33 protein-coding genes are annotated in these 49,602 nt (G+C 35.3%); 16 read left to right on the forward strand and 17 right to left on the reverse strand.

All coding sequences use genetic code 11. From position 1 onward, the window contains the following. Together ACP6PL_RS10260 and ACP6PL_RS10265 are read right to left on the reverse strand one after the other, a co-directional pair. Nucleotides 1–1,316 (reverse strand): tetratricopeptide repeat protein (locus ACP6PL_RS10260; protein ID WP_426545157.1); only part of this gene is annotated, 1,316 nt, incomplete at its 3' end. A gap of 141 nt (nucleotides 1,317–1,457) precedes the next feature. Then, nucleotides 1,458–1,934: a hypothetical protein gene (locus ACP6PL_RS10265; RefSeq protein ID WP_426545158.1), complete on the reverse strand. Its 477-nt coding sequence runs from the start codon at nucleotides 1,932–1,934 to the stop codon at nucleotides 1,458–1,460. Nucleotides 1,935–2,104: 170 nt separating this feature from the next. Between ACP6PL_RS10265 and ACP6PL_RS10270 the strand changes: the two genes are divergently transcribed. Beyond that, nucleotides 2,105–6,031 carry a hypothetical protein gene (locus tag ACP6PL_RS10270; RefSeq protein WP_426545159.1) on the forward strand — a complete coding sequence of 1,309 codons (3,927 nt, stop codon included), beginning with the start codon at nucleotides 2,105–2,107 and terminating at the stop codon, nucleotides 6,029–6,031. 382 nt (nucleotides 6,032–6,413) lie between these two features. Here ACP6PL_RS10270 and ACP6PL_RS10275 read toward each other — a convergent pair whose 3' ends face one another. Further along, nucleotides 6,414–7,232, reverse strand: coding sequence for a hypothetical protein (locus ACP6PL_RS10275; protein WP_426545160.1), 819 nt, complete (start codon nucleotides 7,230–7,232; stop codon nucleotides 6,414–6,416). A 341-nt stretch (nucleotides 7,233–7,573) separates the two neighbouring features. Between ACP6PL_RS10275 and ACP6PL_RS10280 the strand changes: the two genes are divergently transcribed. From ACP6PL_RS10280 to ACP6PL_RS10290, 3 genes are all read left to right on the forward strand, one after another. Further along, on the forward strand, nucleotides 7,574–8,980 hold the full coding sequence (locus ACP6PL_RS10280) for a 1-acyl-sn-glycerol-3-phosphate acyltransferase (protein WP_426545161.1): 1,407 nt from the start codon (nucleotides 7,574–7,576) through the stop codon (nucleotides 8,978–8,980). A gap of 649 nt (nucleotides 8,981–9,629) precedes the next feature. Further along, entirely contained in the window at nucleotides 9,630–10,451 is an 822-nt protein-coding gene (locus tag ACP6PL_RS10285; RefSeq protein ID WP_426545162.1) for a sensor histidine kinase, read from the forward strand. A gap of 220 nt (nucleotides 10,452–10,671) precedes the next feature. After that, nucleotides 10,672–12,060 (forward strand): IctB family putative bicarbonate transporter, encoded by a 1,389-nt coding sequence (locus ACP6PL_RS10290; RefSeq protein ID WP_426545163.1) that lies wholly within the window; start codon nucleotides 10,672–10,674, stop codon nucleotides 12,058–12,060. An 850-nt stretch (nucleotides 12,061–12,910) separates the two neighbouring features. On the opposite strand, the gene ACP6PL_RS10295 is transcribed toward ACP6PL_RS10290, so the two are convergent. The 4 genes from ACP6PL_RS10295 to ACP6PL_RS10310 all read right to left on the reverse strand — a co-directional run bounded on the left by ACP6PL_RS10295 (nucleotide 12,911) and on the right by ACP6PL_RS10310 (nucleotide 18,238). Then, nucleotides 12,911–14,608: a mechanosensitive ion channel family protein gene (locus tag ACP6PL_RS10295; RefSeq protein WP_426545164.1), complete on the reverse strand. Its 1,698-nt coding sequence runs from the start codon at nucleotides 14,606–14,608 to the stop codon at nucleotides 12,911–12,913. Nucleotides 14,609–15,058: 450 nt separating this feature from the next. After that, nucleotides 15,059–15,790: a hypothetical protein gene (locus ACP6PL_RS10300; RefSeq protein ID WP_426545165.1), complete on the reverse strand. Its 732-nt coding sequence runs from the start codon at nucleotides 15,788–15,790 to the stop codon at nucleotides 15,059–15,061. A gap of 441 nt (nucleotides 15,791–16,231) precedes the next feature. After that, a complete protein-coding gene (locus tag ACP6PL_RS10305) occupies nucleotides 16,232–17,014 on the reverse strand; it encodes an ABC transporter permease (RefSeq protein WP_426545166.1) in 783 nt (260 codons plus the stop codon). A gap of 642 nt (nucleotides 17,015–17,656) precedes the next feature. Further along, nucleotides 17,657–18,238 (reverse strand): hypothetical protein, encoded by a 582-nt coding sequence (locus ACP6PL_RS10310; protein WP_426545167.1) that lies wholly within the window; start codon nucleotides 18,236–18,238, stop codon nucleotides 17,657–17,659. A gap of 1,274 nt (nucleotides 18,239–19,512) precedes the next feature. Here ACP6PL_RS10310 and ACP6PL_RS10315 point away from each other — a divergent pair. Both ACP6PL_RS10315 and ACP6PL_RS10320 read left to right on the forward strand, forming a co-directional pair. Beyond that, the gene (locus ACP6PL_RS10315; protein WP_426545168.1) at nucleotides 19,513–21,258 is read left to right on the forward strand and encodes a serine hydrolase; all 1,746 of its coding nucleotides are present in this window, start codon (nucleotides 19,513–19,515) and stop codon (nucleotides 21,256–21,258) included. 146 nt (nucleotides 21,259–21,404) lie between these two features. After that, a complete protein-coding gene (locus tag ACP6PL_RS10320) occupies nucleotides 21,405–21,833 on the forward strand; it encodes a DUF1622 domain-containing protein (RefSeq protein ID WP_426545169.1) in 429 nt (142 codons plus the stop codon). 279 nt (nucleotides 21,834–22,112) lie between these two features. Here ACP6PL_RS10320 and ACP6PL_RS10325 read toward each other — a convergent pair whose 3' ends face one another. From ACP6PL_RS10325 to ACP6PL_RS10335, 3 genes are all read right to left on the reverse strand, one after another. After that, nucleotides 22,113–22,511 (reverse strand): nuclear transport factor 2 family protein, encoded by a 399-nt coding sequence (locus ACP6PL_RS10325; protein ID WP_426545170.1) that lies wholly within the window; start codon nucleotides 22,509–22,511, stop codon nucleotides 22,113–22,115. 486 nt (nucleotides 22,512–22,997) lie between these two features. Continuing rightward, on the reverse strand, nucleotides 22,998–23,579 hold the full coding sequence (locus ACP6PL_RS10330) for an NINE protein (protein WP_426545171.1): 582 nt from the start codon (nucleotides 23,577–23,579) through the stop codon (nucleotides 22,998–23,000). Nucleotides 23,580–23,695: 116 nt separating this feature from the next. Continuing rightward, the gene (locus tag ACP6PL_RS10335; protein WP_426545172.1) at nucleotides 23,696–24,775 is read right to left on the reverse strand and encodes an alpha-hydroxy acid oxidase; all 1,080 of its coding nucleotides are present in this window, start codon (nucleotides 24,773–24,775) and stop codon (nucleotides 23,696–23,698) included. Between the two features lie 128 nt (nucleotides 24,776–24,903). Here ACP6PL_RS10335 and ACP6PL_RS10340 point away from each other — a divergent pair, with 128 nt between their 5' ends. After that, nucleotides 24,904–25,320, forward strand: coding sequence for a CoA-binding protein (locus ACP6PL_RS10340; RefSeq protein ID WP_426545173.1), 417 nt, complete (start codon nucleotides 24,904–24,906; stop codon nucleotides 25,318–25,320). Here the strand turns inward: ACP6PL_RS10340 and ACP6PL_RS10345 are convergent. Beyond that, nucleotides 25,289–26,020 carry a hypothetical protein gene (locus ACP6PL_RS10345; RefSeq protein ID WP_426545174.1) on the reverse strand — a complete coding sequence of 244 codons (732 nt, stop codon included), beginning with the start codon at nucleotides 26,018–26,020 and terminating at the stop codon, nucleotides 25,289–25,291. The two genes, ACP6PL_RS10340 and ACP6PL_RS10345, sit on opposite strands and share 32 nt — an antisense overlap. Nucleotides 26,021–27,023: 1,003 nt before the next feature. Between ACP6PL_RS10345 and ACP6PL_RS10350 the strand changes: the two genes are divergently transcribed. Continuing rightward, on the forward strand, nucleotides 27,024–27,449 hold the full coding sequence (locus tag ACP6PL_RS10350; protein ID WP_426545175.1) for a hypothetical protein: 426 nt from the start codon (nucleotides 27,024–27,026) through the stop codon (nucleotides 27,447–27,449). A 102-nt stretch (nucleotides 27,450–27,551) separates the two neighbouring features. On the opposite strand, the gene ACP6PL_RS10355 is transcribed toward ACP6PL_RS10350, so the two are convergent. Then, the gene (locus tag ACP6PL_RS10355) at nucleotides 27,552–28,430 is read right to left on the reverse strand and encodes a tetratricopeptide repeat protein (protein WP_426545176.1); all 879 of its coding nucleotides are present in this window, start codon (nucleotides 28,428–28,430) and stop codon (nucleotides 27,552–27,554) included. 753 nt (nucleotides 28,431–29,183) lie between these two features. Here ACP6PL_RS10355 and ACP6PL_RS10360 point away from each other — a divergent pair. Further along, nucleotides 29,184–30,353, forward strand: coding sequence for a hypothetical protein (locus ACP6PL_RS10360; RefSeq protein WP_426545177.1), 1,170 nt, complete (start codon nucleotides 29,184–29,186; stop codon nucleotides 30,351–30,353). Nucleotides 30,354–30,639: 286 nt separating this feature from the next. Here ACP6PL_RS10360 and ACP6PL_RS10365 read toward each other — a convergent pair whose 3' ends face one another. Together ACP6PL_RS10365 and ACP6PL_RS10370 are read right to left on the reverse strand one after the other, a co-directional pair. Beyond that, nucleotides 30,640–31,794, reverse strand: coding sequence for a homocysteine biosynthesis protein (locus tag ACP6PL_RS10365; RefSeq protein ID WP_426545178.1), 1,155 nt, complete (start codon nucleotides 31,792–31,794; stop codon nucleotides 30,640–30,642). 109 nt (nucleotides 31,795–31,903) lie between these two features. Then, nucleotides 31,904–33,103 (reverse strand): AI-2E family transporter, encoded by a 1,200-nt coding sequence (locus ACP6PL_RS10370; protein WP_426545179.1) that lies wholly within the window; start codon nucleotides 33,101–33,103, stop codon nucleotides 31,904–31,906. 850 nt (nucleotides 33,104–33,953) lie between these two features. Between ACP6PL_RS10370 and ACP6PL_RS10375 the strand changes: the two genes are divergently transcribed. From ACP6PL_RS10375 to ACP6PL_RS10405, 7 genes are all read left to right on the forward strand, one after another. Then, a complete protein-coding gene (locus ACP6PL_RS10375; protein WP_426545180.1) occupies nucleotides 33,954–35,276 on the forward strand; it encodes a class I SAM-dependent methyltransferase in 1,323 nt (440 codons plus the stop codon). A 783-nt stretch (nucleotides 35,277–36,059) separates the two neighbouring features. Next, nucleotides 36,060–36,575 carry a type IV pilin-like G/H family protein gene (locus ACP6PL_RS10380; RefSeq protein ID WP_426545181.1) on the forward strand — a complete coding sequence of 172 codons (516 nt, stop codon included), beginning with the start codon at nucleotides 36,060–36,062 and terminating at the stop codon, nucleotides 36,573–36,575. A gap of 106 nt (nucleotides 36,576–36,681) precedes the next feature. Next, nucleotides 36,682–38,910, forward strand: a complete 2,229-nt coding sequence (locus ACP6PL_RS10385) for an O-linked N-acetylglucosamine transferase, SPINDLY family protein (protein ID WP_426545182.1) — start codon at nucleotides 36,682–36,684, stop codon at nucleotides 38,908–38,910. A 639-nt stretch (nucleotides 38,911–39,549) separates the two neighbouring features. Then, the gene (locus tag ACP6PL_RS10390; protein ID WP_426545183.1) at nucleotides 39,550–39,819 is read left to right on the forward strand and encodes an element excision factor XisI family protein; all 270 of its coding nucleotides are present in this window, start codon (nucleotides 39,550–39,552) and stop codon (nucleotides 39,817–39,819) included. A gap of 68 nt (nucleotides 39,820–39,887) precedes the next feature. Further along, the gene (locus ACP6PL_RS10395; protein ID WP_426545184.1) at nucleotides 39,888–42,122 is read left to right on the forward strand and encodes an O-linked N-acetylglucosamine transferase, SPINDLY family protein; all 2,235 of its coding nucleotides are present in this window, start codon (nucleotides 39,888–39,890) and stop codon (nucleotides 42,120–42,122) included. Nucleotides 42,123–43,851: 1,729 nt separating this feature from the next. Beyond that, nucleotides 43,852–44,493: a PEP-CTERM sorting domain-containing protein gene (locus ACP6PL_RS10400; RefSeq protein WP_426545185.1), complete on the forward strand. Its 642-nt coding sequence runs from the start codon at nucleotides 43,852–43,854 to the stop codon at nucleotides 44,491–44,493. A gap of 19 nt (nucleotides 44,494–44,512) precedes the next feature. Next, nucleotides 44,513–44,752, forward strand: a complete 240-nt coding sequence (locus ACP6PL_RS10405) for a hypothetical protein (RefSeq protein ID WP_426545186.1) — start codon at nucleotides 44,513–44,515, stop codon at nucleotides 44,750–44,752. A 129-nt stretch (nucleotides 44,753–44,881) separates the two neighbouring features. On the opposite strand, the gene ACP6PL_RS10410 is transcribed toward ACP6PL_RS10405, so the two are convergent. The 3 genes from ACP6PL_RS10410 to ACP6PL_RS10420 form a co-directional block, all read right to left on the reverse strand. Continuing rightward, on the reverse strand, nucleotides 44,882–46,000 hold the full coding sequence (locus ACP6PL_RS10410; protein WP_426545187.1) for a polysaccharide pyruvyl transferase family protein: 1,119 nt from the start codon (nucleotides 45,998–46,000) through the stop codon (nucleotides 44,882–44,884). Nucleotides 46,001–46,076: 76 nt separating this feature from the next. Further along, on the reverse strand, nucleotides 46,077–47,126 hold the full coding sequence (gene hpsE, locus ACP6PL_RS10415) for a hormogonium polysaccharide biosynthesis glycosyltransferase HpsE (RefSeq protein WP_426545188.1): 1,050 nt from the start codon (nucleotides 47,124–47,126) through the stop codon (nucleotides 46,077–46,079). A gap of 781 nt (nucleotides 47,127–47,907) precedes the next feature. Then, nucleotides 47,908–48,582 (reverse strand): PEP-CTERM sorting domain-containing protein, encoded by a 675-nt coding sequence (locus ACP6PL_RS10420; RefSeq protein WP_426545189.1) that lies wholly within the window; start codon nucleotides 48,580–48,582, stop codon nucleotides 47,908–47,910. Nucleotides 48,583–49,602 lie beyond the last annotated feature (1,020 nt).

A 49,602-nucleotide genomic window follows, 5' to 3' on the forward strand; every position in this document is an offset into this window, starting at 1 on the left:
ATTTCTATAGCTTGTTGGTACAAAGGTTCCGCTGCTTCGTATCTCCCTTGAGATTCATATAATCCTGCTAGGTTGTTGTAGACAGTTGCAACGCCAGGATGATCTTTATCCAGCCGTTCTTCTGCTATTTCTCTACCCTTCTCTAACCAAGGTTGTGCCTGTAGATCAAATCCTTGACCTTCATAAAACCGACCTAACCCAAGAAAAGGAAACATCAAATCATCATCACTCAAATACTCAGTCAAATGCAAATGTTCCGCCACTTCCATAATATGGGGAATATCAATCTCAACTTCCTTAGCTTGCTTCTGTGTAATATTCTCAGGAATTTTCCTCGCCGCCTCCACGATCGCCACAACAAAACCACGTTTCAACTCATCTACCTCTGGATATTCTCTCAATTTTATCTGCAAAAATTCCCGCACCAGAGGATGAAAACTATAAATCCCAGACTCAACACCCTTCAACAAATGCAGATTTAGCAAATCCCCAAGAGCAATTTCCCAAACCTCCAACTCCTCATCATCCTCTATCCCATCCAACGACAAATGAATAGGTGCCAAAGCATACAACCCCAACCTCAAACCTATTTCTTGAGTCTTTTCATCTAACCTATCCCAACTCAAAGCGATCGCCTCTGCCACACCATGAGGATAATTAATCAACTCATTAGCTGACATCGCCCGATGTTCCAGACTTTTTCCCTGTAAACGCTGGAGCATTTTTTTCAAAGCTAAATTATCCCTATTCAAAGACTCCCAATACTCATCCAAATACCGCCCCACCAATTCGATCGCCAGAGGCAAATAACCCAACCATTTCAAAATTTCCCTTGCTTTTGCTTCTTGGGGTTCTGTTAAAACTCTATCTCTAGCAATAATTGACTTTAACAACTCCATCGCTGCCAAAGGTTTCAAAACATCCAGACGCAACTCTCGAAATGCCGAGCCAAAACTTTTACGAGTCGTCAGTAGTACCCGAAACCGATAGTCTGGAGGTAAAAAAGGCTTTACCTGATTTTCGTAGTCAGTCACATCATTATAAATAAGTAACGCCTCTCCCTCAGACCATTTTTGCCAACAGTAGCGCAACCTTCCCTCTAAATTTTCGTCTTCTGGAAGAATAAGTCCGAGATTATTCTGAGCAAACCTGAGAATCTGAATACCCACATTCTCTGCAGGTACCTCCAACCAACAGATACCACCAGGGTAAGCAGACTTATGAGCAAGAGCGTATCGACGGGAAAGTTCCGTTTTACCCACACCCCCCATTCCTGAAACAGAAGCAACAGCAACCCGTTGATTATTTTTCAGCAATTCGTGGAGTTCGGCAAGTTCCTTTTCCCTACCGACAAAAACTTTATTGTCTAAATATTCCTCCCCAGGAATATAGTATTTTTGGTTAGGATGTTGAGATTGGGTACTTTTCTTTGTCGGTTCCCCTACCGACGACTTCAGTCAAAAATTAACTGGAGCATTAAATGTAGGATTCTGAATAACTACATTATTATCTTTAATATCCCTATTTACAGAACTCTCGGTAATAGTGCTTTCCTGAAACAGAGCATGAATATTCTCAGCAGTTACCCCTCCTTGAGACTTCATTTCTTCCAACTTCGCCTCAAGATTTTTCACATATTCTGGATGTTCCTCTTTAGCAACGGCAACCACATCAATAATATCTTGGTTAAGTTCGGAGTTTTGATTGGCCACTGCCTCCAGTTCCCGTATTGCTCGCTCAAAATCTTCAGGAAAAGGATTTTCTTGTGCAGGTTTCAAAGCACGGAAAGTATCGGCAGGCATTCCTTTTACCCGTTGCCATAACTTACCCGCTTGCTCAAAAGTCTTTTCGCTCAAACCTTCCCCTGCTTTTTCGACATATTTAACTAAAAAAGGATAGGCGATCGCTGCTACAGTTAATTCTATAGGTTCCATTATTTTTACTCGTTGTTAGATAATTAAAAATTAAGTCTATTATGTTAGATGGAAAGTCTAATTGCTGACTATTCCTTATTATACCTCTCCGAAAATTAATCTCAAACGTCTGAATTTACTAACCAAAAACTTAGTTCCCGGAAATGTTTATTATGTAGAAGATGTAAGAAATGTTAATTAATATTGATAAAAATCATCCACGAATATTAGAAGGTTTAGATATTTGGTTACGCCTTGGCTTAATCTCCGATGATGAAGTTAGGCAACTCTGCCAAAAATATCTAAGTACCCCTCTACCACAAGTTATCAAAAAAGAGAAATTAGTAACTAACACTCAAAAACCTCAAACAGAAATAGATTTACAGCCAACTACCCCTAAAACTTCTACTGTAAAATCTCCTAATTTAATAACTCAAATATTACAGTCATTAATGGCAGAATTAAGCTTGCGATGGCTGCTTTTTTTAGGTTTATTTTTAGTAGTCGTTTCTTCTGGCTTACTTGCTGCCAGTCAGTGGGAAAAATTTCCTCCTACCGGACAATATTTAGTCCTTTTAGCATATACATTATGCTTTTTTGGAGCGACAGTTTGGACGAGAAAAACAGGAAACTTACGTTTAACTTCCGAGACGTTGCGAATTGTGACATTACTGTTAGTACCTGTGAATTTTTGGGCAATAGACGGCTTGGGTTTATGGGGTAATATTGGGGAATGGTTAATAGTAGGATTGGCTTCTTTTTTGCTTACCAGTATCATCGTTTATTTTGACAAAAAAATCAGTAATTATCTTTCTAAACAGTGGATTTCGATTGCTGCACTAAATTTGTTAGGTCTGAGTTATTTACAGTATGGATGGAGATTTTCTGGATTTCCTATTTTGGCAATTTATTTAGGCGTTATTGGTACAGCAATAGCCACTATTTATCATAACCAAACTCAAAGAATTACGGAAACAAAAGAAGTTGAAAATCAAACTAATACTGGAGACCCACTCACAGGAATTGCCATTGTAGTTTATGCAGTCTTAATTTTACTAGCTAGAGGAATTTTTGTTGCTAATGTAGAGCTTGCCAAATTAGGATTAGCCTTGGGAATAAGTGGTTGGATATTATTGAAAAATAACATCTCCAATCAAATTAAACAAAAATTATTTATACAAAATCGGATTGGGATTAGTTTGTTATTTCTTGGTTGGTTAGTTTCAGTATATGCTCAACCTTGGCAAGCATTGATAGTTAGTATTATCGGCTTATTGTTATTAGCTGAAAATCTGCAAAAATCTTGGCGGAGAATTGAACTATCTGCAATTTTTCTAATTGGTTTACAAATAACTTGGTTAGGGTGGCGGTTAATTCCAAGTGCAACTAGACAAACTTTAGTCGCTACAACAACTCAAATTTTTAATGCCCAAAACTCACCAGAATCATTACTTAGTTTAGCTTGGTTTCCCTACTTAATATTTATGGTCTGGCTGACAGATTGGATTTATCGCCATCAACAAGTTAATTTAGGTAAGTTTAGTGAAAAAATCTGCTTAGGGTTTGGAGTATTTTTAAATATATTATCCTGGCAAAATCCTCTAGTTATATTTCTGAATTTATTAGCTTCAACTATTACTCTTGCCATTTTCACATCTCGTCGTCAACCCACCAGAGTTGCTCTTGTTTATTTGAGTCATATCACTGGTTTATTATCAATATTTTCTGGAATTAATTATTTCTTACCAGATTTAAGTTTAGCAGTATGGGCAATAATTTTCTTAGTAATGATGGTGAGTGAATGGGGAATATTTATATTGCAGACCAAGATAACATCAGAAACAAGAATAGTTACACCTACTTCTTCTATCTCATTGTTAAGTTGTTTCTGTTTAAGTGCTTGGCATCTGGGTTTAATTTTAGCAACTATAAGTTATATTTTGCTGTTGGGTAACTTAGGAAATTTTCAACCTAATATTTGCACGGTTATTAATTGCCAGTTATCACCAGAATGGCGAATTATTTGGTTTATTACTCCTTTAGCTTTAACAACTATTTCCAGCAGAATAATATCTTTCATAAAAATCGCAGGTGAATTAAGTATCGCTGCTGTAATTCTTCTACAAACTTTAACTTTATGGCAGCCAGAAACTCGATTGTTTGGTTTGGGTTTAGGCATAGTTTTAATGTTTATTAATACCAAATATTTACTAACTCAAACAACAGCAAATATTACGGTAGGTTTTGTCTTAACTTTTATAAGTGTTGGTTTATGGGAAGGTGTTTTAGGTTTGCCTCCTGTTTCTGGTTTAGACTGGTTATTAATTCTTGGTTTCTATTTAGTAAGTTTATGGTTATTGTACTCTCGAATAGTTCAATTATCAGGGAAGTTATTTAATATTTACGCCAAAGCATTAGATCGTTGGGCGATAATTTTGTGCAGCCTAGAATTAATCGTATTAACAATCCACTCTTTCGGAATTTATTCAGAAATTGTCAATCCCTCAATCATAGTAATTATGTCTGCTTCTCTGACATTATTTGCCATTGGTTATCGAGGATGTATTAAACAAACAACAGAAAACTCATCTATTACATTTAGTCTGAATAATTTTGTTCAATCTAACGTTACAGTTTATAGTTTCGCTTGGGGTTTGGAATTATTGACAGTAGAAACTTTAGGCTTAGTCAATAAATCTGTAATTAGTTTAGCGATCGCTAATTTAGCATTAGGATTACTCACTCAATTTTTAGGAGACTGGTTACAACGAAAAGTAGGCATAAATAATCTGTCTAAATGTTGGCAAATAATCCCATTACTCTATGGTATTTTAGGTGCTTTATTCCGTGTCAATATTTTCGATAGCTGGACAGGTTTAACTTCTTTAGCTTTATCATTTATATTAATTGGTGTAGGTAGAAGAAAAGCCACATTCAAACCAATATTATACTTAGGTATTCTCGGAATATCTGTTTCTGCTGCCGAACTACTTTTCTATCAAGTTTCTTCTCTACCATTAGGAGAAAAATTAGTTGCTTATGCCACCATTGGTACAACTATCACTTATAGTTATCGCTTATTATCGCCCTGGTTATCAGATTACTTAAAACTCACAACAACAGAAATTAAAAATATTGCCAATATACATTGGGCAGTAAGTAGCCTTCTGTTATTTTTATTAGTAAGATATAATCTGAAATCTAATCCAATACTAGCATTAACTACAGCTATACTTTTAACTCGTTATGCAATTATGCAAGGCAAAAATAACTCTAATTTGCAGCAGGCAGAAACCTGGATTTATCTAGGTGTTTTAGAAGGATATGCTGTTACTATCTATATAATTAATTTACTCTCTGTCACAGAATTTTTGCTATCTTGGTTAGGTGCAATAGCGGCAATAATTTCTTACTTTATCTACATATTACCCTGGGAAAATTGGGGATGGCCTCTGAAACCTTGGCGACGAGTTTCTCTGATAATTCCGATAATAACTATAGTTCTTACTAATTTAAGATTAGATTTTACTTCACCTTGGTATTGGTATGCTTCAATTTTAATAACTGCCGGATTTTATATTGCTATTTCCAAGGTAAATCAGCAAATTCGATTAACTTATATTAGTGTAGGTTTAATTAATTATGCTCTTGTGATTTGGCTGAATAATTTAGGAGCATTCATTCAGACATTAGTTTACGTTACTCCCATCGGATTATCATTACTTTATGTAGCTAAAGTTGACCCCTATCTTAAATTATCTCAAAACAGAAATATTCGCCATAACTTACGACTGTTTGGCAGTGGGATAATTTGTTTTGTCGCTTTATTAGAAAATCAATGGACTGGTTTACTTCCAGGAATAATTAGTATTATGGCAATTTTTGCCGGATTAGGATTACAAACTAGAGCATTTTTGTATGTAGGAACAGTAACATTAATAGTCAACGTTTTTAATCAATTAATTGTCCTGAATTCTATTTATTCATTTTTCAAGTGGATAATAGGTTTAGTAGTAGGAGTTGCTTTTATTTGGATAGCTGCCAGTTTTGAAACTCGACGAGAACAAATTAATAATTTATTGCAAAATTGGATAGAAGAATTAGAAGAGTGGGAGTGAAAAAAATCAAAAAATATATTTGCTTATAAGTAATTAGGTATTTACGAATTACTGTACTATGAATACTTTTACTAGAAAAAAGGGTAGAAGCGTTAGAAATTAGGGAATAATCAAACAACTTGTCAATCTACCAGCTCATCTAGACTAAAATTGTGGGTAAAATCTTCCCCCTCTCCTTGCAGGAGAGGGGTTGGGGAGAGGTCTTCATTGACTCAAATTTACCCACATTTTAAAGCTAGACAAGGTATTATTAAGTTATTACTTTCATGCATCTTTTGGCGCAGCATGACTCAGGAAAAGGTAATAGCTGAATGCTTACAATTTTGGTTATAATTCAACCGATATTTCTTACCATTTATAGATTACATTGGAAGTAAGGCAATCAACTCCCTCTTGAATAAACATAAGCAGTCTTTGTTAGTCCATCAGAGTCAACCCACGCTGCTAAATTTTCCTTTAATCTACTAAAGACATCGTAAACTTTTTGGGATGCCTCTCCATCATATTCCTCCTTTTTATTTTCATATTTGAAACTAAATTCAACTACCACTGGATTATCCTTTTCACCTCGCAGATCGTACCAAGCAATTAATGCACAATCAGCTTCCACTTTAGGAGTATTCCTAATTTGAAAATCTGCACCTGCAATAACTATTTCTCTAGCAGTGAAATCACCGACAACCTCAATCGGTTCATTCTTTTGATAAGACTTTAATCGCTTCTTAAAATCTGGATACAATTTACCAGGATCATTCAACTTATTTAGATTTTTATTATTTGATATTGGTTGTTTTGTAGAGAAGCTGTAAAGCTTGAAAAACGGAAGTTTAATGTCTTCCTCAAATTTTGTTTTTCCATCCTTAACATTCGCTGCTGTCATATCTCTATCCTGAGAGATATAGCGATCTGGATGACGATATTTGAGTGTGACTTCCCGTTTTCCTGTATTAATATCGACTCGCTCTCGGAAAACATAGTTACTTTTCCGAATACGGCGATCTGCGGTGTCATAGAATCTGATTTGTCTTTCTTTCTTTACCTCATTAAGACTGCCATCAGTGTCTATAACAATATCTTGAATTAAACCTTTGAAATCGTTCCAAAATTCTCCAGCTTTTTGAAGAAGATCGTCTTGCGAACCAATAAAGCGCTCTTGCTGAAGCATAACCTTGTATTCGCGAGAGACTACATTCTGTTTCATTGTTTTCTCCATACCTATTGATGAAAGTATCCAACCATAAAACTTGTAAAATAAACGCCTAACTTATAATTTTGCCACAGGTGCAGTATAATACTTAATATTATATATTGTTAAAAATAAGTAGCGCAAATCATAGATAAATGTTAACCCCTTCTTATTCTACTTTTCTTAATCAAGTTCGGCGTATCATTCGACTCAAATACATTAGCCATTGTACTGAAAAAAGCTATCTTTATTAGACCTAAAACCTAAAACTTTCTTCAAAACTCGACTCTTGGACATTCCACAATTTATATTGAAAGAAAATCTGAAAATGACCAAATCGAAAATCCAAAATTGTAATGCCTCACTCAACTATCCACGTTCAACCACCTCTAGAATTTATCCCACCAAACTTCAAACCTCTGGTACGCACAGGGACTAAACTAATGTTACCTTGGTGGCTGAAGTTCCAGATATCCATCGCTGATATACAAGTAGACAACCTAGACACTCTAGCCCAACTATATCAAAGCTTCCAGCAAGGCAAAACCCGCTTCCTTATGGCATTCCGTCATCCTAGTGCCGACGACCCCTACTGCATGGGATATATGATTTGGTATCTATTGCCCAAACTAGCCAAACAACAAGGAATCACTCTTCCATCTCTTCTCCACTATCACTTTCTTTTTGACCGAGGTATTCCTTTATGGGCAGGTGATTTTATAGGTAAATGGTATTCGTATCTGGGAGGAAGTTCAATTCACCGTGGAAAACTAGACCGTCAGGGACTAAAATCAGCTCGTGAACTATTTGCCAATGGTAGTTTGCCAATGATGGCCGCTCCAGAAGGAGCTACTAATGGTCATAATGAAAAAGTTAGTTTATTAGAACCTGGTATTGCCCAAATGGGATTTTGGTGTGTGGAGGATATGTCTAAGGCAAGTCGTTCAGAAGAGGTATTTATTGTGCCAGTGGGTATTCAATACAAATACTTGGATGAACCTTGGGAAAATGTAGAGAAACTTTTAACTAAACTAGAAAAAGATAGTGGTTTATCTCCAGGGACAGAAAATCTTTCTGAGCAAGAAAAATTAGCACCTTCTAAACTTTATCAAAGACTTTTGAGATTAGGGGGTTATTTAATAGGAAAAATGGAAGATTTTTATCGACAATTCTATCAACGAGAGTTGCCTGAATTAACTGAAGAAAGTTCTTCCCAAGAATCTCTAACAGATGACCAAGTTAATGAAAATATTAATACTCGCCTCAATACTCTTCTCAATGCTGCTCTAGAAGTTGCAGAAGAATATTTTCATATTCATCCCAAGGGTAATTTTATAGATCGTTGTCGTCGCCTTGAACAAGCAGGATGGGATTGTATTTATAGAGAAGATATTGAAGATTTAGCGACTCTTTCTCCTGTAGACAAAGGTTTGGCAAATAGACTGGCGCAAGAAGCTAGTCTGCGAATGTGGCACATGAGATTGGTAGAAAGTTTTGTAGCAGTTAGTGGTAAATATGTTAAGGAAAAGCCTACAGTAGAGAGATTTGCTGATACAACTTTGTTAATATGGGATATGATTAATCGAATTAAGGGTGGTAATGCCTTAAAACGTCCCAGATTAGGAAAACAAAGGGTGCAAATGACAGTGGGACAACCGATTTCTGTTTCTCAACGGTGGGAAGCTTACCAAACTAAACGTCGTACAGCAATATCAGACCTAACTCAAGATTTGCAAAATTCTCTTGAGGGAATGATTCAATAAATATTGACATACTCCCAATGTTGTGCTTAGGCGACACCTCGGGATTCTTTAACTTGATATTTGAGTTGCAGTTTATACAGAGATGATGTCCTCCCCATATTTTTTATTATCGCACAAGAATTAGGTATACCATTTCTCAAGTTAGTCATACCAATTCACTTTAGGGATGTCACAAATAGTTTCCAACTTTAAATGTCAAATAATTGCCTGAAACTATTGTCCGATCAAGGTTTTTAGTGGATTAAATCTAACTTCTGACTTCTGATTTCAGTGAAACGGTATGAGGTACAGTTTTTTGTCTTCTTTTCTGTTCCCTCTTTCCAGTTAAGTGTTCCCTAAAACCTATAATTTTCTACTACATCACCAGTATGAGAATTGCTGTATAGTTATACCAATTCACTTTAGGGATGTCACAAATAGTTTCCAACTTTAAATGTGAAATAATTTCCTGAAACTACTGTATCGTAAAAGTTATGAGTCTATAAAATCTTACTTTTGACTGTCTTGAGTGTGTCTTACATTCTGTTGGCGAAGCGTTTCCGGAGGAAACGGGGACCTCAGAATTACACACTCGATGCATGACTTTTGACTTTTAAATTCCGTGAAACGGTATTACTGATAAAATTTGACAAGGACTAAATTGTTTTCCATGACTAACGAATCTATGACTACATCTGCTGATTTGCTTAAAAACAAACTACTGACTCTTGTTACCCAAGAAATGTTAACTCCTTTAACTTCTGTTATGGGAATGGCAAGTGTTCTAAACCAAGAAATCTACGGATCTCTGACAGACAAACAAAGAGAATATGTAGAAGTCATCAATGAGAGAAGTCGATATTTGCGATCGCTTGTTGAAGAAATTATTGCCTTAGCAAAACTAGACGAATCTGGCCAAAATTTAGAAAAAACTCCTGTTGACGTGAAAAATCTCTGTCAGCAAATAGTTAGAAACTTAGAACCAGAAATAGTTTATCGTCAGGTTAAATTACAGTTATTAGCTGGAGGTAGCGAGCAGAAAATTGGTTTGTTTGATAAAGAAATTTTAGAACAGACACTACACAACTTAATTTACAGCATAATTCAATCCGCTGGTTCAGGAAGTGAAGTAAAACTTCATTTGTCTGAAAAACAAGAAGAACTTAATGTGGCAGTGTGGGTTTCTCATCCCCTTCTTGGAGATAATCTTCCTCATACTCAACTCTACTCCCAAAAGTTATCTACAATTGAAGAAAAGAGTAACTCTAGCTTAACCCTAAATAGATTACAGCTAACATTTGCCGAACTCAAAGAAATAATTTTTGAGACAATGCCAAAACAAGGAGAAAATGTTAATGCCAACCCCACCCGCGATCTATTAGCACTGGTGTTCAGTTGTCAGTTAGCAGAACAACAGGGCGGCTCTTTATGGATTCAAGGTTCTGCTGAATCAGGCTATCGATATATTTTAGCTCTCCCACTCTCTAAGTAGGAAAGAACTTAACAAGGTAACAGGGAAGAGTTTTTCTTCCTATTACATTATGGCTGTTTAAAACTCTGTATTATTTTCAATTATCTAATACCAATTCACTTTAAAGATATTAAATAATCCCTGGAAATTACTCTTGTTTCACAGTTTTCAGTCTCTCAAATCTAACTTTTGAATTTTGAATTTTGAATTTTGACTTCCGTGAATCTGTTGGTATCATAAAATGAACTCAGTTTGGCAAAAACTAACACTAACTAATCTCTCACTCTCTCAGTCTCAATGGCTAAATGCTAGCTACCTCTATGGTTTACTTAATGGTTCTCTCTATAACTGGCGACGGGGTAGTTGGTTAATGCAATGGGGGGAACCCCTTGGTTTTGTATTGCTGGCAATTGTATTTAGTCTAGCTCCTTTTGTAAATACTGCTCTCATTGGTTTCTTATTACTTGCTGGCGCTGGTTTTTGGGTATTGCTGACTGTCTCAGATAACACCCAGGAACATTTAACTCCCATTCATCTACTAATATTGCTTTACTGGGGTATTGCTACATTAGCAATGGTTGTCTCCCCAGCAAAGACTGCTGCTTTTAGCGGGTGGGTGAAATTGACTCTTTATCTATTGTTGTTTGCTTTAGGATCTTTAGTATTACGATCGCCTAAACTCCGCTCTTGGTTAATCAGTGTTTATTTATTGGTTTCCCTAATTGTTAGTTTCTATGGTATCCGTCAATGGATAGATCAAGTTGAACCTCTGGCTACTTGGAATGATCCTAACTCTGCTCAAGCTAATGTGACTCGTGTCTATAGTTACTTGGGAAATCCTAACTTATTAGGTGGATATTTGTTGTCTGCTATTGCTTTGAGTTTTGTGGCAATTTTTGCTTGGCGTAGTTGGGCACAAAAATCTCTAGCAGTCACAATATTGATAGTCAACTGTGCTTGTTTGCGTTACACAGGTAGTAGAGGTAGTTGGATTGGGTTTTTGGCTTTGATGTTTGCCATGTTGATTTTAATGTGGTATTGGTGGAGTATCTATATGCCAAAATTTTGGCAAACTTGGTCGCTGCCAATAGCTGTGGGGAGTTTGGCAGGATTATTAATTTTGGCAGTCGTGTTATTAGAGCCGTTGCGCGATCGCGTTCTTAGTATTTTTGCAGGTCGTCAAGATAGCAGTAATAATTTTCGGATCAATGTCTGGATGTCTGTGTTTGATATGATTCGCGATCGCCCAATTTTAGGTATTGGACCAGGTAATGATGTTTTTAATAAAATCTATCCTCTCTATCAGCGTCCCCGTTACAGTGCTTTGAGTTCTTATTCTGTACCTTTAGAAATAATTGTAGAAACTGGTTTTATTGGTTTTACTGCTTTTTTGTGGTTGCTTTTAGTGACCTTTAATCAAGGTGTGTTGCAGTTGAAAAATTTGCGAGATACTGGCAATAATCAAGGATATTGGTTAATTGGGGCGATGGCAGCAATGGTAGGATTGATGGGTCATGGTTTAGTGGATACGGTTTGGTATCGTCCCCAAATTAATACTCTTTGGTGGTTGATGGTAGCTATTATTGCTAGTTATAGCGCTATGCCAAAGTCAGAAGTAATCCCAGACTAAGTTTGTAAAATGGCCTTGCATATTTGTCCATTGGAACCCACATTCCGCACGTCAAGTTGTAATATCATGTCCGGTAGCATTGGTCTTGTATAGGGAAGGCAAGGAAGAAGGAAGAAGGAAGAAGGAAGAAGGAAGAAGCTTGAAGAAAAGGAAAAATCTTACATAAGGTAGATATTTCCACGGCTTTTACACAAACGATATAAACGGACATGATATAACATTAAAAGTAGTAGAAAAAACGGTAGCTTGCTAGGTATTTAGGGCCTGCTGAATAAAGTCTTTTTGCTGGGCTAGGAGACAGGAGACAGGAGAAATGGGAATTTAGAAGAGGTAGGAGTAAGAATTGTCTCTCAATTTTTCTGCCATAATCATCCTAAGATACTAGCTTTTTGAGCTTTTTCTACCGAAAAGCTGGTACTTTTTTTAACTCTAAAACGCTAAAACTTTTATCTGTCAATACTTTTAGAATTAATCAGCAAGCCCTATTTATACTATATAACTCCTATTCATTGACCTTTCTCAGGAGTCAGATTATCAGGAAAATATTAAGCATAAATACTCAATTATATAGAATCCGGTTGAAAAGTCGTCCGCAGCGACGATAGGAAGCAATCTCGCAAACCCATGAGATTGCTTCCTTCCACTCCGTTCCAGTCGCAATGACTTGGCTATAGTAATTATCCGGATTCTATATTACTTACTCCTATTGACCACTATAATTGTCTCCTGTCTCCTGTCTCCTATTTTTACACTACATTTTATCGTGCGGAATGTAGGATTAAAGATGGGATTTACCTTTTCTGCAAAGATTAATCCCTTGGTTTAGCAACGCCTTTTCTAGAAAGATATATTAGTCTTCTTCTTCATCCTCTTCATCTTCTTCCTCTTCTTCATTCTCTTCATCTTCATCCTCTTCTTCATCCTCTTCCTCTTCCTCTTCTTTATCCTCCAACTCTTCATCTTCTAACTTCTTCTTACCTTTCCGAGGACCGCGATGAGGAATCTCAATTCCTTCTTTTTCAAAGGCTTCGATTATCATTCTACGCAAGCATAATTCTATATCTTCGTTTGTTCCTGGCTTAACTTGCGTCGTCGTTTGAATGATTAATTGATATCTATCGAACTTCTCAACCCCATCAACTTCAGTTGGTTCTAGCACATCCTCATTCTCCTGCTTTAATTTTTGCCCCACTGCTTCTATAACTTGGTAAACGCGCTCGAGATTGGCATTATAGGAAACATTAACTGTCACTGCTGCTTCACTATATCTCGAATAGTTAATAATATTACCAATTTCACCATTCCGGATAATATAGTCTTTATCCTCAAAGCTAATGCGAGTAGTTTTAAGCTCTATTGCAGTGACATAACCTTTGACATCATCAATCTCAACAAAATCACCTACTAAGTAGTAACCTTCAAACAAATTAAATAAACCAGCTACCACATCTTCAACAATACTCTGCGCCCCCATGCTCACACCCAAACCAAGAATACCAGCACCTGCGAGTATAGGAGTAGAGTCAATACCTAGGACATTGAGAATAGCAATCATTGCACCAACGTAGACTAGATATTTGAGGGTACTATCAAATAATGGCAAGAGAGTCTCCCTTCTCTTTCTGTCAATTTCATCTAACTCCTTGTCTTCACTGAGTAGGAATTTTCTGGCAAAAAGTTTGCCTACCTCTTCAATTACACGACTGGTATAAAATATACCGACAATTTGTATGATTTTCGGGCCAATAACTGCTAGATAGGCAATGAACTCAAGTTGTTGAAATACTAGACTTGCCATCGAAAGGTATATTACATACTCCAGACATCGCTTTGATAATGGGAGTAGATGACTGAGGCGATTATATAAATTCAGCAGTTTACTAGGACTAGAGTATTTTTGGCTGAGAGCATCTAATGTGTCAATAATCACGATATTGGCTTTAACCAGAAGTATGCCAACTGTGATAATGACATATATTCTCAGAGCAATATACATATATTGCGTAATTACTTCTGGTAGTTGGATAAATTGAGTGCATAAGGTTAGACTCAACACCCACAGAATGTTAATTAGGTTAAGACTAAGAAAGTCAAAGAAGGATTCTATACTTTCATCATTCGCTGTAATATATTCAAATATTTTGGTGCGATCGCAAAGATTGTCTATTAAACGTTGGATGGAAGGTTGGGTTGCAGCTAATAAAAATAATAAGAACAAACTTCTGCCTGCTCCCATACCTAAATTTACCCAAAATTCTTCAGGAATATTATTAATAAATGACTGTGTGTATTGTAATAAGTTTTCTCCCTGATATATGAGCCAACTATTCAGTCCTAATATGAGTATACCCAGTAATCCACCACCTATAGCTAATGCAGTCCGGGTATTCCTTTGGATATTCTCCATTGTGATTTTAATTTTCTTGCTGTAAACAGCCTTAGTTAGTTGTTGTAAAATTTGTGTAATTAACCAATTAACGGCAAGAAAAATAAAGAGTAGCAGACCAATTTCTCCTACAATAACTAAAAAGTTTTGTACTGCCAACATTTTCTAAATCTCCTATTATCATCATAATTTTTATTCACGCAGTTCAAAATCTAATTTTCTGTACTTCTATGAACTATCAAGTCTTGTTCAACTCTTGGCCAAAAGTTATTTTTCCCTAGCAAGGCAGGCATCTATTTATTCAATTTAGTTTAATTAAGAAGGTGTAAAAAAATCCAACTATTTAACGAAAAGTAATATCAAACTTGCAAAAATATCTCCTCTTTGTAAAGAGTTAGGGAAAAATACCCAGGTATAAATAATTGATCAATTGTATTAATCACTAATCTATATCAACTCACTTCAATCATCTCACAAATAATAATTTTACACCTAGTTGTGAAATAATCACATGAAATTTTTGTGTATTCAAGTTTTGCTCCTCAGAGAATCTTACTTTTACTTTTAATCTCCGTGAAACAGCATACTTTAATACTGATTATTAATCCTCAATTAATTTGACTCTTTTTGTCTTTCTAATCTAGTGGTAACTGCTTGATAGTTAATTCGGTAAAGGTCTAATTTTTCCACAGCTTCGGAAGCAACAAAAGCATCTTGAGGTATTTGTTGAAGTAAATTTATAGCTTCCTGCCATTTAGCTTGAGCTTCTTGCCAAACCTCTAAGGGATGAGGTGGGTTTTGCACAATTACACTTGCTTCTGTTGCTAACTTTTTAGCAGTAACTAACTTAGAAGTTGCAGTTTTTTCAAATATTAGTTGTTTGCGGAGAGTCTGATAATCTTGGCGGTAAGTTTGTAAAAGTTTATCAGCCTCTTTCTTAACAGTAGTACCTTTGGGAATTTCTTCTAATAATTTAATTGATTCTAGTAACTCTGTTTCTGCCTCTTCCCAGGTAGCTAAAGGTAGTGGGGGATATTTAATTGTTCTCTTAGATTCCAAAGATAGTGTTTTAGCTTCTTTGAAATCTTTTTCTGCTTGTTGTTGTTCCAAAAGAGCTTTTTCTTCTGGAGAAACAATAACTATTTTTTGACTTGCTTGTAGGGCATATACTACTATTCCTACTTCTACTACAAGGATAGATATTAGCAAAATGATTAAGCGTTTCTGGGAAAATATATTTTTTTCAGAAACTTGTTCTTCTTGTTGTTCTGTTTTGATTTGGTGTAGTAATTCTTCCGAATCTAAACTTTGCTCAAGTTCATTTAAAAGTTTATCTGTTTCCATAGCTAATAAGTTATTAGTTATTAGTTAGCCTCTTTCAGAGGAACTTCGTTAACACTTAGCCTCCTGGGTAGTAACTGCGTTTTTCATGTCGCGAAGCATTTCATGTCGGCGACAGCAGAAAACAGTACTTTCTACTGAATTAGGAGGCAAAAAAAATCATACATTTCCTTTTTTATCTCCTAGAAAGCAGAGAATTAAGACTTTATTTTATGCTTATAAAAATACTGGAAAAGGCGTCCTATTCAACCAACTTTGAAATAAAGTTTCTTCCTTCCTTCTCCTTTCTTCTACTAAGGGAATAGCAAAAAATAAATCATCCATTTTTTGAACTAGATCTGTTTGTTTCGCTGCCTCTATTACCTACTTCTGTAGGGGTGATTCGCGAATTTCTCTTACTCCCTAAGTTCAGGATAATTATATATTTTTTTTATTTGGTATTTCCTAACTAGAAGCACTTGTATAATAACGCAAAGCTAGTCGCCAAAATTGAATAGAAGCAAAAAACAATCCACCTGCTAGAGCAAAAGAACCCAATATCCAAGTACCTCCAACCCTACCTAATATGGCTTGAGCTGGTACAGTAGTCAAAAATGCCACTGGTACAAGAAAAGTAAAAAAGAAACGATAAGCCGTAGGGTAAGCTACCATTGGATATCTTCCTGCTTCTAATAAACCTCTGAGGACTTCTGTTACGTTGTAAATTTTGACAAACCAAATACTGGTTGAACCCAACATAAACCAGAGACTATAAAGAATCATTATCCCACAGAGCAGTGGCACTATACTGAGCAAATAATCTCCAACTCCTAAACCCAGTTTACTACCAGCATATCCTAACAGCAACCCACCAAAAATCATATCTGGTATTCCCCAGGGAGAAACTGTACGAGTAGAAAGCCAAAATTGACTACTAATCGGTTTTAGGAGGACAAAATCTAGAGTACCTTCTTGTACCTGTTGTACAATTCGATTCAAATTAGGAATCAAAAAAGTTGCTGAAAGACCCTGTAGAATAGTAAAAATTGCTAGGATAATTAAAGCTTCTTCCCAATTCCAACCTTCAAATTTGTAGCCTGTTCTATAAAATAGAAATAAACCAAATAAGCTACCCAATAAACTTCCTATACTACTAATAGCTGCGATAATAAAATTGAAACGGTATTCTAATTCAGCAGCGATCGCTGCACCCCAAAATAATTTGAGTATTTGTAAGTATCGTTCCATTTTGACTTAACTTTACTCTTAAATTTATTTACATCCTGAATCATATAGCAATCCTATTTTATTCGTGGCAACAATCTTACTGCTTTTTAGGTAATAGGGAACATGGAACAGATAGGAGTTTCAACTTTTTTATTTACTTTTTAATTACCCACAACCTATTTAGGATGGCTACATAAAATATGGTATACATATAAATTAGACTGACTTCTCGAATTAGCTAGATTCATGCTATTAAGGAAATAATTATACACTTATCAGACAATTCTATTGTAATTCGACTTAACCAACCAAAAGTAAATATAGAGGTTTGGATACCAAAAATCTACATATTTACTTTTTAATCAAGATAATTGAAACTATTTAAGTGAGTAGGCAAAATTAAACCTAAAACAATTGCAGTGAGTCAGTTTTTCTGACCCCTGGCTGACTCCTTTATTATTTTGATCGAGGGAACAGTGGGAGCATCTTGCTCCCTTCCTTCTTCCTTCTTCCTTCTTCCTTAAAACTAAAATTGCTAAATGAAAAAAGGAGAAAGAACTTTGATTAGAAGCTAGGTAATTAAATAAAATAGTTATTCACAATAAATACCATCAATATATTTGTGGGCTTCTTTTCTTCCTTCTTCCTCCTTCCTTCTCATTACTAATTTGAGGTTAAAAGCACAAAATCAGTTACTTTACCTCCGCTATAAGTTCGCCAATGTTCTGATACTTGAAAAAAACCTTCATTATACTGACTTTGGTTCATAATTCTGAAAGTTTCCGAACGATAATTTTTCTCTTGGGAAAGTTGATTTTTTCTGAGACTAGCAACCAAGTTTTCCATAAATTGATACCCATCACAAAAAGCATTTGGTGGATAACCCATTTCTCCTTCACTATAAGCTTTTCCGGCAAGATAAATTATATTGTGATAAAAAGAATGTGAGTCCATTTTATCTATATACCTGCGTAATTTTAAAGGTGATGGTGCGATTAAATATACATCTTCACAATCAGGTTCGGCATACATTAATTCATCCCAATTTCTATAAGATTGTAAGGTTTCCCCTGACTCTAATTCATAACCTAAAGCAAACTGCATTTCATCTAATAATTCTGCTTCCCAAGAATTTTGAGATATTCGATTAAGCCAATGGTGAATAGTATTATAAAATTCCATATCTGAGAGGGAAAGCAATGCTTCTTTTACGGCATCTGTGTGTATTTTTGTTTGAATTTTCATGTTCTTACCTCCTTTTTTTGTTTGTTTGATAGACTTTGATTTAGTTTAGTTAATTAGCTTTTCTGAAGGATATATCCTTCAGGATTAACTATAAATATTTGGCAGTTTTCTACTTATATACGAAATAGAAAACGATAATTTTACTTCTTTCTATAAGACTAAGTTATGCTTTAGATATCCCGTCTATAATACTCAGGAACGTCCTTTAAGAACGGCCTGTTATTTCCTTTAGTCTTTTGTTCTTATACAATAACTATTGATTTCCTTGATCCCTATCTATAAATTAATATGTTTTAGGTATAAATCTCTAGTTAATCGGGGAATTGTATAAGTAATTATACTGTTGCTACAATTTTCAACACTCCTCCGGTTGGTAGTCCATCAACTATTTTGTGTTTAGGGTCAGGCTTCAGAGAAGATTATTTATATGCCAAAACTATTAATATAGTATATAAACAAATTTTTGTAAATCCAAATTTTGGCAATTTATATTTATTTTTAATTTTTAATTGGCAGATTATAGAATGACTGCCATATCAAGAGCGATCGCTTACTATGTAAATAAACAAAGATTTTGGGATAAGACAGGACAGATATAGAATGCACCTAGAACTAAGTCAGAAGTCAGAAGTTAACCCACCCCTAATCCCTCCCAGGAGGGCAGGGCTGTTTCATTCTCGTGAAAAACAGAAAGGGAGATGGGGAGATGGGGAGATAGGGAGAATTTTCGAGCCAATAGTCGGGATCTAAGCCAAATTTATCCATCCATACTCGAAGGTAAATTAACGAATTGTTAGTCATTCGAGTTGATTGGAGTTATTGAACTAGACTAAAAAAGTCAAATTTTCATCACTAAAGAAGCTGAAAAACTAGCAAATTTCGGTTGATGAAAGTGAGCCCCCCATCCCCCTATCCCCCTATCTCCCGCTCATCTTTGACTTACGATACTTTGAAACAGCCCTGCTCCTGGGAGGGGAAATTGGAAGTTGTTTTTCTAACGGGGATTTTGAGCAAGCCTCCAAAAACATTTCCCCTGATAAGGCGAGGTTTTAGACCTGATTATTTTGATAAATTGAGAAAGGAATGAGATTTGAGATGAGAGGCATCAGGGATAGTCTATGAGGTGTTGCTGATTAAAAGTATGAACTAATGGCGATAATGTTTTAAATTCTGTTTACTATACCATAAATTCATACTGCTATTTAGTAAGATCGTCGATTAAAAGTTTTCTATTCTAACTAGAAAGCAAAAAGTAACTTAAAAGGAAGAGGATAATGCAACTTACGACACAACAGATAGATATCCTGAAAAACCTTCAAGACTTTGATACTTATATAGATAAACTGCTTCAAGACTGGAATGCTCCAGGAGTCGGGATAGGAATTGTGGCTGAGGATATGCTCCTCTTTGCCAAAGGTTATGGTTATCGGAACTACGAGGAAAAACTACCTTTTACCCCTAAAACCCTCTTCCCAATAGGCTCTAATACCAAGCTTTTTACCTCTGTAGCTGCGGGAATGCTGGTAGAAGAAGGAAAATTAACATGGGACAAACCTATCCGCGATGCCGTTCCAGCAATCCGTTTTTATAACAATGAATTAAACAATAGTGTTACCTTGCGGGATATGCTGGGACACCGTACAGGGATAACTCGTCACGACAGTATTTGGTATAAACAGGACTTTCTTACTCGCAAAGATATCTTTGATAGAATTCAGTACATGAAACCAGAGGTATCACTACGAGAAACCTTTTTCTATAACAACAATATGTATGCTGCTGTGGGATACATTATTGAGCTGCTGTCTGGAAAGACTTGGGAAGAGTTTGTCCGCGAGAAGATTTTCAAACCTCTCGAGATGCACAGCACCGTCTATCTCATCTCAGAGATGTTAAAGCAGTCTGACTACGGCGTACCATTTACGGAAAAACGAGACAGCAATGAGATTTACCAAATTCCTTACTATGAGGAAACAGAAGCTGTAGCTCCTGCTGGGGCGATCGTCTCGAACATTGAAGAAATGTCCCACTGGCTTGCCGCATTGATGAACGATGGTATTTATCTCGGTCAGCAGGTTATTCCGTCGAACGTACTCAAGGCAACTCTAGAACCTGCGATGGCTCAACCCAACGTTTTAGGGGAAACACGAGGATGGTGGGAATTACTTAACCCAATTTATGGAATGGGTCGTGAGACGGCGTCTTATCGAGGACATCTGTTAACTTATCACGGGGGAGCTATTGATGGGTTTTATTCGCAGATGTCTTTTCTTCCTCAAAAGAAACTAGGTGTGATAGTCTCGACAATTGGCAACCATTGTAGTTTCTTAATCGACATAATCACTTACAACCTTTACGAACGCCTCTTGGATATCACTCAAACACCTTGGAGCGATCGCTGGCTTGATGTCAGACTTAAAACTAAACAAGCAGGAAAGGAAGCACGAGCCAAGGCTGGAGAAAATAAAGTGTCAAATACCACACCCTCACACTCCCTCAATGACTACATAGGGGAATATGCTAACCCTGTCTACGGCATTCTTAAGATTGAAATAAACGATAGCGACCTTCAATTCAACTTGGGTGAAATTAAACTTCCTCTGAGTCATTTTCATTACGACCGTTTCGATACATCTGATGATGAGCTTTACGGTAAGTGGTCGTTGAACTTCCTCACCAATTCCCAAGGTGAGGTGAACAAAGTAGCAATGTCTATAGATATGGCAGAAGTAATATTTACCCGCCAGGCAAAAACTTTAGACTCCCAACTTTTAAAACAGCTTGCAGGAACATACGAAACACCAGCAGGTTTTAAGTTACAAGTCGTTCTCAAAGAAGATGATTTCCTGTACTTAGTACTCCCTGGTCAGCCTGAAGAAAAGCTGATTCCATATAAAAATCTTACATTTCAAATCCAAAGGTTCTCTGACTTGATATTAGAGTTTGTTTTAGAGAATGGTGAAGTGAAAGCTCTAAAACAGATAGATCCTTCAGGGGAATATGTATTGAAACGATGCTGAGGTAGTGCGATTATTGAGATTGAGGTGAGATACCAACAAAAGCGGAAATAAAGGCGCTCATCTCTTTAATTTTTCCTTATATTTCTAGAAGCGCTAAAGCGCAACTACAAACAAAGACTTTTTTATAACTAATTAAAGGAATAATTATGGCTTCTATTTATTTAAAATCTATCATCACACAACAGGATTTTATCTATTTTCCTCTAGCCACAAATTTAATAGAATTAACTGAGTTTTTTTTAGACGAGTTTGTGTTAATTCTGAAGATGTTTATTGAAGCAATTGCAGTTTTTATTATTGCTTTTGCGGTGCTAAAAGCAGTAGCACAAATGTTGCGAATGCGGAAAAATAGAAAACTTTTTACATTCGAGGGCAGAATCAGACTGGAATTAGGTATTTCCTTAGTTCTGGCTTTAGAATTTCTGTTGGCTGCTGATGTAGTAGGCACTGCTATATCCCCTAGTTGGAGTGATATTGGAAAGTTAACTGCAATTGCTGGAATTCGTACTTTTCTCAACTTTTTCCTGGAAAAGGAAATCAAAGAACTGCAACAAAAAAATCACTCTGATGAATAATATTTAATATAATCTAAAACCGACATTTCGCACTTCAAGATGTAGGTTTGAAGTAAACATTAAGCTATTAGCATTCAGCTTTCAGCTTTTAAATGTAATAACTTGACTTCGGTTAGCGGTCATGTGACCAATTTATTCATAAGTGTTAATTTTCCTTGAAGACTAATTCCTCTTGAATGTGTGATAATCGGTTAATAACTCATAGCTGATAGCTGATAGCTGATAACTGAAATAACCCTAAATTTTTTAGTATTTAAAATATAATATTTTTATGATTAATTAATTCGACTTACCATCACTACCTAAATATTCTCGGTAAGCACAAATTTTGTCACCTCGAACATCAAAAGAAATTGCAACTCGATTTTTATAAGGTTTTCCCCACATAGGGCCTTCATCTCTAAATTCAAAGACAACTGTTGTCTCATTGCTAGTAATGCGGTCCAAAGAAGTAATTGAAAGTCCTTCACTATAGGCTTCAGAAACATACTGAAAAAATTCTCTGGCACGGTCTTTTCCTTCATTTAAACCGTTAAATTTGCCTACAGGAAACCAAAAGGTAAAGTCCTCAGTAAGCATATCTAAAAATGCTTCCCATTCTCCAGTTGCTAAACCATGAGTCAATTTCTCAAAAGCTGCTTGAGCAATTGCCAGTGTATTTGTTTGTGCTTGAGTCATAGTTAGTACTCTTATAGTCTTTAAAAGGGTTCATTTGTTAACCAATAATACCAAATTTCGCCCATTATTGCTACCTCTTCTTGAGAATAGGTCGAGGCGCTTTAGCAACGAATCGTTAAAAACATTACTGAACTATTATTATTACTTAATAACTGAAGTCTTGAAGATGTATAGTATTATTTTGGTAAATTGGTATAAGCCTATATTTTATGATCGAATTATTCTTGATATTTTTGTAACCATTTAGCTAGTTTGCGGTGAGCTTTTAGCTGTTTCATAAATAATGAATATACACTTATCATGCTCCAGTTCAGTTTTTTTCCAATACTTTTAATTATGCTTAACAAAGCAGTCAACAGTCACCACTCAGTAGGACTATTTTTTTATGCACTTGAAGGGGATTTAAACCTCACTAATTTCTCCTCTAAAGGCAATGAATTAATAGCTAATAGCTATTAATTCCGCAGGAAATACTTCCATATTTTTTTAAAAAACTTTATAAATAACTGCCCCCGTTTCGGGATGATTGTCTATTTCAACTAATCCCTCTTTATATAAACTTTTTAACAGTTCTTTCATTTCTGGTACTGTTTTATTTGTGGCAATGATACAATCTGCTATAGAAATTCCTTCAGGATGTTTTTTCCCCAATTCAAGAATAATTTGTGTATCCGACTTAGAAGAATTTTTTTCTAAAATTCTCTCTATTTGTTCTTGGGGTAAGTAATTAAATATATCCCCAGAATCTAACCGTTTCTTCATCATTTTTAGATTTTTCTCTTCTACCATTCCAGGAATAAAAAATAAATCTAAAAATTGACCCATTCCTAATAAACCTAAAGTAGCTAACCAGATAGTGCCTGTGAAATATTTACCTGAATAAAATCTATGTAATCCGCAAATACCTAAGAAACTAGAACACCACAAAAGGTAAGCCATACCTGTATTTCTAGTTTCATTTATTTCATTTGCTTTGGGATTATTAACTATTTTAGATTTGTTCATTTTTTTAGTCCCTATATAAATATAAAACTCGATATAAATTTGCAATTTTATAGCACTACGCACTTAGGTTAAGACACTACCTAAATTCTATTTGGGGAGCATTTGGACACCGAAAACTTAATCAGAGATTACTTTTGACTTTTGACTTTTAACTTGCGCTTAGTGCTAGACTAGCTAAATTAACGCACCAAACTACTATCTATATTTTCTATCTTAGCACAGCCACTCAATGCCATTGCCACATCTAATTCATCACGCAATAGCTCCAACAAATGACGCGCTCCAGTTTCTCCGTCCACCGCTAGCGCCCACAAGATAGGACGCCCAATTAAAACTGCTTTTGCCCCTAATGCTAAAGCTTTGAGGATGTCTGTACCTCTGCGGATACCTCCATCCATTAATATATCAACTTGATTTCCTACTGCTGCAACTACTTCTGGGAGAGCATCCATCGTGGCGATCGCTCCATCTAACTGTCTACCTCCGTGATTAGAAACAATAATTCCTTTTGCCCCATGTTCAGCTGCTCGAATGGCATCATCTCCCCGTAAAATTCCTTTGACTACTACAGGTAATGACGTTAATGACTGCAACCATTCGATATCTGCCCAGGTAAGCGCCGGATCGAGTTGATTGGCAAAATAAGCAAATAACCCAGATTCGTCTTCTGTGTCAGGAATCTCTAAATTTGCCATTGATGTTAAATTAGCTAATTCTAGACTAGATGGTAGAGTGAATTGATTTTTTCGGTCTCGTTCTCTGACACCTAAAATTGGCGCATCAACTGTCAAACATAATGCTTGATAACCTGCTGCTTCTGCTCTTTCTACTAAAGCCCGAGTCAGGGAGCGATCGCGATGTACATAGAGTTGAAACCACAATTTTTTTGGTACATTTGTAGCTAATGCCACATCTTCTAAACTTTTAGTTGACATGGTACTTAATACCATTGTCGTACCTAATTCTGCTGCCACCCTTGCTGTTGCTAATTCTCCTTCTGGATGTGCCAAACATTGAAAAGCCATAGGGGCAATTAAAATAGGCATTTTTATAAGTTGCCCCAAAATTTTTGTAGTTAAATTTCGCTGGCTAACATCTACTAACATTCGAGGTCGAAGTTTATATTTTTCATAAGCAGTACGGTTATCTCGCAAAGTAATTTCATCCCATGCACCACTAGCATAATAATCTAGTGCCATTTGAGATAAATGTTGTGGTGCTAAAGACTCATACTCAAAGATATTAATTGGTTTGTTCATTGACTGAAAAAATCAGATTTTTTATAATATAAATATATCAAAATATAACCTCGTTCAGAAGACAATATCAAGTTATATTTATATTTTAACATAGTTCTATTGAAAGTCCCGTATTTCTTGGAAAAATCATGGTAAATTTGAATACAAACGACCGTTTAAAGTTAGATATATTAAAAAATTCTCAAACAATTGCTGTAGTAGGTCATTCTGACAAACCAGACCGTACTAGCTATCAAATTGCTCAGTTTTTACGAGAGGTAGGTTACAAGGTTTATCCGGTTAATCCAGTAGTTACAGAAATTGATGGTCAACCTAGTTATTCTACTTTACAAGATATTCCTGAGCCTGTGGATATTGTTAATGTTTTTCGCCGTTCTGAATATTTACCAGAAATTGTAGAAGCAGCGATCGCTATCCACGCTAAAACTATTTGGACTCAGCTAGGTGTGAGAGATTGGCAATCAGCAAATAAAGCATTAGATGCAGGTTTAAATATAGCAATAGATGTTTGTATTAAGGTTGAGTATTTACGACTTCTTGGCTAACCATTTGTTTATTTTCATCTATTCTTTTACCCCAAAATAACAAAAATCCATAGACAACTAAATTTTCTCCTATTAGTTCAAAAAATTCTTCAAAGGCAATGCGGAATTTTTCAATGAAAGTTATCAAAAAATCCTGTGTAAAAAATAAACTAAGCAGAGGTTGGGCAATATCTTTAAAAACTTCCGCTCCAAATCCTCCAATTGCAAAAATTAACATTCCTAGTAGTGCTAAAAAAGTTTCTTTACGGTAAGAACGCCAAAGAAATCGCAACTCTGAGTAGAAGATAATTAAAGGCATAATAAAAAGAACTATATATAGTTTCAGCCAACCTCGTTCACCTAACGCAGGAATCCAGTTTTTTAGTTGTAGATGAATTTTCCAGACTTCATCAATAGCGCCGTAAATTAGGAGGATAGCAAAGGTTAATTTAAACCAGCGAGAAGGATATATTTTAGAATTCCATTCTTGGAAGAGTAATATCAAAGGTATCAATCCAATTACAAACAGATGTAATGCTTGTAATAAAGAAGAAATAGTCATTTGACCGTTCATGTCAAATGGGGGGTATGGTTGACCGCTGACCAGGATACTGCCGAGGTAAATTATAACTATCAAAAGTTCAAAACTAATTAAGCCAACTAGCAGTAAATTTAGTTTTTTTTGAGAGATAAATTGTTGAGATTTATTTGAGTTTTTCATTTGATATCGAAAGAATAAGCCAGGAATAATTAAGCAGTAAAAATGCCAAATTTATTAGCTATACATCCTAAAAAAATAGTAATTGTTATCCCAATTACTATGTATTAATGCTATATATAGACAACAATTAAATTATTTCTAATTAACACATTCAATATTTTTTTTGATTATTAATAGCTAGTTAACGTCAATTATTATTGTGTTTACTTTTTGCCTATTAAATAAGATATAGAAAATATCTTGAAAAATGGTATTAGGTGCTGGGGAAAAATACTAAATTTTTAAGTAGTCATGAAACAAAGCATTAATCGATGATAAATCATAGAATTAATGCAAATTCAAAAAAGATAGTTACAGTAAAAAAGGAAGTAGAAAATAGGGAATCAGGAATAGGGAATAAAAAAACTCCCTCTTTATTTAATTTTCCTATATGGCAAAATCTAGCTCTTCCCTAACTACAAAAAAAGTTAATGTAGCGTTATTTTTTGAAACTGGAATAATTCAGCAGGGTATATCCCTTTAATTTTCAGGAGGTAAACTGCAAAAATTACTAACTTCCGATCAAAAACCAAGTTTTCTTTTAATCATCAGACAAAATTTAGATCGAGATTCTATTTCCATTAGCTATCATTAAGTATGGGTATTGATCCTTAAGGGGTAAACACCTCTGGGTAATTAACCATACATCAACGAATAAAATAGCCACATACTTCCGTTTATCTATTGAAAGCCTACAAGAATGAATATGGCAATTACGAAAAAACACTCATAAAAAAGTACATTTGTCAATGATATAAATCATTACTCCTCCGTTATTTGATCAATACACAGCCTTAAAGAACCGATATACAATAAAAATGGTATATCAGTAATATTACTGTTAAGACTAAAAACCCTGACACCACCATCCAGAAAGGTTTCTGAGTTGGTCAATTACAAAAGTTAGGCCAGAATAAGTCTCCAAACTAAAAAATCTTTATAAAGTATTGTGGAATTCACTGACATGAAAAATCATTTAATAAAAATAGCTTCTCTTGCTGTTACTACTATTCTTAGTTACAGCATGAGTAATCCACATTCTGCACAAGCAATCAATAATGTACCAGAAATTTTTTTAACAGCTCAAACAACTAAAATTCCTGTCAAAATAGAGCCTAATGTTGTAATTGATGATGTTATCCAAGAAAATTCAAAAGCTACTAATGAACCAATAGCAGTTACACAAACTCTAAATAAACTCTCAGAAAAAAGTAAAATAGAATACAAGTTTCTTAATGCCAATGGCCAAAAAAAATTTGTGAAGGCTAAGGTAGGAAATTGGCAATATAATCTTGAGAAAAAAACTTCTCAACCACTAATAGATCCAGGCATAGTATTAGGATTAGGATTAATTGGTGTTAGTCGTTTATGTGCCAAAAAAAGACCCTGATAATTTATCAGAGCCACATATATTCAGTCATCTCTCCCGCAGTGATTTATTTAGTATTAAGATTTGACTCAGTTCAAACTACTTCCAATCTAGATTATTTTCTCACTCTTGTGTCTTAGTCTCTGTAGAATTTGCCTCCGGAGATACCTGTGCTTCAGAATCAGAATTAGCAGATGCTTCCCGATTTATTTGATCTTTAAATCCAGCAGGAGCTAGCTCTATTGCTTGATTAAAAAGTTCTTGAGAAACTTCAGTATTACCTTGCTCTTTTAACATAATTGCCTTAGCCAAAACAGGCCGAAAATCTTCGGTATTACCCTTAATAGCTTCATCATAAACAGCGATCGCCTCATCGTAGCGTTTTTGCTCCGCATAAACCTGCCCCAAAATCAACTGCACTGAGACTACATCAATACTGTCAGCTTGGACTTGATTTGCAACAGGAGCAGCTTTGAGTGTATCTTGCAATAAACCAATAGCTGCTTCAGGGCGCTCTTGTTGCAACAACAAATTAACCAAACCTTGTAAAGCCTTTAAATCACCAGGTTTGTTCGTCAGAAGGGCACGATAAATCTGAGCAGCACCTTCGCGATCGCCTGTATATGCTTTAGCCTGAGCCAGCAAAACATTATAATCTGTACTACTAGGATTTAGTTCAGACAATTTTTCTAGTGGAGGTATTACCTCCTCGATATTACCTTTGCCTGATTGAATTAACTCTAACTTTACTTGTAAAAGTCCTTGGAGTGCAGTTAAATTGTCTGGCTCTCTTTGTAAAACTAACTCATAACCCCGCGCCTGTGCTAGTAAATCTGCTTCTTTGTCTGCTACAGATGTCTGATTTGGCGATGGAGTTGGTTGATTATTTTGTTGATTGGCCTCTAATAACCCTCCTAACAATGGAGAGAGAGAAAATCCCAAGAAAGCAATTATTACCAGTACCACCACCGCCATCAAAAAACCACGATTTTTATCTACCATTGAATTAAATTCTCCCAACCTTAACAATAGCTTTCAGTCTCACTTAACCATTACTATAGTCAGAGTTCTTAAGCATTTCAACTTCAATACTTTTGAACTAACTGGTGATGAACCGATGGAGTACAACGTGGGTTTCCATCTTCACCAGAAATAGCATCTCACAAAACCGAAGTCTTACCAGACGACCTATTGCTTTTTCGGTTAAAATTTTCAGCAACAATAATTTTTTTTGCCTACATCTTTTCAAGAAAAATTACCTAAACTTTACGGATAAATCAACAATCCAATTGGATTAAGTACAATAGCAAGGTTAATCATCCTACCTAATACTAAATTTTTTTAGCTAGGCTGATATATAAAGTCAATTAGACTTGCCCACTTAAAGCCATATTTTTGGTTTTCAGTCCCACTTGAGGGATAGTCCCCAGAAACCTTAAGTCTAAATAATCTTGTTACAGTGTCTCAGTCTCAGCCTAAGTTAATTAGTCCAATTCTCATAAAATCTTGATTGGTATTAGCAGCTCAGGCCAAAATAACTGTGTTATTGTGAAATATCTGGGCATCTATAGCAGAAGTCAGAAGTTAAATTCTTGCTGTGACTAAATTTTGAGAGGCGTGAGAATATCTTAACCGCCCTGACGACTGCCATAACATTAACCGTTTCTTAATCTAAGATTAGAATTTCTATATAGATTATTACTTGTATTTTCTTATATTCCCATAAGGGATGTATCTCCCCTCATAGGAGTTTTTATGAATTCTTCTGTTAACCACTCCCATAAGACAAATAAATCTACAATATCTCACGAGGCCCATCCTAGTGAGCAAGCTATTAATAAATCAGATATTAACCAAAGTCTTTCCAGACCAACTAATGGCCTAAGTTCTGAGAGTGCTGTGAAATCTATAAATGAATCTTCAGACACAGATATGGCCGAAGAACACTATCAAGGGACTAATAATACTAATACTCTAGCTGTGACAGATACTAAACCAGTGAATTCTGCCAAATCTAACCACCACGATCAAACTGAAACTGATACTCCGACTCAGAATATTACGACTGTGCGACAACATCCAATTGCTTCCCCTAGCGAACCAAAACAGTACCGAGCTATAGGTTTAGTTCGGGGTCGTTACCAACCTTCTACAGAGCAATTTACACGGGGTAACTTACGAACACCAGATGGTTCAGAAATAGATGCTGTATTGTTAGGCCGGGTAATGAGTCTATTAAAAAATCATTTAGACCTAGAATCAGAACATCTCTGGGTAGTTTATCCTCGTACCAGACAAGAAAATAATGACCTACATATTCAAATTATGGGGGTATGGGAACCAGAAACCCTAAGAACAAAAGCAAAATCCTCTACTGAATTAACGAATGAAGAAGAGCAGCAAACTTCTTCTACTAAGGATGATAAAGGTCAAGAAAAAGTACAAGAAACAGAGGATATAGATAACTCTGAAAAAACTACTTTTATTCCTACTGCTGAAATTAAAGATGATGGTTATTTTTCTATCCGAGGAGAAGTAATTTATCAATCTCAAGACGAAGAATATGTAATAGTTAAGGTGCAACAATCAGCTCGCAAAGGTGAAGAAGAACCCAAGTTTTTTAAGCTGAAACTAAAAGGCCATTTAGGCGATCGCCCATTGAATCGTTTCTGGGATTTACATATTCAGCGCCAGGATACATCTCTGGTGATTCAATATGGTAATGATATTGGTAGTCTATTGTTAAATAATCGTCGTCAACCTCTATCAAAAGGCAAAAGAACATTTAATAATAATAATAATAGAAGAAGTAGTTATCCTCGAACACCTCGTTCCAAAAGTAATGATTTTGCAAAAAATTCAACTCCTATTCGCAAAGAAGCTCTTCCTAAACCAACTAAAAGAAAGAAAAATCAAGATGAGTAAGGGAATTAATTTTTTTCAGGTTTAGAGTTTTTCTCAACAAAGTTTTGGGAAAATTCCCAAAACTACTTTGATCTGAAAAAAGCTTACTCAGGTTTAGGCAGAGCTAATTGGTTACATAACTGAAGTCAGAAGTCAGAAAGTTAAATTATTGCATAGTAATGGCGACTGCTATACATCTATAAATTGTCAACTGTAATCTCTAATAAACCCGATCCTATAATATTATAAAATCAAATAAACTCATCCGTAAATTTAGGAAAATTCCTACTTTTTTTTTGCAGATAAGTTAACGTTCTAGAAATGGTAAAAAAGTTCTATCCATAGGAAGTGGAGCAACTGATTCAGTTAGAGTAAATTCTCCGGCTTCAATCCAATCTTTTAACTCTAAGGCAATTTGATCGGATAGGAAAATACTCGTAAGAGGGGCACTTCTGACAACTTTCCCCTCTATTTTTATCCGACCAGATTTGAGTTGAGCATAGCTCACTAGACCAAAAGTTGGACGTACCCGCCGAGGAATTGAAAAATCTACAACTGGCGCAACAATATCTTGGTCTTGAATAGCACAGTTAGCTACTACTTTTTCATTCAAAACAGGTAGAGGAATACCCACACCTAACATAATTGATGGACCATAATTTTTGAAATAACAACCACGTACCCATTGAGATTGCATTTGTTTAGCATCCCCAATTAAGGCTAAAGTCGCAGCAGGTCCAATAGGAGTACGATTAGAAAGACGTTTTTGTAGGGGAAAGTGCTGAGTACCTTCCCAGGTGATATATCCAATACCACCACCCAAAAATATGCGGGTACCAATACCAATTATTTCTAAGTCTGGGTCATTGAATAATGGAGAAATAGCACCAGGATTAGAATAAACCGCATTACCTAAATTTGGTAGGAGAGGCCCAAGATAAGTAAACAGGGGGCGATCGCCACCATTCACACCAACTATAAAATTTTGATATAGATTTCGTGGGTTAAATAAATAAAACTGGTTAATTGTCTCACGGGTAATGGTCGTTTCAAAAGTACCCCGAGGATAACAATCTGTTACTTGACCAATTGCTCTAAGATGGACAGGTTTACCTGCAATTAGGTCTTCGATTATATGACCTCCACCTCTTTCTTTAGATTCTTCAGCATCTTCAGCTATTTGAGTAGCACCAAGATACAAATCTACAGCCCCAAAGCCTGAATAAGCTGGGACTCCATCTAGCCAACAGGAGCGAATTTTGATGGGGGGGTCAGTATGTCCCAAGTTAATGATAGCTCCAGAGGACTCCATTGGTTCAAAAGTGCCAGTTGTAATTACATCAACTTCTTTTGCTGTCTCGGTAATGCTTGTTTCAGCAATTCTGGCTTTGAGTTCTGTTATTGTACAGACAACGGCTTTTTTGTTGGAGATTTTGTCGTTAATTTCAGCAATTGTTCTCATCTATTGAGGGAGTAGGGAGTAGGGAGTAGGGAGTAGGGAATAAGAAAAAACATTGACCACATCACTTGTACCACATTCTGATATCTAACTACTAATAGCTGAATGCTTACTATATTTGTTCAGATGATTCAGAGGTTTCTTCTGAATCGGCAACCCTAGATTCATGTAAATCTTCGCTCAGATTTTCTGCTAATTTTTCTATTTTTGAATCAATTTTGTCTTCTACACAGTTACCTTTTTTAGACATAGCATCAATCATATTTTTTTGAGGAGGAAAATTTTCAACTTGCCAGTTATCAAGAATATCTTTAATTAATAACTCTTTTATCCAAACTTGACAAATAATTGTTAGAGGTAAAGCTAGTAAAAGTCCGGAAAATCCAAAAAAGCTAGCAAAAAATACTTGACCAATTAATGTAATAGCAGGTAACAAAGAAACTTTTCTTGCTATCAAGTAAGGATTCAAAATATTACTTTCAATTTGTTGAATGAGAATATAAATAAGTAAAACTAAAGCAGATTTTAAAGGTGAGTATAAAAGAGCGATCGCTATTGGAGGAATCACACTTATAGTAGGTCCAATATGTGGCATTAAAGTTAGTAAGCCTGCCAAAACAGCTTGAGCTGAAGCCAGGGGAATTTTTAATATAGATAAGCCGATAAAACTGAGTAAAGCAATTACACTCATATTAAATAAAGAACCAATTACCCATCCTCCTAAAGCTATTTCACAACTATCTAAAATTAGGTTGACTCGTTGCCGATAAAAAGAAGGAAATAACTTGATAAACCCTTGACGATAAGAGATTGGATCTGCCAACATCATTATGCTTAAAACCAGAGTTAGTAATAAGCTCAGAAATATGCCAAAAGTATTACCAACAAATGCTCCAGCATTATTAATTAATTGATTAAATATTGGTTGTAGTTGGGGAATAACTTCATTAATATCAATATTTGGTAATTGTTCTCTGAGTCGATTGGGTAATTGATCTTTAAGTATATTCAGCCAATCATTTAATTTATTAATTCCTAGGGGAACAATAGTTATTAATTGTTGAAACTGCTCTGCTAAAGGCGGAACAATCACCCAGAAAAAGGTAACAATTAGTAGGATAAATAAGCTGACCGAGATTAATACAGCAAAAGGTCGCTTAATTCGGAAACGTTGGAGCCACTGGGATAGTTTATTAAGACTAGTAGCAATTACCACTGCAGTAAATACTAACAATAGTAATTGACGAATTTGCCACAATATGTATATAGAAGCGAGGATGGTAAATAGACCAATCCAATTACCTAGGTTCACCGGAATTAGAGTTAAAGTGTAAGTTAAAAATATATGGGTTATATTTTACCTTACTTCTGTTCTAGGTTGCTCATCTTTTGTTAAAAGATAATATAGTTTACCAGTCATACTATTTTGAATTTATAAATTATCCTTCATGGTAATGCTAGTTTGCATCGATGTGCTTTGAGTTTAGTTCAAAATTCAACCCTTCCAGTAGCTTATGATATTCATTATATTGCTCTTGCGGAACAATTATCAGCAGATTTTTATACTGCTGATAGTCGTTTATTTAATAGTGTAAAAAACTGTTTCCCTTGGGTATATTTGGTTAGTTAATTCTGAAAAAATGGCATTTGTTTAAAGTTTAATGGAGAATATATTTAATGTTTTGATTGGAGGGATCGCCTACTCCATATTCTCAACTTCCTGCCTAAGTCGCCACCCCAATAATATCCCTATAACAATGGGAGGTATAAGTACAGCAATCAGAGCATTAATGGCCGTGGAGGGAATAGACAGATAAGGACCTCCATATTTGATTAGTGCGGAAAGTCCTGCAGAAAGAATTAGGACTTTAATAATGAAAATTATTTTATTGTTCATAACTTGTGATGTTACAGCATTTTTAATAAAGATGAGGTACATTTACGATCCCCCTAAATCCCCCTTTTTAAGGGGGACTTTGAAGAGTCCCCCCTTCTCAAGGGGGGTTAGGGGGGATCTAAAACTCTAGCTCACAGAGAACGAGAACTGCTATAAGATCAATCTTCTGTAAAAAATATAACTACTTCAAGCAGGAAAAAGCAATTGTATTATTCTTTAATTATTAATTATGCATTATCAATTATCAATTATCAATTACTAAATTATGAATCATCCCGAATCAGAATTACAAGCAAAAATTCGTCAACAATTTGATGTTATAACTTATCCCAGAGCGCCTGTAGAAAAATCTCCCAAAGATGACTATGAATTACTTTTTATTCATAATCTTGTCACACCATATTATCTGAGAAATCAAAAAGTAATAGAAACTAAAGGTAAAGTTATTTTAGATGCGGGATGTGGTAGTGGTTATAAGGCATTAGTATTAGCAGAAGCAAATCCAGGGGCGAAAATAGTAGGAATTGATATTTCGGAAAAGTCTGTAGAATTAGCTCGGCAACGTCTGCAATATCATGGTTTTCATAATGCTGAATTTCATGTATTGTCCATAGAACAATTACCGACTTTGGGTTTAGAATTTGACTATATTAATAATGATGAAGTGCTGTATTTATTCCCTGATATAGTTACAGGTTTGCAAGCAATGAAGTCTGTTTTAAAACCAGATGGAATTATGAGAACAAATCTCCATAGTTCCCTCCAACGTCATTATTATTTTCGGGCACAGGAAATGTTCCAACTGATGGGATTAATGAATGAAAATCCTGGAGAAATGGAGATGGAAATTGCACGAGAAACTTTGAATGCTTTGAAAGATTCAATCATTCTTAAACGACAAATTTGGAATGCTGAAAAGGCAAAATCTGAAGAATGGATACAGATGAATTATTTGTTTGTAGGAGATAAAGGTTATACCATCCCAGAAGTTTTTGCTGCTTTGAAAAGTGCTGACTTAGAATTTATTAGTATGGTGAACTGGCGACATTGGGAAATTTTAGATTTGTTTAAAAATGAGGACGAATTGCCAGCTTTTCTGGGAATGAGTTTGCCAGAAATTTCTGTAGAGGAACGACTACATTTATTCGAGCTTTTACAACCCATGCACCGTTTGTTGGACTTTTGGTGTGGTCATCCCCAGGAGTGTCAATCTTTTGTCCCTATTTCCGAATGGACTGATTTTCACTGGCAAAAGGCCAAGGTACAACTTCATCCTCAGTTACGAAATTCTCAGGCTAGAGAAGATTTAATTAACTCTATCAATAACCATAAACCTTTTGAAATTAGTAGTTATATTAAAATTGCTACTTTATTTCCAATTCAGATAGAAAGTAGTATCGCTGCTTGTCTGCTACCTCTTTGGGATGGGGTTTGTACTGTTGAATCTTTGGTAGAACGGTTAGTTAAGATTAAGCCATTAGACCCTATTACTCTGGAAACTGTGAGTCAGGATAGGGGTTGGGAGGAGGTTAAAGAATTATTGGATACTTTAGATCCATTTCTTTATGTGCTTTTAGAACATCAGTAGGTTGGGTAAAACGATAATAAAACCCAACACCATTAAAGTTTGTTGGGTTGAGGGACGAAATCCAACCTACTACTATTGTCAGAATTACAGGAGTCGTAACAATACCCAAGAGTATTAGTTATCATACCTAAGTCAATAGAATCTTTAAAATAACCTTCAGAAGCAGCAGTTTATCTTGAGGTTGTGCTATTGGAAGGTAATCCAAAGCGGACATTATTTAGAATATTTGGGATTGAAAGTTGGGATAACGGTGAGAGCTAGTTACGAGGAAAAATAGGAGAAAATAGCAATTTCCTTAAGTCCTTGTTTGTAGTAGGGCTTTAGCCCCTGATATATGCAGAGTTGGCGCTCAAAAGAATGAAAGTGTTTACTGATATTGCTTTTGGGATTTTTAAGTCTGGAAAAAGTGTGCTCGCTTTGAGTTGAAAAGCCTCAAAAAGTTAGTATCAACAGCAAGATTTGGACAGAGAAATTGAGGGATAATTCTTCCTGCTGCCTTCTCGCTCATTTCTGACTCTTCCTGTCTCCTGTCTTCCCCTCCAGGCTCCCCTACCTGGGAGGGGCGGGGGTGGGTTGTCTTCTGACTCCTACCCTCACCCATAATATTTTTGAGCCCAAACCCTATGTATCTCTGGGCTGAAGCCCAACTACGAGCCTAATTATAATTAGCTCTTGAGATGTCCCTTAAAAAAATTTCCTGGGATGATGATATAAATTTTTGTCAAGGTGGGTAAGTTAGATTCAGGAGAAAAAAATTATTGTCCAATTGTTATAGGAGAAAAAATGAAAACTGAATTTAAGGCTAAGTTCTTACAGCACGTTGCTAAGAAGAGAAAAGAAGAGGGTTTCACTCTGATTGAATTGTTGGTAGTTATCATCATTATCGGTATTTTGTCTGCTATTGCTTTGCCTTCTTTCTTGAACCAAGCTAACAAAGCGAAGCAGTCTGAAGCAAAGCAGTATCTAGCTTCTATTAACAAAGGTCAGCAAGCCTACTATGTAGAAAACAGTGAATTTACTGCTCAAATTACTGATTTGGGTCTAGGAATTAAGACTGAAACCGAGAACTATACTTATGAAGTAGTATCTGCAGATCCTTCATCATCAGCTCAAGCTTATACTTCGTCCACAGGTGGCGGTTTAGCAGGATATGCTGGTCTAGTATTCTTAATTGATGCAGGTGACGGCGCTCAGACTTCTCAAACTATTTTGTGTGAGGGAGCTATTGGAGAAACTGCTGCTCCTACTGTAACTGCAACAGACTGCGCTGATACGGGCGGTTACACAAAAGCTCTGTAGGTTAACCTCAACGATAATTTATACTTTGCAAGGTTAAACCCTGACATTTTGCCAAATAGAGTTTAAAAGGTAGTGTTTAAAACGCTACCTTAGTTTTTTTTAACCTATGTTTACCAATCTAAATAATAAGTTGCAACAACAAGCAGAGAAATATTTAAGCACTGAAAATTATCATAAAGCTGTTGATTTGTACGAAAAAGCTATAATAGAAAATCCTGAAAATAAGTCTTGTTACTGGGAATTAGGTTTAATACTCTTATTAGAAGGACGGGAAGAAGAAGCACAAACAACTTGGTTGTTAGGGATGGCTGATGGGGAACCTGAACAAGTCGAGAGCTGGACAGCAGAATTAGTTGAGGTACTGCTAAAAGAAGCTAATAGAAGAACTGCTTTAAAAGAATTGTTTGTAGCTGAAGGAATTCGCCAGCATATCAGGGAACTTGACCCAACTAACCTCAATAATTTATTGCAAATAGTTGATATATTGATTACTCAGAAAACTTATAGAGGTGAACAACTAACTGAGTATGAAGTCATCAATTTATTGCAAGTTGAACCCCTGCTTGAGGTTAACTCAGAACTATTGCTTCATATACTCAAAAAGTTATTAGTTAGCTATCCCAAACATCCCTCATCTCTGGAATTTACAGCGGCTTCTCTAAGGCATATTCAAGCAGCAGAAAAGGAACTTACAACTGTTTTAAATAGTTTAATCCCTGCTTTTTATGAAATTGCTTACTCCTATAACAAAGTTGCTCTGGCTAAAAATTATGCTGAATTACTTTTACCATTTGTGCCCAATAGTAGAGAGCTAAAGCAAAGCATATCGCAATTTTGTACGGATTTAACAGAATATGAGGAAAGTATCAAATATGCTAAAGAATCCTATGCGATCGCAGAAAAAATAGAGGATAAAGTTTATAACAATCATATGATTATACGAGCAGCAATTGCTGCAGGAGGTTATAATCAGGAAGTTAGAGAAATTCTGGAGCGTCAAAAATTGCTACTTAAGGAGATGATAGCAACTTCACCAGAAATTGAGGTTGGAGTTGCGATGTCACTATTTAATACTACTTTTTTCTTTCCTTATGTGCTTGACGATCCTGCTATAAATATTCAACTTCGCTCTCAAGTTTCAGAGTTTTGTCAGATAAATATAGAACAAGGCTGGAAGGAAAGAGTAGAAAAATACTCTGCTCGATTCTCTAAAAAGCAATATTTATCAGAAAGACCTTTAAAAATTGGATACCTTTCTCATTGTCTCAAAAGACATTCAGTTGGTTGGATTGTACGTTGGTTATTTGAATATCATAATCAAGAAAAGTTTCAGATATATGCTTATTTAATTGGTGCTAAAGACCGAGGTGATAGTTTACAAAGATGGTATATAAATCATGTAACTAAGGCTTATTTATATGGCTCGGTAGTCTCTTCGGAAGTTGCAGAGCAGATTTATGAGGATGAGATAGATATTTTAATCGATCTAGATAGTCTGACTTTAACAAATAGTTGCTGCATTATGGCACTAAAACCAGCCCCAATACAGGCAACTTGGTTGGGCTGGGATGCCTCTAGCACACCAGGAATTGACTATTTTATTGCCGATCCTTATGTATTGCCAGAAAATGCTCAAGAGTATTATTCTGAAAAAATCTGGCGACTACCTCAAACTTATGTAGCAGTTAATGGGTTTGAAGTTGGAGTGCCAAGTTTGCGTAGGGATAACTTGGGTATTCCTAACGATGCAGTGGTATATTTTACTGCCCAAAGAGGACCGAAATATAATCCTCAGATGTTGAGATTGCAAATGAAGGTGATCAAAGAGGTTCGCAATAGTTATTTTGTAATGAAAGGTTTTGGTAACGAAGAATTCCTCAATGAAATGATAATTGAAATAGCAGAAGCGGAGGGAGTGAGTTGTGATCGCATTAAGTTTACTGGTAGAGTAATTTTAGAAGAAGTTCATCGAGCAAATCTAGCAATAGCAGATATTGTTCTTGATACCTACCCCTACAATGGTGCAACAACAACATTAGAAACTCTGTGGATGTGTATTCCTATTGTGACAAGAGTAGGTCAACAATTTGCTGCTAGAAATAGCTATACAATGATGATGAATGCTGGAATTACAGAAGGGATTGCCTGGACAGATGAAGAATATGTAAATTGGGGTATTCGTCTAGGTAGAGATGAAAATTTACGCAAACAAGTATCTTGGAAATTACGCCAGTCTAAACGCACTGCACCGTTGTGGAATGCCAAACAATTTACTCGCGAAATGGAAAATGCTTATAGGCAAATGTGGCAGAGGTATATTGAGGGTGGGTGTTGAGATTATTTTGGCTATGTTAATAGTTCTCCAGGAGGTTAAATGGTTTTATTGTTGCCTCGCAATGACAGTGATGTTTGAATTGTCATTGCGAGGGGGATAGTTTGTCAGGCGGTTAGTTGAGTTAATTATTCCCCCCCGAAGCAATCTAATCAGTAGGATGAATTTTAGAATTGAGATTGCTTCGGCTATGTTAATGATTTCTCCAGGAGGTTAAATGTTTTTATTGTCGCCTCGCAAGGACAGTGATGTTTGAATTGTCAAACTGTTGGTTGAGTTAATTATTCCCCCCCGAAGCAATCTCATCAGCAGGATGAATGCTATATTTGAGATTGCTTCGGCTATGTTAATAATTTCTCCAGGAGGTTAAATGTTTTTATTGTCGCCTCGCAAGGACAGTGATGTTTGAATTGTCAAACTGTTGGTTGAGTTAATTATTCCCCCCCGAAGCAATCTCATCAGCAGGATGAATGCTATATTTGAGATTGCTTCGGCTATGTTAATGGTTTCTCCAGGAGGTTACATGGTTTTATTACCGCCTCGCAATGACAGTGATGTTTGAATTGTCATTGGGAGGTGGGATAGTTTCTCAGGCTGTTAGTTGAGTTAATTATTCCCCCCCGAAGCAATCTCATCAGCAGGATGAATGCTATATTTGATGATGAAAAAATGCGCTATATGGCTATATGGGTAGGATGGTATAAATATAAATGCATTCATCAATGTATTATACATATTAATATTGTTGAAGGTTGTATTTTAATTCAGTCTAATGATATGGAAGAATCAATAGTTGCGAAACTAGCAGGAATGGGAATTTATGAAGATAAAATTAGATTAGGTTTCATACATCCTAAACATCAAGAACATATAGAAAAAGAAGCCAATGTAGTTTCTATGAGTATTATCTAATTTACAGCATATTCTGTTTAGCTAAACCTAAGTTTTAAGTTTAATCAATAATCAACTCTAATTTAACTATGATTTCTGAACAATTAACAAATGATTTAGTAGCTTTACAAAAACAAGCTCATCAGTATTTAATTAAAGGTAACTATACTAAAGCTGCCAGTTGTTTTGAACATGCGATCGCCATCGAACCAAATAATAAATCTAACTACTGGTATCTTGGTTTAATGTTTCTTCTACAACAGCAAGAAGAAGAAGCCCAAATGACTTGGCTTTTAGCTATGGCAGATGGAGAGTCAGAAGAGATTGAAAATTGGAATGCTGAGTTAGTTGATATTCTCAATCAAGAAGCAAGTAGACAGGCAAAAAATAATGAATATCAAACAGCTTGGATAATTCGTCAACACATCAGAGAAATTTACCCACAAGATATTAATAACTTATTGTGCTTAGTTTATTTATCTATAGAAATAGGAACTTATACAACAGAAACTTTAGCTGAGTGGGGTGTAATTGAGTTACTAGAAACTGATAAATCTGTAAGTCTTAATCAAGAATTATTAATGCTTACTTGGGATAGAGTTTTAAAAGCAGCAGCTTCAGAAACATCTTCATTTGAGTTAACTAAGGCGATCGCTCCTCATATTCAAGACTCTCAAAAATTTATTAATATTCTCCTACAATTAGTTTATGAATTCGCTTATGCTGCCCATCAAGTTTCTACAGCAATAGATTTCTGCAAGATTGGTTTAGAAGTAGCAGCAAAAGATTCAAGATTGCTAGAAACACTAGCTAAATTGTGTACTGAAACAGGAGATTATACTGAAGCTATAGAGTATGCACAACTAGCATATTCAGTGGTGGAAACTATACCAGAACAACTATATCAAAATCTAGCAGTTATTAAAAGTATGATTACTGCAGGTGGGTATTGGGATGAATTATCTCCTTTTATTCAAAGGCAAAAATCACTAATAAGTAAAGTAGTTGATGAAGAGCCTAAAGATTTAGGTACATCAGAACTTTTAATAGGTTTATATAGTTCGTCTTTTTATTTTCCCTATATCCAAGATAACCCTCAAGAAAATCTCAAAATCAGACAACAAATTAGTCAACTATGTCAAACAAATATTAAAATATCTTGTGCAGAGAGGATTCAAAAATATAGCAACAGAAATAATACCTTACCCCAAACAGCTAAATCATTAACAAGATCTTTAAAAATAGGATACATTTCATCTTGTTTCAGGAGACATTCAGTAGGTTGGTTAGCTCGCGGTTTGTTTGAACACAGCGATCATGAAAAGTTTGAAATTTATACTTACATGATAGCATCAAGGCTTTTCTACGATCCTCTCAAAGAATGGTATACTGCTCATTCTGACAAAGTACATCAATATGGTTTGGTGACAATGGATGTAGCAGAGCAAATTTACAATGATAAAATAGATATATTAATTGAACTAGATAGTCTGACATCTAATACTATTTGTGGTATTATGGCACTGAAGCCAGCACCTATACAAGTTAGCTGGTTAGGGTGGGATGCTTCAGCAATACCAACTATTGATTATTATATTGCCGATCCTTATATACTACCAGAAGATGCTCACGAATATTATCAGGAAAAAATTTGGAGACTCCCGGAAACTTTCTTAGCAGTAGATGGGTTTGAAGTTTCTGTGCCAACTATTACCCGTGCAGATTTAGAAATTCCTGATGATGCTGTAGTTTATCTGGGATCGCAAAGAGGTCCAAAATATAATCCACAAATAGCCAAGTTACAGATGCAAATTTTGAGGGAAGTTCCTAATAGTTACTATATTATTAAAGGGTTTGGTGAACAAGATTCTATCAACCGTTTCTTTTTTGAAATAGCTGAAAAAGAAGGGATAGCTAGAGAAAGGATAAAATTTATTTCTAGGGTGAAACTAGAAGAAATTCACCGCGCTAACTTAGAAATAGCAGATATTGTCTTAGATACCTATCCTTATAATGGGGCAACAACAACTATGGAAACTCTCTGGATGTGCATCCCAATGGTAACACGGGTTGGTCAACAATTTGCAGCACGCAACAGTTACACGATGATGATGAATGCTGGCATCACTGAAGGTATTGCTTGGAGTGATGAGGAATATGTGGAGTGGGGAATTAGATTAGGGAAGGATGAGAAGTTGCGGCAGGAGATATCCTGGAAGTTGAGAAAGTCGAGACAAACTGCTCTGTTGTGGAATGCGAAACAGTTTACCCGCGAGATGGAAAAAGCTTACGAGCAAATGTGGCAGAGGTATATTGATAATTAATAATTGATAATTGATAATTAGGGTTTGCTGAAAAAAGTGGAGTGTGGTGAGTATTGAACCAAATAATAAATCCAACTACTGGTATCTTGGTTTAATGTTTCTTCTACAACAGCAACAAGAAGAAGTCCCCTCGCAATGACAGTGATATTTGAATTGTCATTGCGAGGGGGATAGTTTGTCAGGCTGTTAGTTGAATAAATTCTTCCCTCCCGAAGCAATCTCATCAGCAGGATGAATGCTATAATTGAAATTGCTTCGGCTATGTTAATGGTTTCTCCAGAAGGTTAAATGGTTTTATTACCACCTCGCAATGACAGTTATGTTTGAATTGTCATTGCGAGGGGGGATAGTTTCTCAGGCTGTTAGTTGAGTTAATTATTCCCTCCCGAAGCAATCTCATCAGCAGGATAAATGATGTAATTGAGATTGCTTCGGCTATGTTAATGGTTTCTCCAGAAGGTTAAATGGTTGTACTATCACCTCGCAATGACAGTGATATTTGAATTGTCATTGCGAGGCGGGATAGTTTCTCAGGCTGTTAGTTGAATAAATTCTTCCCTCCCAAAGCAATCTCATCAGCAGGATGAATGCTATAAGATTACTTCGGCTATGTTAATGGTTTCTCCAGAAGGTTAAATGGTTTTATTCGCCTCGCAATGACAACAGGAGTTTTATTGCTTATTTAAAATGCTAGGGAAGATAGAATTAAACGCTATAGGAATAGAAATATAACTTTATGTCAAACAGTAGGAGTGATTTCCTACGGAATGCTCTGCAAACGCGAATCGTCCCTACAGGGTTTTGATTGTGGCGATGTGGTTCATCAATCTAAAAGACTGTAATTTATCTTCGTTATCTTAGGGTGCTAAAGGGCAACAACAAATAAAGACTTTTTTACCACTAACTCATTCCTTACCCACAGCTATCCGTAGAAACTAGCGATTCTCATAGATATATATATGTCTGAACTAATAATTTCTCGTAGAAACACAGCTTTGCGTGCGTAAGTCATATTACGGAGATTTTCCGAATTGAGTAGATGATACTCTGTTTAGCAAATTCATTCTAAGTTGTCAATGATCGTAGACAGATTTTACCAATATTTGATATTTAGGGGAATAATGGACTTTAATCAGGGTTTTTGTCTTACATATCTATGTATGATCACAGTTGAGTACATGATAGTTTATTTAGCAGATGCATCTCAACTTGTCAATGATCTCATGGAAACTTTACCAAAAATAGGGATTTTGTCTCAAAGATGGTTTTATTTACGTATCAACATTTTAGTCACATCAGTTAATTGCTTCCTACGAGGAGGTAGGTTTGTGGGTGAAAATCTAGATCTAGCTTTTTTTCCTGATTTTTCATACAAAAAGCGTAGTTACGATAAATTAACTAGGCATAAAATACTAATCGGCCATATTTTTCATACTTAGTTATATGTAGTAAAAATTACACTAATATCAAAAATCTCTCTGTTCAAACAGCATTAAATAAAATCATATTTTTCCGAAAAACTTTAAAGATTCGGTAAAGTCTTTCAAAAGGGGTTGCCATACTTAAGTAGGATTAGCTAGATTATATTCATGAGGGCAAGAGAGGTTAACAACCACCTTAAAAATACTGATAAGTTTAAAGCTTTTAAAAAGTAAAAAGGCTAAATAAAATAAGTATTATCCTCATAATTGCAAAAAAAAAGTTACATACTAATTAAGGAGTCTTCAAAATGAAAAACCAAATCGTTGCTTCCATCGCTGCTATTCCTTTCGCTGTAGGTACTATGTTTGCTGGCACTGGTGCTGCAGAGGCTGCTGCATTGAGTGGTAATATAACTATTAACGGTAATGGTGATATAAGTGGAGTTGGTGGTGGTGTTACCAAAGTAGATTTTATAGACGTTGACGACATTATGGCCACCGGAGATTTTGCTAAGTTTGATCCTGATTTTACAGCTACACCTGTAAATTCAGTAATACCTGTAGATTCTCCAAACTATATTAATATTCAGGATTTATACCTAACTCCAACAGGATTTAACCCATCTGTTGATCCTCTTGTATCTTTTATAGATTTTGGCGAAAGAACATTACAACCAGGTGGTGAAGTAGGAAATTTAACCTTTGATCTATATGAGCCAGAGGAAGAAAATATTCTTATAGTTGGTGAATTCGTGGCCTCGTTTAAAGCAGATGGTGTATGGAAATTTAATGGTGAAACTATTGCAGAAGGTGGTGTTAGTATGACTGATGCTGGCGTGGGAAGCTATACAATATCTTTGACAGTAGCAACTCCTGAACCAACTACATTATTCGGCCTTGGTGTAGTTGCTACAGGTTTAGTAGCTAGCCGTCGCAAGAAAAGCTCCTAAGCTGAAGTCTGGTGATGGGGTGAGCGATCGCCCTCCTCTGACTAATTCTACTAATATTAGTGAGAGTCTCACGAGTCTAGAAAAAAATAGGCGATCGCATTATCCTTCTCTATTGTTAATATCTTTAGTTAATAGTTACAAAGCATTTTCCGATTTAATTTATATTAAACTTGGGTATCTACCATTATTAGCATCTACTAGCATTCAAGCTGGTATTAAGAGTATTAAAAATCTTATATCATGTTATTTCAAATCCTAGAAATTTCTCTTCTATCAGGAAATTATTCAAAATTATTGTGAGTTGTGACATAGCTCCAAAAAAAGTTAAAATTATCAGGGTGATTAATAGTAGGGATGATCGGTAAATCATTTCTACTTTTTAAGTTGACTATGCCAAAAGTTCTTGAATACTCGCTTCAATCTGAGTAATATCTGAGACAAATCTACAAAAAGGAATATCGTAACTCCAAGTCTCATAAAATCCTTGATTCTTGTGATAAGAATTTTGTAAAAATATATGAGGTATATTCAAAAGTACACAGAGAATATGCCCATGCAAACGATTGGTAATAATCAAACGATACTTTTGAAACTGATAAATTCCACTATGGAGGAAACTTAAAGAAAGACGGTGCAGAGATGGATTATCCACAGAACTAAAATCCATATTTTCTGTAGCAGTTTTCAACCAAACTCGTCTATCTATTAATTCTTGAGGTATTCTTAAACCCCGTTGCCAAACTTCTCGATAAAGTTGAGCTAATATTGGTCTAAATCGAGAATTAGCATTTCCCAGAATCCATTTTTGATTATAAGAAACCCAGTCAGCAACTACCAAATTAGAAATTGCCATTGATTCTGGTAAAAAACTTTGATTTAACTCTTTATCTGTTCTGTTATGATACAAAATAGAATTTTCAGGATTTCTAGGAACAGATAAAAAAGGCATTCCCGCCATTTGAAAAGCCAGATCTGGAGCTAGAATAACTCGACAGTTATCAAAATGTTTGATGGCAATATCATAACTGTAGTGATCGCGTACACATACAGTTAAATTGGGATGAGAATTAAAAACCTTTGCCGACTTTTCCAAATAACTTTGGTTCTGAAAATAAATAGTTTGTGGCATCACAATAATCTGGCGATGATGATTTTGAGCTATCACATTTTCACGGAATTTTTGATGTCCATACCAGATATCTCCTAGATTTCCTCCACCATGTAAAATAATTGGAGAATCACCAATTTTTTCATCCATCTTAGCTTGAGAAAAATATTCCGCACTGGAAGCATAAGCTATTTTTGTCTTGAGTACATTAGTTAAATAAAAGACAGTGCCCAACCAAATTAGATGGTCTCCAATATTGATATCACGAGGATATTGTAGTAAAGCACATTGTTCAAAATTTCCCAAGTTTTTGAGAGATTCATGCAAAATTTTTTTAATGGTAGAGCCATTAGAATGCTTAATTGATTGATTGCTAGATATATCAGTTTGTAAGAACATTAATTTCAGCTATATATTGGTAGTTGTAATCTTAAAAAAAAGGTATTTTTAAACACTATAGAATTGAGTTTTCAGATTAAAACTCTGTTCTATGTACTTTCCTTACAGATTCAGCAAAAATTATTTTGTTATTCCCCAATATAGATAATACTAATTTGAGGATGTTTTTTCTGAAGTTTCTCAGATATTGCCAGCAGTTATAGATAGGGCTGTAAAAACTAGCCAATAAGAATTTTAGTTCACAAACAGCAATAATATCAGTCTGTAAAACTAAAGAATATTTGAGCAAATGAACAATAATTTTCTTGAAGTCATTAATTAGATAAAATGGTATTACTAATGGCTTTTGCCATTGAGAGAAATTTAAGATTCTAGTTTGATATCGAGTCAAACCAATAGATTGAAAAAACTTAATTAAATAATCTTTTTCCAGACGGTATTTATATATTTTGTGTTCAATTTCCATTTCTGGAACAAACCAAATTTGCCAACCGTTTTTTCTGATATGTGATAGCATTTCTACATCTTCCCCAGTCTGTGGAAGAGTAACACTTTCCAGAACACTTTCTAACCAAGCTTGTTTACGAATAACTATTCCTGCACCAACAGGGTAAACTCGTTGATAAACAGACGGATATTTTTCGTTGTAACAAAATGCTTCTTTGGCTTTTTTCAGAGCAAAAAAGCTCGCTACTCTTTCAAAATTTGGTGGTGGAGTCACTTCAAATATTCCATGAGACTGACCGCCATAAGCACCGACTTGAGGATGAGATTTGCCAAAGGTATAAGCTGCTGTTACCCAATTAGGAAAAGGTAAGTTGTCATCATCAAGAAAACCTATCAACTCGCTTTGAGCTTTTTTGATTGCACATTTTCTGGCAAAAGCCAATCCCTGTCGTGGTTCAAAGTAATATTTAATTGGATGATTTTTATCCCATTTAGACTGATATTTTTTTATGATTTTGGCAGTATTATCATTACTATTATTATCAATAATAATGATTTCCCAAGAAATTTTTTGTTGCTGAATTTTTGTGTATTTTATACACTCTCGTAGTTTTTCCAAAACATCAGCAATACGAGTTTCCCCATTATAAGTACAGATTGCTACAGTGAAGTCAACCATAATAGTTATATTCTTAATTTATTAATTACTTTCAAAAACAACTTGGGCTATCTTTGCTATTTATTACCCATTAAATTTGTATATTTTGATTGTAGTTGCTAATAAAATAAATTGGGAATCGTATAAATTGCGGAAAAAATATAGTTAATTTTATATCCACGCAAAAAAGTTTTCGATCCACTTACTGTATCGAAAATAATCTGTTATTATTCTAAGATAAAATGCTCTATAATATAAAGCTTGATTATATGAAACACTAAAAATTTTACTACAGATTTCCCCCTTAAAAAAACTGGGTTAGGGGGATAGTCTATAGCATCAATTATTCTATTTCATATTATAGAAGCGGGTTGAGATCGAAATCTCTGGTGTTTCACATTTACCGTTTATAGAGATCTGTCCCATAACCTTGATTACAAATAAGGATAATTTTCAAGAGAGTCTGTCCTAGATTTTGCTGAGACTTGCGAATGACGCCAGCTTATTTTAACTGCAAACCAGCAGTTGAAATAAGCTGGCTAAACTCGGATTACTCATGATTAGGTTGTATTCAAGAATTGAGAATTAAGAATTGAGAATTGAGAATTACCTCTCCTTGAAAAGAAGAGGATTGACGAACAGGAAAATTTTGATTTATTATCCCCTTAAAAGAGTAGGCTTTAAACCACAAGATTTCGGTAACTACAGTAATTTGAAATATTAAAATCCTTGCTAAATATACCCCCCTTTTTAAGGGTATAGGGGGGATATCCCGTAGCATAATTTTTTCTATTTCATATTACTAGCTATTCTTTTTCTTCAAACCGAAAGCAGAAGCAGCAGCGACTAAACCTAAACCTAGCATTGTTGAAGGTTCTGGGACTGCTTCTGAGGTTGCTACTGTACCAGAAAAAGCAGCATCTAATAATTGATTGTCCATAACTGCATTTTGAACTTCTTGAAGGCTTTGTTGCACTTGGAAAGTGATACTACCAGTGGCATCAGTCTCCATTCCATCTTTAAGAAAATATCCCATGAAGCCTAAGTTGACATCAGTTGAGTCTGTATTATCAATGAACGTAAAGTCTGAGACTGATTCCAAGAATAACACAGTTCCATCATTCAACGCTATAAATTCCTGTGCTGCATTAAATGTAGTTTCACTCCCATCTGTTGCATTAAGACCAGTTAAATCGAAGATATCTGCCATACTATTGTTTGCGAACCCAAAGTCTTCTTGTGCAAGTTTTACAGATATTTTTGGATCTAATCCCGATGGATCGGTTACAAAGTCAAGTTCTTGATCGTTAAACTGAACTGTAGTAGCAGGAATAACAAACTCACCCAAGTCAACTTGATCTGAACCATCAAACTGAAAACCACCACTTAAAGTTGTAGCATTAGCAACACCAGGATTGAATACAGTACTTACTGCTAAAGGAGCAGAAACGAGAGCAGTAAAGATTAGATTTTTCATGTTTAATTCCTTTGTTTTTGTTAGTGAGTTTTGATTGAATACAAATGTTATCAGCCAATTTGCTGATATCAATTTAATTCCTTGTGTTGGCAGCTACAAATTGCATTTCGTGCGCCTGTAAAACAATATAGCAAGCAATTAGTTGCTATTCCCTTATTTATACTTATCTTCATCAAAACTTTAAGAAAAAAGCATTTTTTGTCGTGATAAATACAGTTATTTGTAAATATTTAATTAAGTAGATATGATTGTTCCGGAAATCAATTATAGCCTTGGAATACTATAGATCGTCTCGACAAAAAGTTATTTATTTTATTTATTTTTTAGGGTTTGTATAAAAAAATATTTATTTTTTCCGGATAGTTAATATCCTTCTAGAATAATATAGAATTACCTAAGAAAAAAAAGTTATTAATATTTTTTTCCGGATAAGTAGTATTGCTCTAGAATAATGTATTTTTGTTTGAAAAAATCCCTTGGTTGGACTGATATTTGAGTACTGTAGAAAATATGTTGGTCAAACCAGACAGATAGTTATAGCAATCGAAGCAAAGGTTAGGACATTTATAAATTCTCAAACTTAGTCATAAATTATTTTTGACTTTTGCCTTTTACCTTGCGCGTAGCGCTATATGCTTGCTTAAACATTTTGAAGAGGGAAGAAGAAACAGACAAAAGGCAATTTTGCGATCGCAATTATCATAAGTAGACGATCTCATGTTCAGATTCAGATCGGCGTGTTATCAAAAAAGTCTTTATTTGTAGTTGCGGTGAATGCGTTCAAAATATATCTAGGAACGCACTCACTGCAATAAGAAGTCTAATTATCAGTATGTAACTGAAGGAGGTATTGAAACTTGTGGTGAATCCTTCTAGTTTCATATATTTTCTGCTTCAAGCTGAATAAAACAAGGTATGATCAGGAATTGTTATACCGTTTCAGGGAAGTCAAAAGTCATTAGGGGGAGAATTGACTTAATCAAAGAATAACGATATAATACGTAAAAAAGCATACTTTTA

The organism is Dapis purpurea BLCC-M126 (assembly GCF_050015975.1).
Classification (GTDB): domain Bacteria; phylum Cyanobacteriota; class Cyanobacteriia; order Cyanobacteriales; family Microcoleaceae; genus Trichodesmium.

Coding starts and splice junctions, on each gene's coding strand:
- ACP6PL_RS10295 (WP_426545164.1), bottom strand. CDS start 14,608: ATGTTGGCAGTACAAAACTTTTTAGTTATTGTAGGAGAAATTGGTCTG.
- ACP6PL_RS10365 (WP_426545178.1), bottom strand. CDS start 31,794: ATGAGAACAATTGCTGAAATTAACGACAAAATCTCCAACAAAAAAGCC.
- ACP6PL_RS10395 (WP_426545184.1), top strand. CDS start 39,888: ATGATTTCTGAACAATTAACAAATGATTTAGTAGCTTTACAAAAACAA.
- ACP6PL_RS10340 (WP_426545173.1), top strand. CDS start 24,904: ATGGTAAATTTGAATACAAACGACCGTTTAAAGTTAGATATATTAAAA.
- ACP6PL_RS10315 (WP_426545168.1), top strand. CDS start 19,513: ATGCAACTTACGACACAACAGATAGATATCCTGAAAAACCTTCAAGAC.
- ACP6PL_RS10290 (WP_426545163.1), top strand. CDS start 10,672: ATGAACTCAGTTTGGCAAAAACTAACACTAACTAATCTCTCACTCTCT.
- ACP6PL_RS10400 (WP_426545185.1), top strand. CDS start 43,852: ATGAAAAACCAAATCGTTGCTTCCATCGCTGCTATTCCTTTCGCTGTA.
- ACP6PL_RS10380 (WP_426545181.1), top strand. CDS start 36,060: ATGAAAACTGAATTTAAGGCTAAGTTCTTACAGCACGTTGCTAAGAAG.
- ACP6PL_RS10270 (WP_426545159.1), top strand. CDS start 2,105: ATGTTAATTAATATTGATAAAAATCATCCACGAATATTAGAAGGTTTA.
- ACP6PL_RS10275 (WP_426545160.1), bottom strand. CDS start 7,232: ATGAAACAGAATGTAGTCTCTCGCGAATACAAGGTTATGCTTCAGCAA.
- ACP6PL_RS10280 (WP_426545161.1), top strand. CDS start 7,574: ATGCCTCACTCAACTATCCACGTTCAACCACCTCTAGAATTTATCCCA.
- ACP6PL_RS10285 (WP_426545162.1), top strand. CDS start 9,630: ATGACTAACGAATCTATGACTACATCTGCTGATTTGCTTAAAAACAAA.
- ACP6PL_RS10375 (WP_426545180.1), top strand. CDS start 33,954: ATGAATCATCCCGAATCAGAATTACAAGCAAAAATTCGTCAACAATTT.
- ACP6PL_RS10360 (WP_426545177.1), top strand. CDS start 29,184: ATGAATTCTTCTGTTAACCACTCCCATAAGACAAATAAATCTACAATA.
- ACP6PL_RS10385 (WP_426545182.1), top strand. CDS start 36,682: ATGTTTACCAATCTAAATAATAAGTTGCAACAACAAGCAGAGAAATAT.
- ACP6PL_RS10305 (WP_426545166.1), bottom strand. CDS start 17,014: ATGGAACGATACTTACAAATACTCAAATTATTTTGGGGTGCAGCGATC.
- ACP6PL_RS10350 (WP_426545175.1), top strand. CDS start 27,024: ATGAAAAATCATTTAATAAAAATAGCTTCTCTTGCTGTTACTACTATT.
- ACP6PL_RS10325 (WP_426545170.1), bottom strand. CDS start 22,511: ATGACTCAAGCACAAACAAATACACTGGCAATTGCTCAAGCAGCTTTT.
- ACP6PL_RS10390 (WP_426545183.1), top strand. CDS start 39,550: ATGAATGCTATATTTGATGATGAAAAAATGCGCTATATGGCTATATGG.
- ACP6PL_RS10345 (WP_426545174.1), bottom strand. CDS start 26,020: ATGAAAAACTCAAATAAATCTCAACAATTTATCTCTCAAAAAAAACTA.
- ACP6PL_RS10355 (WP_426545176.1), bottom strand. CDS start 28,430: ATGGTAGATAAAAATCGTGGTTTTTTGATGGCGGTGGTGGTACTGGTA.
- ACP6PL_RS10410 (WP_426545187.1), bottom strand. CDS start 46,000: ATGTTCTTACAAACTGATATATCTAGCAATCAATCAATTAAGCATTCT.
- ACP6PL_RS10300 (WP_426545165.1), bottom strand. CDS start 15,790: ATGGAAACAGATAAACTTTTAAATGAACTTGAGCAAAGTTTAGATTCG.
- ACP6PL_RS10265 (WP_426545158.1), bottom strand. CDS start 1,934: ATGGAACCTATAGAATTAACTGTAGCAGCGATCGCCTATCCTTTTTTA.
- ACP6PL_RS10335 (WP_426545172.1), bottom strand. CDS start 24,775: ATGAACAAACCAATTAATATCTTTGAGTATGAGTCTTTAGCACCACAA.
- ACP6PL_RS10320 (WP_426545169.1), top strand. CDS start 21,405: ATGGCTTCTATTTATTTAAAATCTATCATCACACAACAGGATTTTATC.
- ACP6PL_RS10310 (WP_426545167.1), bottom strand. CDS start 18,238: ATGAAAATTCAAACAAAAATACACACAGATGCCGTAAAAGAAGCATTG.
- ACP6PL_RS10420 (WP_426545189.1), bottom strand. CDS start 48,582: ATGAAAAATCTAATCTTTACTGCTCTCGTTTCTGCTCCTTTAGCAGTA.
- hpsE (WP_426545188.1), bottom strand. CDS start 47,126: ATGGTTGACTTCACTGTAGCAATCTGTACTTATAATGGGGAAACTCGT.